We start from the raw sequence: 56,903 nt of genomic DNA, 5'->3' as shown, positions 1-56,903 counted from the left end.
GCGTATGGGGATGGCGTGTTCGAAACCGTGCTGCTGCGTGAAGGTAAGCCGGTGCTCTGGTCGTATCATCTGGCACGACTTAGGCGGGGATGCCAGCGTCTGGGCATCCCGGTTCCTTGTCAGGAGGCGCTTGACGCCACCTGGCAAGGAATCGCCGAGACACCGCTTGAAGTACTGAAGCTGATCGTTACCCGCGGGAGCGGAGGTCGAGGGTATGCGTTACCCGAATCCCCGATGCCGCGGTTACTTAGCCGCCGCACGCCCTTTGTGCCCGCCACTGCGCGCTGGCAGAAAGGGGTGACGGTACGGCTATGCCGCTTGCGCCTTGGGCATCAACCCGCCCTGGCGGGTATCAAGCATTTGAATCGGCTGGAGAACGTTCTGGCGCGCGGTGAATGGCAATCGGCAGATATCGCCGAAGGGCTGCTTGCCGATATGCATGGCGAGCTGGTCGAAGCCACCAGCATGAACGTTTTCTGGCAACGCCAGGGGCGTATATATACTCCCCGGCTGGATAAGTGTGGCGTGGCCGGTACGCTGCGCGACGCGCTGATCGAGCAGGGCATTGTGCGCGAGGCGACACTGCCTGTAGCTGCGCTACCCACGCTCGAGCGGCTCTGGGTGGCCAATTCGGTACAGGGCGTCTGGCCTGTGATCACGCTTGTGTGTCATACCGGTACCCAAAAGCAAACCTGGCCGCTTGAGCCAGTGGATGATTTTCAGGTGGCGGCCCACCGGCTACTGGGCTATGCGGCGCAGTAGGCCCTCCTTTTCTGTTGAGGTGATATGTTGAAACGGTTACTGGCCGCTGTTGGCATTTTAGTGGTACTGGGAGCGGCGGCGGCAGCAGGCGGCTATGTCTATTGGCAAAGCCGCCTTCAGGCCCCGCTGGCGCTTGATGAACCCGCGCTTTACCAGGTGCCTGCTGGTGCAGGCTTCAATCAGGTGGTCGGGCAGCTGGAAGCCGAGGGTATTATTGATGACGCCTGGGCGTTTCAGCTACTTGCCCGTGTACAGCCCGAGCGCGTACCGCGGCTGCGTGTCGGTGAATATCGGCTTACTCCGGGCATGAGCGGACTCGAAATGATCGCGCTGCTCGGCAGTAACAATGTGGTGACCTACGCGCTGACGCTGCCAGAAGGACGTACGTTCAGCCAGCTGCGCGACCTGCTCGATAACGCCCCCAAGCTTGAGCATCGCACGCTGGGGATGAGCGATGACGAGATCATGACGCTGCTGGACAGAGAGGGCGTTTTCCCCGAGGGGTGGTTCTTCCCCGACACTTACCGCTATCACCTGGGCATGAGCGATGTCGACATTCTGCGCCAGGCGTTGGCGCGCATGGAGCGCATTCTCGATGAGGTATGGGCAGAGCGCGCTGACAACCTGACGGTTGAGTCGCCCTACGAGGCGCTGATCATGGCGTCGCTGATAGAACGCGAGACCGGTGCACCGGAAGAGCGCCGCGAGATTGCCGGGGTGTTCAAGCGGCGCATGGAGCAGGGCATGCGCCTGCAGACCGACCCGACCGTCATCTATGGCATGGGCGAGCGTTACGAGGGGCGTATCACGCGCGCCGATCTGCGCGAGGCCACGCCCTACAACACCTATGTCATCAATGGTATGCCACCCACGCCCATTGCCATGCCGGGCAGAGCCTCGCTTGAAGCGGCGGTAGATCCGCTGCCGGGCGACACGCTCTACTTCGTGTCGCGAGGTGATGGGACGCACCAGTTTTCACGAACGCTGCGTGAGCATAACAACGCAGTGAACCGTTACATCCGCAATCGTTGATAGCAGGCGTCACGTTTTATGAAGTTTATCTCAACGGTGTATGCGTTGATTAAGGGATCGCAATGACTAAACGGGGACGCTTTATTACCCTGGAAGGCGGCGAGGGCGTAGGTAAGTCCACCAATATGGCGTTTGTGGTGGCCACGCTTGAAGCGCAGGGCATCGAAGTGGTCAGCACCCGAGAGCCCGGCGGTACGCCCCGTGCCGAAGCGATTCGTGCGCTGCTGCTCGACCCTGCGCCTGAAGAGGCGCTCAATACTGACGCTGAGCTGCTGCTCATGTTTGCCGCCCGTGCTCAACATCTGGCAGAAAAGATCATACCCGCACTTTCACGTGGTGCCTGGGTTGTCTGTGACCGCTTCACCGACGCCACCTTTGCCTACCAGGGCGGCGGACGAGGTGTGGCATTCGAGCGTATTGCCCAGCTTGAAGCCTTCGTGCAGCGAGGCCTCGCGCCTGACCTGACGCTGCTGCTCGACATGCCGCTGAGCGCGGCGCAGTCGCGGCTGGAGTCTCGGCTAAGTAGTCGGCAAGAGCAGCGCGACCGCTTTGAGCAGGAGCAGGGCGATTTCTTCCAGGCGGTGCGCCGTGCCTATCTCGAGCGTGCTGGCGCCGAGCCGAACCGCTTTGCACTGATCAACGCGCATCAGCCGCTTGAGGATGTGCAGGCAGATATTGAACAGGAACTTGCCAAGCGGGTGGCCGCATGGCGTTAGATGGCGTACTGCCCTGGCACGCGGATACCTGGCAGCAGCTGGTGCGCCTGGCCGATGAAGGGCGTATGCCTCATGCCATTCTGCTGAGCGGCGCCCACGGGGTGGGCAAGCAGCAGCTGGCCGAGGCGCTAATTACTCGCACTCTGTGTGCAAAGCCTGGTGCATCGGCGTGCGGGCACTGCCATAGCTGTTCGATGCTGGCCTCGGGCTATCATCCGGATCTGCTGCGCGTTTCGCCCGAGGAGGGCAAGCGCCAGATACGTATCGATCCCATTCGCGAGGTCAATCGCTTTGTATCTCAGACCGCTCAACAGGGCGGTTATCGGGTTATCGTGGTATCGCCGGCGGAAAGCATGAACGTGGCCGCCGCCAATGCGCTGCTCAAAAGTCTTGAAGAGCCGGGTGCCAACACCCTGTTTATCCTGCTTGCAGATGTGCCATCGCGCATGCTGCCGACTATCCGTTCACGCTGCCAGCAGTGGCCGCTTTCAAGCGTGGCGTTTGAGGCGTGCCGCGGCTGGCTGATCGAAAAGCTGGGCGGGCAGGACGAGGCGCATTTCTGGTGGCGAGTCTCCGGTGGTCTGCCGCTTTTGGCCGTCGAGCTGGCCTCGCCGGACGAGCGGGCGCTACGCCATCAGATCCACGACAGCTTTGAGCAGCTGGTGCGCGGTGCAGAGCCGGTGTCCGAGGCGGCACGCCTTGACCGTCAGGCGATAGACGCCATCCTGTGGTACGGTATTGCCTGGCTCGAAGACTTGATTCGCCTGGGGATTTCAGGCGATGCCAGCGCTCTGCACAACCCGGATCTTGAATCTCTCTATCGCCAGGCGGTCAAGAATGGCCGCGTTCAGGACTGGTTTCGGCTGCTCGACTATGCCCGTGAGCAGCGACGCCTTCTAGCCGTGGGTGCCAACCCCAATCCGCAGCTTGTGCTGGAAGCCTGGCTGGTGCGCTGGGCGGCGCTGCTGCGCTCTTGATGGCTCTAGCTGCGAGGTTGTCATGAGTATGCAGAAAGCCTTTGCCTTGAAAATTCCAGATATGGCCACGCTGCAGGCGGCGTACATGCCTTTTCTGGAGCACGGCGGCATTTTTGTCCCTACCGAGACGCCCTGCGCGCTGGGCAGCCAGGTGCATGTATTCCTGACGCTACCCGAGGCGCATGCACCTGTCGAGGTCGCTGGCAAGGTTGCCTGGATATCACCGGTTCAGGGCGCTTGTGATCGCATGCCGGGAATCGGTGTTCACTTTGCGCTGCACGACAACGCCCTGCGTGAGCGGATCGAAGGACTGCTGGCGGGGCAGGCCGCGGCGGCGCCTGGCTACACGCTTTGACCTATCATCCACGCGGCCTTTTCATTTGTTAGTATCGAGACATTCATGTTTGTAGATTCACACTGTCACCTGGACCGTTTGTCCGAACATACCCACCAAGGCGACGTGGCGGCGACGCTCAAGGCGGCGCGGGCGGCAGACGTCAGCCAGTTCTTGGCCATTGCCGTCACGCTCGAGGATATGCCAGGGCTTGCCGCCATTGCCCGCGAACATCAGGATGTGGCCATTTCTGCAGGTCTTCATCCGCTGCATACGCCCGCCCAGGAGCCTAGCGTCCGCGATATTCAGGACGCAGCCGAACAGTACGGCGCCGTTGCGATTGGCGAGACCGGGCTTGACTATCACTACCCTGATCGCGTGCCGGTCGAGGTGCAGCACGAGCGCTTCAAGCGCCACCTGATCGCCGCCCGAGAGCTCGAGCTTCCGGTGATCGTGCATACCCGGGAAGCCCGCGAGGATACGCTGGCGCTGCTGCGCGAGTGCAGTGACCCGAAGGTGGGTGGCGTACTGCACTGCTTTACCGAAGACCTGGACATGGCGCGGGAAGCGGTGCGCCTTGGCTTCTATATCTCGTTGTCGGGTATCATTACCTTCAACAATGCAGCGGCGCTGCGGGAGCTTGCGAAGAAGCTTCCGCTCGATCGCCTGTTGATCGAAACCGACAGCCCTTATCTTGCCCCCGTGCCGTATCGTGGCAAGCCCAATGAGCCGGCCTGGGTAGTTGAAGTCGCTGAATGCATTGCCAAGGTGCGGGGTATCAGCGTGGATGAAGTGGCCATGCAGACCACCGCCAACTTCTATCAGCTGTTCAAGGCGGCCGCTCCGGATGCGCCAGCGCATGTTCAGCAGGCGCTGGCCCAGGCCGGGCTGGTCTAATTCTCAAGTGGCGCAAGCGTCAGGCGGGTGCGATGAATATTGACCGATTACTTCAGCAGCGTCAGGGTGCAGCAAGCATTCCTCCTCTTGAAGCGTGGCAGCCTGCGCTTTCGGGGGATATGGACATTGTCATTCAGACAGACGGTCGCTGGCTGCATGAGGGGCAGCCGTTTGCCCGACCCGCCATTGCTCGCCTGCTTTCCACCCTGTTGCGTCACGACCCGGAAGGTTACTGCCTGGTTACCCCGGTCGAGCGCTGGCGGATTCAGGTGGAAGATCTGCCTTTTGTAGCGGTCGAGGCAGACTATCGTGACGATGCCTGGTGGCTGACCACCCAGTTTGACGACGTGGTGCGTCTGGATGCGGAGCATCCACTATCCATGAGTGCGACGCCCCAGCAAGAGCAGGTGCCTGCCATCGATGTACGCCATGGGCTTGCGGCCAGGCTGCATCGCAACGTGTTCTACCAGCTGGTCGAGGCGGCAAGTGTGCAGCCGCGCGCCGATGGGCAGAGTGAAATTGGTCTCTGGAGCGCGGGAAGCTGGCATGTGCTGGGCCTGATTGATAGCGATGATGACCTGTCAGGCGAGGTTTCGTGAAGCTGACCGCTGAACAGCATGCCGTCGTTCATCATCGTGAGGGCCACGCGCGGGTGGCAGCGGTAGCGGGGGCGGGCAAGACCACGACCATGGCGGCTCGGGTGCTGCATCTACTGGAAAACGGTGTATCGCCCAAGCGCATGCTGGTGCTGATGTTCAACCGCTCGGCGCGGGATGACTTTCATCACCGCCTGGCCAGTATGGCGCCGGCAGGGCAGGCGCTGCCCGGGGTGCGCACGTTCCATTCCCTTGGCCACCGGCTGACCCAGAGCCTGTGTCGTTGGGGGGCGCTTGCCCCGCGTCGGCTGCTGTCGGCAGACTGGCAGCTGGAACGCTTGCTGCGTCAGGCAAGCCTGAACGTGCTGCGTGAAAACGTCGAACGGCGCGATGCCGCTATCGAAGGCGACCGCCTGGAGGCGCTGGCGCACTTCTGCAATCTGGTAAAAGCGGAGATGGCCGCGCCGGATGCCCTCTATCAGCGGCTTGGCTACGAACCCGACACCGACTACTTTCCTGCGGCGTTCAACGAAGCCGAGCGCATGCTTCATGCTGAAGGGTTGATGACCTACGCCGATCTGCTCTATCGGCCGCTTCAAGCGCTGGAGGCAGATAGCGCGCTGCGTCAGCGGGTCGAGGGTTTTCTGGATCACGTCATCATCGATGAGTACCAGGATATCAATGCCGCCCAGCAGCGGCTGCTGGCCGTTCTGGCCGGAAGCACGGCTTCGGTCATGGCCGTTGGGGATGCCAACCAGTGTATCTATGAATGGCGTGGTGCCCGACCGGACACCATGCTCGAAGACTTCACCGCGACGTTCGGCCAGGCGACTGACTACCCGCTGTCTACCACCTTCCGCCATGGTCACGCGCTGGCGCTGGCTGCCAACCACGCAATCGTGGCGAACCAGCGCCGTCCGGATCAGCTGTGCCTGGCAGCGGCGGGCAATCCCGATACGCGCCTGGCCGTCGGGCAGGGCAGTGCCGGACTTCTGGATACGCTGGTGGACTGGCGCGCCCAGGGGCGGGCGTTCAATCAAGCGAGCCTCCTGGTGCGTAGCTGGGCGCTGTCGGTGCCTTTTCAACTGGCGCTGCTTCAGGCGGGCATACCCTTTCGCCTGCTGCGCGAAGACCGCTTCGTGTTTCGTCTGCCGCTGGTACAGGCCCTGGTCGGCTACCTGAAGTTATCCCGCCGGCCGGGGCTGCTGCACGACCCCGAACATCTTCTGCTGCTGCTTTCCCAGCCCACGCCGTTTGTCGCGCGTGAACGGCTCCAGCGCCTCGCCCATCAGCTGGCAGTGACGCAAAGCTGGCCCGAGCGGCACGACTCGGTACTGACCGAGTTAAAACCGTTGCAGCGGCGTACGCTGAAAAAGCGCTGGGCACTGCTTTGTGAGCTTCCAAGGCTGAGTGGCTGGCCGCCGGCCAAGCTGCTTGGCCATGTGGTGGAAACCATAGAGGCGGAAAAGACCTTGAAGCGTGCTGCGGCCCGGCGTGACAAGGGCGAAGAAGACGTGCGGCTTCTCGACGTGCTGATTGAGCAGGCCCAGAGCGTCCAAGACCCGGATGCGTTTATCGAGCTGCTCGAGCGCCCGGTCGAGAACCAGGCGGACGGCGTGCTGATTTCCACCGTGCACGGCGCCAAGGGACTGGAGTGGCCGCTGGTGGTGGTGGCGGGGGTCAATGAGGAAGATTTTCCGCACTACAGCCGCGACACGCCGCTGAGCGACGAGCGTCTTGAAGAGGAGCGCCGGCTTTTCTACGTGGCCATCACGCGTGCCGAGGAGCAGCTGTTAGTGCTGCACGATGGCGGGGCGCATCGGCCGAGCCGCTTCATTGCTGAAAGCGCCTGGCAGGAGAGTATGCGGGTGGCCGAGTGCCTGGCCGAGCCTGCGCCTTCGAGTGCCACGCTGCGCGTGGCTTCGCCGGCTATCGTCAAGCGTTATCTTGAGCGCCTGGGGCGGTCTGACATCACGCTAAGCGTGCCGGAAGTGCAGGAACCCAAGGCTGCTTATACTGCCCATGAACATTTCTACCCTGGTCAGCGCCTACACCATGCGGTATTTGGTGAAGGCGAGGTGGCCTCGGTGGAGGGCAATCCCGCCGACCCGGTAATCGATGTGCGCTTTGCCCAGGCTGGGCGGCGGCGATTGATTGCCCGCCGCGCGCCTATCGAGCGTCTGGACCCACCGGCGCAGCAGGCCTGACCACTGCTTGCTGCGCCAAGGGTGGGGAGCGTTACATGTTCGGGTAGTTGGGACCACCGCCGCCTTCCGGGGCTACCCAGGTAATGTTCTGAGCCGGGTCCTTGATGTCGCAGGTCTTGCAGTGCACGCAGTTCTGGAAGTTGATCTGAAAGCGTGGCTGGCCGGCATCATCTTCCACCACTTCATACACGCCGGCCGGGCAATAGCGTTGGGCCGGTTCGGCGTATTTGGGCAGGTTGTGCTCGATCGGGATTTTCGGGTCATCCAGACGCAGGTGGCACGGCTGATCCTCTTCGTGATTGGTGTTGGAGAGAAACACCGAAGAGGGCTTGTCGAAAGAGAGCTTTCCGTCAGGTTTGGGATAGTTGATCTTCTCGAACTCGTCTGCCGGTTTCAGTGCGCCATGATCGGTGGTGGTGTCGTGAACCGAAGGCAGCTTGTTGCCCAGCAGCTGGTTGACGAAGTTATAGGCACCGCCACCTACTGTCCCGTACTTGTGCATGGCAGGGCCGAAGCTTGCGCTCTCCTTGAGCTCCGCGTAGGCCCAGCTGGCTTCCCATTTCTGGGTAAAGCCTGTCAGTTCCTGAGCACCTTCATCACCTGTCTTGAGCGCTTCAAACACGCTTTCTGCCGCCACCAGGCCTGATTTCATGGCGGTGTGCAGGCCCTTGATCTTGGAGAAATTGAGCGTGCCGGCATCGCAGCCGATCAGCAGACCGCCGGCAAAGGTCATCTTGGGCAGACAGTTGAAGCCGCCCTTGGTCAGCGCGCGGGCACCATAAGCTACCCGTTTGCCGCCTTCCAGGTACTGGCTGAGTGCCGGGTGGTGCTTCATGCGCTGGAATTCGTCAAACGGCGAAAGCCAGGGGTTCTGGTAGGAGAGGTCCATGATCAGGCCAACCACCACCTGCTGGTTCTCGGCGTGATACAGAAACCATCCGCCGGGCGTGCTCTTGCCCAGCGGCCAGCCAGAACCATGCACTACCAGCCCCGGCTCGTGCTTGTCGGCCGGCACGTCCCAGAGCTCTTTCAGGCCGATACCGTAGTGCTGCGGGTCGCGTCCGGCATCGAGCGAGAAGTGCTCGATCAGCCGCTTGCCCAGATGCCCCCGGGCGCCTTCGGCAAATAGAGTGTATTTGGCGCGTAGCTCCATGCCCGGCATGTAGCCATCCTTGGGCGTGCCGTCGGCGGAAACGCCCATGTCGCCGATGACAATGCCGCGCACGGCGTCATCTTCAATAATGACTTCCTGGGCGGCAAAGCCGGGGAAGATTTCCACCCCAAGTTCCTCTGCCTGTTCGGCCAGCCAGCGGCACAGGTTGCCGGCACTGATCACGTAGCGGGTCATGTCGCCGCCGGTGTTGTGCATGCTCTTGGGTACCAGCGAGTTGGGCAGCTTTTGCGCCTTTTGAGCATCCTTGAGCAGATAGACATCGTCGCGAATGGCGGGCGTGTTCAGCGGCGCGCCGCGCTCCTGCCAATCAGGGAAAAGCTCGCTGAGCGCGCGGGGTTCAAAGACCGCGCCGGACAGAATATGCGCGCCAACTTCAGAGCCTTTTTCCACAACGCAGACGGTCAGTTCGTGTTCGGCTTCCTTGGCTTGTTGCATCAGGCGGCAGGCAGCGGCAAGCCCGGAGGGGCCAGCACCTACAATCACTACATCAAAATCCATGACATCGCGTTCAACATTTTCCACCTGGCTTCTCCTTATTCTCATAAGTGCAGTGCCTTATAAAAACACGGCCTTAATTTAAAACGGTCGTTTGCTTCTGGTTATCTCCCATGATAGGCATAATACCTGTGTAAGGTCACGCCTACGATGGTAAAAGCCGCGTTTCCCGTCATGCGCTTGAAAAGCTGGCGCTGTACGCGGCTTCGACCATTGCGCTAGCCAAGGGGTATTGTTGCGGCAAGCCTGGCTGTGGCAGATTAGTAGGGTTTTTTATCTGCGTACCTATCAAACGCTTGCATGAATATTCCGGTCGTCGCCATTGCCATGGTGAGGCTTATCTTATAAGCGGTATCCGCCCGGCGGGTATCGGTTCTGGTTAACGGCTTATGCTTCAAGCCAAGCGAGGAATCTATGAAAGTACTCGTCGCGGTTAAACGCGTCATCGACTACAACGTCAAGATCCGCGTCAAGGCGGATCACTCCGATGTCGATCTGACCAATGTCAAGATGGCCATGAATCCCTTCTGCGAAATCGCCGTGGAAGAAGCCGTACGCCTGAAGGAGAAGGGCGTGGCCACGGAAGTGGTCGCAGTGACCATTGGTCCGAAAGCATCTCAGGAGCAGCTGCGCACGGCGCTGGCACTCGGTGCTGATCGCGCTATCCAGATTGAGACCGATGAGCGCGTCGAGTCGCTGGCGGTGGCCAAGCTTCTGGCCAAGGTAGTGGAAGAAGAGCAGCCGGGGCTGGTGATTCTTGGTAAGCAGGCCATCGATACCGACAACAACCAGACCGGTCAGATGCTTGCTGCGCTGACCAATCTGCCGCAAGCCACTTTCGCTTCTGAGGTGGCCGTCCAGGGCGACAAGGTCAACGTTACCCGCGAAGTCGACGGCGGTCTGCAGACCGTGGCGCTCACGCTACCGGCCATCGTCACCACCGACCTGCGTCTCAACGAGCCGCGCTACGCCAAGCTTCCGGACATCATGAAAGCCAAGAAAAAGCCGCTGGAGGTCAAGACGCCGGCCGATTATGGCGTTGAGGTGGCTTCCAGGGTCAGCCTGCTGAAAGTGGAGTCGCCGGCGGAGCGCAAGGGGGGCATCAAGGTGGCTTCGGTAGACGAGCTGGTCGATAAACTGAAAAACGAAGCCAAGGTTCTTTAAGACAATCTTCAAGAACTTTGATAGGAGCGGATTTCATGAGCATTCTGGTACTTGCAGATTTACACGAAGGCGCGCTCGCCGGCGCTACGGCCCACGTGGTAGCGGCAGCGAAAGCCATCGGTGGTGATATTGACGTGCTAGTAGCCGGTGAGGGCGTGCAGGCGGCTGGCGAAGCGGCGGCCAAGCTTGAGGGCGTAAGCCGCGTACGCGTGGCGGACAATGCCGTATACGCCTATCAGTTGGCCGAGCCGATGGGGGCGCTGTTGGTAGAGTTGGCCGAAGGTTACACCCACGTGCTTGCAAGCGCTTCTACCACGGGCAAGAACGTACTGCCCCGCCTTGCAGCACTGAAGGACGTCAGTCAATTGTCTGAAGTGATCGGGGTGGAAAGCGCCGATACGTTCCTGCGTCCGATCTATGCGGGCAATGCTATCGCCACGGTAAAAAGTGACGATGCCCTGAAAGTGATGACAATTCGCGCAAGCGCCTTCGATGCGGTGAGCAATGAAGGCAGCGCCACCATCGAAGCCGTTGATACGGTGATCGAGAATGCCCAGTCGCAGTTCGTGAAGGAAGAGCTCGCCCAGTCCGACCGCCCGGAGCTTGGCGGCGCCAAGGTGGTGATCTCCGGCGGCCGCGGCATGGGCAATGGCGAGAACTTCAAGCTGCTCGAAGGGATTGCGGACAAGCTCGGCGCAGCGGTTGGTGCCTCACGCGCCGCAGTGGATGCAGGCTTTGTACCCAACGACATGCAGGTCGGCCAGACCGGCAAGATCGTTGCCCCGGATCTTTACATCGCAGTGGGTATTTCCGGTGCTATCCAGCACCTGGCAGGCATGAAGGACTCCAAGGTCATCGTCGCGATCAACAAGGACGACGAAGCGCCGATCTTCCAGGTCGCGGATTACGGCCTGGTAGGCGACCTGTTCGAAATTCTGCCCGAGCTCGAAAGCAAGCTGTAAGCCGGCTTGAATTTTCGCGATGGCAGTAGTGATCAAAGCCGGCTCGTTCGAGAGCCGGCTTTTTCGTGCCTTGCATTAGATAAACGCGGCGTAGTTAGCTAAAGTACTGGCACGGTATGAGAAAACGCCGCCAAGGCGGTTGAAAATGGTGTCGGCTGGCCGCACCTAATGTAGTGAACGCAACGAAAGCCACTCAAGGAGATGACAACATGGCACATACACTTCCCGAGCTGCCCTACGCATATGATGCGCTCGAGCCGAACATCGATGCGATGACCATGGAAATTCACCATTCGCGTCACCACCAGACTTACGTCAACAACCTCAATGCCGCTCTTGAAGGTACCGGTCTTGAAGAGGTAGGTATCGAAGAGCTGGTGTCCAACCTGGATCGCGTGCCGGAAGCCAAGCGCCAGGCGGTCATCAACAACGGTGGCGGCCACGCCAACCACTCCATGTTCTGGCAGATGATGTCTCCCAACGGTGGCGGCAAGCCCCAGGGCGATGTTGCTGACGCCATCGAAAGCGAGCTGGGCGGTTTCGAAGCCTTCCAGGAAGAGTTCAAGAAAGCCGCCGTTGGCCGTTTCGGCAGTGGTTGGGCGTGGCTAAGCGTCACACCCGAGAAAAAACTGGTTGTTGAAAATACCCTTAACCAGGATAGCCCGCTGATGCACGGCAACACGCCGCTGCTGGGTCTGGACGTGTGGGAACACGCCTATTACCTGAAATATCAGAACAAGCGTCCTGATTACATTTCAGCGTTCTTCAGCGTTGTAAACTGGGAAGACGTTGAGCGTCGCTATCAGGCTGCCATTGCCTGATTGCACGCCTGACAAAGCAGAACAGGGCGCTTTAGCGCCTGTATGAAAGCCGCCCCTCTTGGGGGCGGCTTTTTTCATGTCAGGGGGTAATGCTGGGCATGAGTTGTCAATAACCTGTGGATGAAAAAATACCATATATGCTTGAATTGATTTTCTCATGGGCTATATATAGTATGCGTTGTGTCTTCAGAGCGGGTAGGGCACTAGATATGCACTACCCCAAAAATGCTGCTATGAAAAGGGGAAATAGCCATGGAAATTCAAATTTATAGCAAGCCCGCTTGTGTTCAGTGCACGGCTACCTACCGCGCCCTGGACAAGCAAGGTCTAGAGTATACCGTTATCGATATTACGGCCGAATCCGGCGCCCAAGAAGAAGTAGAAGCCCTTGGCTACCGTCAGCTTCCCGTTGTGGTAGCCGGCGACGACCACTGGTCAGGTTTCCGCCCGGATCGCATTCAAGCCCTGGCGTAAAACACGTTCATGCTGGTAGACGCCGCTGCTGAATCATCACGTGCTGGCAGCATTGTCTATTTTTCCACCAAGTCAGGTAACACTCATCGTTTTGTACAAAAGCTTGGCCTGGCCGCCCAACGTCTTCCGCTTGGGCGCGAGGAACCGACGCTGCGTATCGACACCCCCTACATATTGATTACGCCTACCTACGGGGGCGGTGGGGTGAAGGGCGCAGTGCCAGGGCAGGTCATTCGCTTTCTTAACGATGAACACAATCGGCGCCTTATTCGCGGCGTCATTGCTGCCGGTAACACCAATTTTGGCGATGCGTATGGCCTAGCTGGCCGCATCATTTCAGAAAAGTGCCATGTGCCCCTGCTGTATCGATTTGAGCTATTTGGTACCGACGATGATGTGGCCAGGGTCCGCAAAGGAGTAGAAGAGTTTTGGAAACGACAAACCTAGCCTCGAAAAACGTGGCCGAAGCCAAGCGTCCTGCTTCAGGAACGACCGAAACGCGCACGCTGGACTACCATGCACTGAATGCGATGCTTAACCTGTACGGGGCCAACGGCGAATTGCAGCTGGACAAGGACCGTGAGGCGGCGCGTCAGTATTTCCTGCAGCATGTTAACCAGAACACCGTCTTCTTCCACTCGCTGGAAGAGAAGCTCGATTACCTGGTCGAGGAGAGCTACTACGAAGCCAAGGTGCTGGACCAGTACAGCTTTGCCTTTGTAAAAGCGCTGTTCGAACAGGCCTATGCCTACAAGTTTCGCTTCCCAAGCTTTTTGGGCGCCTTCAAGTACTACACCAGCTATACGCTGAAAACCTTTGACGGCAAGCGCTACCTCGAGCGCTACGAAGACCGCGTATGCATGGTCGCGCTGACACTGGCGCGTGGTGAAGAGGCGCTGGCGAAATCACTCGTCGATGAAATCATCAGCGGCCGTTTCCAGCCCGCCACGCCCACGTTCCTCAACTGCGGCAAGCAGCAGCGCGGCGAACTGGTGTCATGCTTTCTGCTGCGTATCGAAGACAACATGGAGTCGATCGGCCGCTCGATCAACTCGGCGCTGCAGCTCTCCAAGCGCGGCGGTGGCGTTGCCTTTCTGCTGACCAACATTCGTGAAGCCGGCGCGCCGATCAAGCGTATCGAGAACCAGTCGTCGGGCATCATCCCGATCATGAAACTGCTTGAAGATGCGTTCTCCTACGCCAACCAGCTGGGCGCTCGCCAGGGAGCAGGGGCGGTATACCTCAACGCGCACCACCCGGATATCCTGCGTTTTCTGGATACCAAGCGCGAAAATGCCGATGAGAAAATCCGTATCAAGACGCTGTCACTGGGCGTTACCATTCCGGATATCACCTTTGAGCTTGCCAAGCGCAACGACGACATGTACCTGTTCTCGCCCTACGATGTCGAGCGCGTGTACGGCGTGCCGTTTGGCGATATCAGCGTCACCGAGAAGTACCATGAAATGGTGGCCGATGCGCGTATCCGCAAGCACAAGATCAATGCGCGCGCCTTCTTCCAGACGCTTGCCGAGCTGCAGTTCGAGTCGGGCTACCCCTACATCATGTTTGAAGACACGGTAAACCGGGCGAACCCGATTGCCGGACGTATCAACATGAGTAACCTGTGCTCGGAGATTCTTCAGGTCAATACCCCGACCTCCTACGATGATGACCTGGGCTACAAGGACATGGGGCAGGATATCTCCTGCAACCTGGGGTCGATGAACATCGCCAAGGTGATGGATGCGGGCAATATCGGTACCAGCGTCGAGATCGCGATTCGTGGCCTGACTGCCGTATCCGAGATGAGCAACCTGAGCAGCGTGCCCTCTATTGCCGAAGGCAATGCCAAGTCGCGAGCCATCGGCCTTGGGCAGATGAACCTGCACGGCTACCTGGCGCGTGAGCACATCTACTACGGCTCGGATGAGGGGCTGGATTTCACCAACCTCTACTTCTACTGCATCGCGTTTCATGCGCTGCGCGCCTCGAACCGCCTGGCCATCGAGCATGGCGAGACCTTTGACGGCTTCAAGGACTCCACCTACGCCACGGGCGAGTTTTTCGACAAGTATCTTGAGCAAGAGTGGCTACCGCGTACCGACAAGGTGCGTGGCCTGTTCGAGCGTAGCGGCATCGAGCTGCCTACCCAGCAGGACTGGCAGGAGCTCAAGGCATCGGTCATGAGTCACGGTCTTTATAACCGTAACCTGCAGGCAGTGCCGCCCACGGGCTCGATTTCCTATATCAACAACTCAACCTCCAGCATTCACCCGGTGGCGGCGAGAATCGAGATCCGCAAAGAGGGCAAGCTGGGACGTGTTTATTACCCGGCGCCGTTCTTGAACGAGGCCAATTTCGATTACTTCCAGGATGCCTACGAAATTGGTCCCGAGAAGATTATTGATACCTACGCCGAGGCGTCCAAGCACGTAGATCAGGGGCTTTCATTGACCCTGTTCTTCCCGGACACCGCCACCACGCGTGATATCAACAAGGCCCAGATCTACGCCTGGCGTAAGGGTATCAAGACGCTTTACTACATCCGTTTGCGCCAGAGCGCGCTGGAAGGTACCGAAGTGGAAGGCTGCGTCTCCTGCACGCTGTGATAGGCATTACCGGACACTTCGTACTTAATGCGACGCTTTTGATGAGAGTTATTTGATGACCACCATGCAACGCTTATCGCGGGTCAATGCGATCAACTGGAACCGTCTTCAGGATGACAAGGATCTTGAAGTATGGAACCGCCTGACCAGCAACTTCTGGCTGCCGGAAAAGGTGCCGCTTTCCAACGATATCCAGTCGTGGAATACGCTGACCCAGCAAGAGAAGCAGCTGACTATCCGTGTCTTCACCGGCCTGACGCTGCTGGATACTATCCAGAGCAGCGTAGGCGCGCCGGTGCTGATGGAAGATGCCCGCACGCCTCATGAAGAGGCGGTATATACCAATATCGCCTTCATGGAGTCGGTACATGCGCGCTCCTACAGCTCGATCTTCTCCACGCTGTGCGCTACGCGTGATGTCGATGACGCGTTCCGCTGGAGTGAAGAGAATCCGACCCTGCAGGCAAAGTCAGAGCTCATCTTGGAGCGTTACCGCTCCGATGACCCGCTGATGCGCAAGGTGGCCAGCGTCTTCCTCGAGTCGTTTCTGTTCTACTCCGGCTTCTACCTGCCGATGTACTGGTCAAGCCACGCCAAGCTGACCAATACCGCTGACCTTATTCGCCTGATCATTCGTGATGAAGCGGTACACGGCTACTACATCGGGTACAAGTTCCAGCAGGCGCTGGCAGAAGCCACTCCCGAGCGTCAGCAGGAGGTGAAGGACTATGCCTACGAGCTGCTGCTGGAGCTTTACGACAACGAAGTGCGCTACACCGAGTCGTTGTACGACGAAGTGGGGCTTTCAGAAGACGTGAAGAAGTTCCTGCACTACAACGCCAACAAGGCGCTGATGAATCTGGGCTTCGAGCCGCTGTTCCCGAGCAGCGTCACCGACGTCGACCCGACCATCATGGCGGCTCTGTCGCCCAACGCCGATGAGAACCACGACTTCTTCTCCGGGTCAGGCTCTTCCTACGTCATCGGTAAGGCCGTCGCCACCGAAGACGACGACTGGTCGTTCTAGTGCGAAAGGCTTGAAAGGCATTGCTCCTCATTGGTAATGCAAAAAAGGCGCCTGCGGGCGCCTTTTTTGTGCCTGTCGTCCGTATAAACGGCCTTGATGTTAATGATAAATATTGTCATTTATTGTGACAGTGGTAGGCTATGCGCAGCTAAATTTAAACGCAAATCGTTCTTATACCTAATTAGTTTCCGGCGTGCCGCGATCAAGGCGCGCCGGGCAGTAACGGAGAGTCGACGTGCTGAACAGGCCTTTCTTTGTGTTGCGCGGGTGCTGCCTGGCAGGTGTGCTGGTCAGCGGTACGCTAATGGCAAGCGATGAAACAGCGGGCCAGGCGGCCCAGAGTGTAGAAGCCCAGCAAACCCAGGCGGCCCTTCAGCAGCAGATTGACGCCGCCGATGAGGAAACGCGTGACGCCCTTGAAGAGCTGCGCCGTCTGGAGCGTGAGACGCGGCAGATGGAGGCGTCCAACGCTGCCTTGAGTGCGCGCCTGATTGAAGAGGCCGAGCGCCAGCAGCAGCTGGGGACGGCGCTGGATACCCTGGAAGAGACCCGCGCCGCGTTGCCGCTGATCGAGCAGGACATGACCGCGCAGCTGACTCGCTGGATCGAGCAGGACCTGCCGTTTTTGCGCGATGAGCGTCTGGCGCGGGTTGCGCGTTCCGACGAGCAGGCGGGTGCCGACAGCGTCGAGCGCATCAATAGCCTGCTGGAAACCTGGCGTGTCGAGCTCGATTACGGCCGTGAGATCGATCACTGGCGCGGTCGCCTGGAAAAGGTAGAAGGCAGTGCCCGTGAGGTCGACTATCTACGCGTCGGGCGCATTGGCTACTACTACCTGACCCCGGATGAGCGGGAAGGGGGCGTGTGGGATGCCGAAGGTAATGAGTGGTTGCCGCTAGATGAGCGAGCGCGCCGCGAGGTACGCAACGCCCTGCGCATCGCCGATGATCAGCGCACCCCGGATCTGCTGAAACTGCCGCTTTCGATTACCGCCACCAACCAGCAGGGAGGCCAGCCATGAGCCTGAAACGTTTATCTCGCCTTGGCAGCGCTTGCCTGCTGATGGGAATGGTCGCCGTGAATCCTGCGGTTTTCGCACAGAGCGACAGCGTTTCATCGCTGCGCGAAGCGCGCCAGGCCGCCGAAGCGCGCGACCAGCAGCGCCTGGAAAGTTTTCTAAGCGACCAGCAGGCGCTGAGCGAGGCACTGGAGGAAGCCCGTGCCGAGCATCAGGCAGCTGAAGAGCAGCGCGAGGCGCTCCAGGCGCAGCAGCAGGCCCAGTCCGAGCAGGCCGGTGAACTTGCCGAGCGCCAGAGCGAACAGGGGGAAGCGCTCACTCAGCTTTTAAGTAACCTCGCCCGCCACAGCAGCGAAGTACGTAACGCGCTGGGTGAAGATAGCTGGTTGACCCTGCATGATGACGCGCTGCCGCCGCGCCTGGAAAATGCAGAAGTACTCGAGCGAAGCCAGCTCGAAGACGTGGTGGATAGCCTGGCCGGCCTGACCGCGCAAACGGCCCAGGCCGAGCGGCTGACGCTTCCCGTGGCGGATGTCAGTGGCAGCATCGAGCCGCGGGAAATCATTCGTCTGGGTGATTTCGTGGCGTTTACCGACTCGGCGCTGCTGCGCCAGGGCCAGGAGCCACTGGCGGAGATGCCGCGTACGCCGTCGGATATTCAGGATGTGCTCAAGGCGTATCATCAGGGGGAAAGCCGTGAGTTCGTCATCGACCCCACCCAGGGGCGCGTTCTGCAGGCGCTGGCGCAGCGGCCCAGTCTCTGGGAGCGCTTCGAGCAGGGCGGGTATGTGGGTTACGTGATCGTGGCGCTCGGCGTGCTGGGGCTTCTGGTCGCGCTGGTTCAGTATGGCTACCTGGCGGTAGTCAGCGCACGCGTACGCCGACAGCGCCGTTCGCCTGATCAGCTGCACGCCAATAATCCGCTGGGTCGCGTGCTGCTGCGCTTCAAGGATATGGACAAGCACCAGACGCCGGAGGCGCTCGAGGCACGCCTGGATGAAGCCGTGCTGGCAGAGCTTCCGCGTATCGAGCGCGGCCAGCCGATCGTCAAGCTGCTGGCCGCCATTGCACCGCTTTTAGGCCTGCTGGGCACGGTGACCGGCATGATCGTTACTTTCCAGGCCATTACCGTGTTTGGCACTGGCGACCCGCAGCTGATGGCGGGCGGTATCAGTCAGGCGTTGATAACCACCGTGCTGGGTCTTATCACCGCCGTGCCGTTGCTGTTTGCCCAGACGCTGCTTTCAAGCCAGAGCCGCCACTTGAGTCAGGTCATCGAGGGTGAAGCAAGTGCCACGCTTGCCGATCACCTCGAGGCCCAATCCACAGCCTACGCTACTACGGTGAACTGAGATGCCCACGCTACCTCTCTGGCTGGAGCCGGTTGAGCGGCTGGTGGAGGCCGGTGGTGCGGTGCTGGTAGTGCTGGCGTTTGTTGCGGTGCTGGTGTTTGGCATGGCCATCGAGCGCTGGTGGTACTACCGCATTACCTGGCGTCAGGCGCGCCGGCAGCTGGTTCGCCGATGGGCCGATCGCCCGGACCACCGCAGCTGGAGCGCGCGCACCCTGCGTCATGTCTGGAGCGAAGCGCTGGTAGCCAGACTGCGCCGCCCGCTGCCTTGGTTGAAGCTGCTGGTAGCGCTCTGCCCGCTGCTCGGGCTTCTGGGCACCGTGACCGGCATGATTACCGTTTTTGACAGCCTCTCGATGAGCGAGACCCACCAGGCCCGGGCCATGGCCGACGGCGTGGCGCGGGCCACGCTGCCGACCTTGACCGGCATGGCCATTGCCGTCGTGGGGCTTTTGTTTATCAGTCGTTTAGAGCACGTGATTCGTCGCGAAGACCAACGCTTGCACGATCGCCTGGCGCGTGCCTTGGAGGAGAAAGATGCGTAGACGCCGTTCGATGGACGCAAGTGCCGAAAGTAACGAGGTCAACCTGACGCCCATGCTGGACGTGGTGTTCATCATGCTGATCTTCTTTATCGTCACGACCAGCTTTATCAAGGAGAGCGGCATCGAGATCGAGCGCCCCGATTCGAGCGCGGCGAGCCCGCGCCCGGAGGCGCAGGTGCTGGTGGCGATCACGCCTGAAGGTGCGATCTGGGTAGATGGCAAGCCGGTGGACGTACACCAGGTTGGTCAGGAAGTGGCGGGTATGCTGACCGAGCAGGGATCGGCGGTGATTCAGGCTGACCGTGATTCGACCACGGGGCTGTTGATCGAAGTCATGGATCGCCTCAAGCAGGCCGGTGTGGAGCAGGTCGCCGTGGCGGCGAATCGGAGTACGCCATGATGCGTCATGCGCTGTCGCTGCTGATAGGCGCCACGCTTGCGATAGGCCTGTTCTGGCTGCTGGCGCTGCTGGTTGCCCCGCCTGAAAAGGAGCCTGACGCGCCGGAAATGACCATGACCATGAGCATGGTCGAAGCACCTGAAGTGGCGCCGGAACAGGAGGCAGCATCGCCGCCCCCCGCCGAGGCCTTGCCGCAGCAGGCACCGCCGCCCATGCCTACGCCGGAGCCGCCGCCGGTTACCGACAGCGCCATCAGTCTGCCCGAGGTCGAGCTGCCTGAAGCGCCCATCGAGCCGGTAGAAATGGATAGCGAATTGCCCGAGCTGACCGAAATCACGCCGGAGCCGACGCCAGAACCTGCACCCACGCCACCGGCGCCCACTGCGCAGCCAGCGCCTCAGCCAGCGCCAGCTGAAACGCCTGCCAGCGCCCCGGCAGAACAGTCCGCCGCGCCGGTAGCCGAAGCGCCGCCTTCCGATGAGCCGGTCAGCGTCGGGCAACTGGCGCCGACCAGCCGGGTCAATCCTACATACCCTGCACGCGCTCAGCGTCGGGGCATGGAAGGCTTCGTCGAGGTGGAGTTCATCATTCGTCGAGATGGCAGCGTTGATCGTTCCTCCATACGGGTGACCAACGCTCAGCCGCGGCGCGTGTTTGAAAGCGCCGCTGAAGAAGCCATCGCGCAGTGGCAGTTTTCCGGCAGCCAGCAGGTGCGCCGGGCCACGCAGCGCATCGAGTTCCAGTTGAGGTAGCGGTATGCAGCGTTTAGGTGGAGTTCTACTGTTCAGCCTATGGGCCTCCCTGGCTCACGCCAGCGCGCCGCTGTCCGGCGATATCATTGGTGACCTGAGAGCCATGCAAACCCAGCTGGCCGAGGGCGCCTACGACAGCGTGGCCACCCGCGGTGCCGCCCAGGCCGAACGTCTGGCCGGTGGCAATGCGTCAGACCGCTGGGCAAGCGCACTCTATCATCAGCTCGCCGCCGGGGCGTTGGCACGCATGGAGCAGCCCGTAGCAGCGGCGGACCATCTGGCCAAGGCGCGCCAGACCCGTGGCGTAGAGGCCGAGCAGACGATGCGCTGGTTGAAGGAGGAAGCATCGCTGCGCCGTGCCGCAGGCCAGAACGATCAGGCGATTGCACTGCTGAGCGAATGGCTTGCAAGCGAGCAGGACCCAGACGTCCAGTGGCAGCTGGTACGCTTGCTGGCAGATGAGGGTGAGTGGGAAGATGCCGCTGAACGACTGGAGCAGGCGATGGCTCAGGTCGAGAAGCCAAGTGAAAGCCAGCAGGCCCTGGCGCTTGTTGTTCTGCGCCGTGCAGGGCAGGGCGAGCAGGCGCTGGGGTGGCTGGTAGAGGGGCTGAACCGGGAAAGCGACGCCGAAGCCTGGCGACAGGCGGCAGGCCTTGCGCAGCAGGCGGGCCAGCCAGGCGTGGCTGCCGGTCTGTGGGATACGGCCTGGCAGCTTGGCAAGCTGGAAGCGCCAGAGGATTTCTGGCTACTGATCGAGCTGCACCGCGCAGGCGGTACGCCAGCCCGGGCTGCCGAGCGTCTGGAGCAGGCACTTGAGCGCGGTGATATCGAGCGCGACGAGCGAGCGTTGAGGCTTTTAGCGACCTCCTGGCAGCAGGCGCGGCATGTGAACCATGCGCTAAGCGCCTGGAAGACGCTGGCCGAGCATACGCAAAATGCCGCCGACTGGCGTCAGTATGGGCAGCTGGCCTACGCCTGGGGAGAGGAAACACAAGCCGAAGCGGCGCTGTTGGAGGCGGCAAGGCTGGGTGATGAACAGGCCAGCCAATGGCTGGCCCGCTTCGATTGAATGCTGGCTGTTACGCGGGTGCCTTGAGCGTCAGTTCGAAGTCGCTCCAGGTAGGGGCGTGGTCGGAAGGCCGCTCCATGGCGCGCAGATCATAATCGATGCCCGCCGCCGTCACGCACTGGGCAAGCGGTTGGGTCACCAGAATATAGTCGATGCGCAGGCCGCGTTTGGGGTCGCGGTCAAAGCCTTTCGAGCGGTAGTCGAACCAGCTGAACCACTCGCTGTTATCCGGGTGGCAAAGGCGGTAGCTGTCGCTCAGCCCCCAGGCCTTGATGCCGGCAAGCCACTCGCGCTCGATCGGCTGAAAACTTGCCTTGCCTTCGCGCAGCCAGCGTTTGCGGCTCGGCTCGCCAATGCCGATATCCTGATCTTCAGGAGAAATGTTGAAATCTCCCATGATGGCCAGGCGCTCATCGGGCCGGTGCTGCTGCTCGAGCAGGCTCTGCAGTTGACGGTAGAAGTGTGCCTTGTGCGGAAACTTGGTCGGGTGCTCGACGTTTTCGCCTTGGGGAAAGTAGCCGTTCCAGACGGTAACGGGTTCGCCGTCATCGGCCAGCAGGCGCACCCCGATCATGCGGCGTTGGGCATCTTCGGCGTCGTCCGGAAAGCCGTAGAAGACTTCCTGCGGCGCCTGGCGGCACAGTAATGCCACGCCATAGTGGCCTTTCTGGCCGTAGTAATAGACGTGATAGCCCATGGCCTCCACATCGGTTAACGGAAACTCGCTGTCCTGAACCTTGATCTCCTGCAGGCCGATGACATCCGGCTGCTGGGTATCAATCAAGGCCTGCAGTTGATGTAGCCTTGCGCGAATACCGTTGATATTGAAGGACACCAAGCGCATTACGACTGACCTTCGGGCGGTTGATCAGACTCCTTGCCCGGGTGAATGGCGATGTTCTGCCCGCTTTGCTGGCGGGCGAGCTTTTTAATCGCCTGCAACTTACGCTGCTGCTGCTTTTTTGCTACAAAGCGGCGTGACGGCGCCACCTGGTCGGGGTTATCGTGGCGCCACTTCTTGTAATCCTTGCGCCGCCCGGTGCGGATCGTCACCTTGTCGGCCAGCGAACGTGTCTTTTTCTTACGCGTCATGTCGCGCTCCTCATGTCGAATCAAGCCACATTCTAACAGGCTCTGGCATTGCTTCGACAGCAAGACGCGCTCTTGACGCCAAGCCCTGATACAATGCGCACTTCGTGATGCCTAATATTCACAGCAATGGACAGATACATAGCCTATGAGCGAGTCGGAACAGACCATAGCATCGGCCCAGAACCGCAAGCCGAAACGCCGCCGTCGGAAACCGCGTCGTCGTCAGTCGAACTGGGATCTTCGTCAGTTTCAGGTGCCTGCCGTGGCCGGCAAATGGCGCTTTCATGACTTTGATCTGCCACTACCTCTGATGCGCGCCATTCATGCCCAAGGGTTTGAATACTGCACGCCTATTCAGGCCGAAGCGCTACGCCAGACCCTGCTGGGCGGCGATATCGTCGGCAAGGCACAAACGGGTACTGGTAAAACCGCCGCCTTCTTGATCTCGGTGTTGGCCTACTTCATGGAAGAGCCGGCGCCTGACGGTCAGAAGCCTGGCGCGCCGCGTGCGCTGATTATCGCGCCCACCCGCGAACTCGCCCTGCAGATCGAAAAGGACGCCAAGGCGCTAGCGCGCTTCACGCAGTTGAACGTGGCAAGCGTGGTCGGCGGCATGGATTATCAAAAGCAGCTCGAGAGCCTGGGCAAGAAGATCGACATTCTGGTGGCAACGCCAGGGCGCCTGCTGGATTTCCACCAGAAGCGTGATATTGATCTTGCCGAAGTCGAAGTGCTGGTGCTCGATGAAGCCGACCGCATGCTGTCGATGGGCTTCATTCCCGACGTGAAGCGCATCATTCGCTACACGCCGAAGAAAGAAGAGCGCCAGACCTTTTTGTTCTCGGCTACCTTTACCGACGATATTCTGAGCCTTGCCAGCCAGTGGACGTTGAACCCGGCTCACGTCGAGATCGAAGTCACCGTCGAGAACCAGGCGGATATCGATCAGCGCGTCTATCTCGTCTCGGACGATGACAAGCAGCGCCTGCTGGTCAATCTGCTGGAGCAGGAGAGCTTCGAGCGGGTGATGGTATTTGGCAATCGCCGTGATCTGGTACGCAAGCTCGATGAAGTGCTCAAGAAAGCCGGTATCAGCGCTGCCATGCTGTCGGGTGATGTGCCGCAGAATCAGCGGATTACTACGCTTGAACGTTTCCGTGAGGGCGAGATCCAGGTGCTGGTGGCAACCGATGTCGCCGGGCGCGGCATTCACATCGAAGATGTCAGCCACGTGATCAACTACACCCTGCCGGAAGACCCTGAAGACTACGTTCACCGCATCGGACGTACCGGTCGCGCTGGCGCTAAAGGGGTATCGATCAGTTTCGTGGGTGAAGAAGACGCCTTCTCGCTGCCCGAAATCGAACGCTATATCAACGACAAGCTGCCCTGCGAGCATCCGCCGGAAGGCATGCTGTAAAGCACATGCTCGATACTGCCCTGAAAAGCGAGATACAGGACGCCTACCGTCGCGTGGTGGAAGGCCTTGAGCTTACCCCACGTTACGGTCAACGCCTGATGATTGCCGAAATCGCCCGCACTCTGGGCGATATCGAAAGCGACAGTGAAGGCAAGCGTACCAGCGACAGCCACGTATGCGTGCTGGAAGCGGGCACCGGCACGGGAAAGACCCTGGCTTATCTGATTGCCGCGCTGCCGATTGCCAAGGCGCGCGGCAAGCGGTTGGTGATCTCGACCGCCACGGTGGCGCTTCAAGAGCAGGTGCTCAATCAGGATCTTCCGGCGCTTGCCAAGCATAGCGGTATCGCCTTTCGCTACGCGCTTGCCAAGGGGCGCGGGCGCTACGTGTGCGTGTCCAAGCTGGACCAGGTGCTGGAAGGCGCCGAACCCAATCCCACGCTTTCGCTGTTCGAGCAGTCGCTGCAGACCCAAAGCAGCGACTTCAACGTGCTGGCCACGGACATGGCCGAAGCTTACGGTCAGGGTGAGTGGCAGGGCGATCGCGACAACTGGCCTGTCTCGATCGACGATGCCCATTGGCGAAGGCTGACGGTGGATCATCGCCAATGCACCGGCCGGCGCTGTGGCCACTTTGGCGCCTGCGCCTTCTTTCGTTCGCGCCGCGAGCTTGAAAACGCTGACGTGATCGTCGCCAACCATGACCTGGTGCTGGCGGATCTGGCGCTCGGCGGCGGCGCTATCCTGCCTGATCCCGCCGACTGCATCTTCGTGTTTGATGAGGGCCACCATCTGCCGGACAAGGCGCTTTCCCACTTCGCCCACCGCTTTGCCGTACATGGTTGCCTGCGTTGGCTCAAGACACTCAAGACCAGCCTGACGGACCTGCATCAGGCGCTGGCGGTACAGCCGACCATTGCGCGGCTGCTGGCAGGCCTGCCCGAGGTCATTCAGACCCTGGAACCGGCCCTGGGTGATGTGTTCAGCGTGGGCCATCAGATCGCCGGACGGCCAAACGGCCTGGGTGACGAAGAGAGCACGCTGCAGTCGCGCTTCGAAAAGGGCGAGATACCCGATGCGCTGCGCGAACAGGCCCAGCAACTGCTGGTCATGTTCGCCACGCTTTCCCGCTGCCTGGAAAGCATCAGCGATATCCTGCGCGAAAGCCTGGACCCGGATAAGCAGACCGGGCTTGACCGTGAGCAGGCTGAAACCTGGCTGCCGCTGGTAGCGCTGCTGCATGGTCGGGCGCTGGAAGCCCATGCGCTGTGGCAGGCCTTCAGCGAACAGGACGCCGCCAACGCGCCACCCAGCGCACGCTGGATAACCCTGAGCCGGGTGGGCGGCGAGCCTGAGGTCGAGTTCTCGGCAAGCCCGGTGTCGGCGGCGCATACCCTGGCCAAGCACTTGTGGGGGCGCTGTCATGGGGCTGTGGTGACGTCGGCGACGCTGACGGCACTGGGCCGCTTCGAGCGGATTCAGGAGCGGGCGGGCCTTGCCAACCGCTACCGTTACCAGGCGCTGCCCAGCCCGTTCGATTACGCCAACGCCGTGCTGCGCGTGCCCCGGGAAGCCACGGATCCAAGCGACCGCGACGCCCATGAAAGCGCGATTGCCCGGTTCGTGACTCAACTGACCGATAAAGAGGCTGCTCTGGTGCTGTTCTCCTCGCGCGCGCAGCTTCGCGCCGTGGAAAAAAGCCTGCCTGAAGCAACCAAGGCACGGGTGCTGGCCCAGGACGCGCTACCCAAGCGCGAGCTGATCGAGCGCCACCGCGCCGCGGTAGACCGCGGAGAGGGCAGTATCATCTTCGGGCTGGCAAGTTTTGCCGAAGGCATCGATCTACCCGGCGACTACCTGACGCACGTAGTGATTACCCGGCTGCCGTTCGCGGTGCCCGATGATCCGGTGGGCGCCACGCTTGCCGAATGGATCGAAAGCCAGGGCGGGAATTCCTTCATGCGCATCAGCGTGCCGGATGCCTCCATCAAGCTGGTGCAGGCCTGCGGACGGTTGATTCGAAAGGAGAGTGATCGGGGAACCATTACGCTGCTGGACAGGCGCGTGATTACCCGGCGCTACGGGCAGGCGCTGTTGGATGCGCTGCCCCCGTTTCGCCGGGAAATTCAGTAAACCACTTCCCCACGGCAGAACTGCCGTGGGGAATTGGCGTTAATGGCCGATGCGTTTGGCAAGCACGCTTGCCAGCTTGTCGTTCATGCGCGTGAAGGCTTCTACCGTGGTGTCCCAGTCGATACACGCATCGGTGATGGAAACGCCGTACTGAAGCTCGCTCAGGTCCGCCGGCACTTTCTGGCTGCCCCAGCCGATATTGGATTCCACCATCAGGCCGATGATCGACGTGTTGCCTTCCAGAATCTGGTTGGTCACGTTCTCGAGCACCAGCGGCTGAAGCGCCGGGTCCTTGTTGGAGTTGGCGTGAGAGCAGTCGATCATGATATTGGCCGAGAGCTTGGCTTTCTTGAGCTCCTTCTCGGCCAGGGTAACGCTGACGCTGTCATAGTTGGGCTTGCCATTGCCGCCGCGCAGTACCACGTGGCCGTAAGCGTTGCCGCGGGTGCGGATGATCGCTACCTGGCCTGCCGGGTTGATACCCAGGAAGTTGTGCGGGTTGGCAACGGATTGCAGCGCGTTGATGGCGACATCCAGGCTGCCATCGGTGCCGTTCTTGAAGCCGACCGGAGAGGAGAGGCCCGAGGCCATTTCGCGGTGGGTCTGGGATTCGGTAGTCCGTGCGCCGATGGCCGACCAGCTGATACAGTCCTGAATGTACTGCGGTGAGATGGGGTCCAGCGCTTCGGTAGCCAGCGGCAGGCCAATTTCAGCCAGGTCGACCAGCAGTTTGCGGGCGATGTGCAGGCCTTCATCAATCTCGAAAGAGTCGTTGAGATGCGGGTCGTTGATGAGGCCTTTCCAGCCAACGGTGGTACGCGGTTTTTCAAAGTAGACGCGCATCACGATATACAGGCTGTCGCTGACCTGATCGGCCAGAATGCGCAGGCGGCGGGCATAGTCCAGCGCGGCTTCCACGTCGTGAATGGAGCAGGGGCCCACCACCACCAGAAGACGCGGGTCCTTGCCATCCAGAATGTTTTGAATGGTCTGACGCCCTTCGATCACCGTGCGCTCAGCGGCATCGGTAAGCGGCACTGCCTGTTTCAAGGACTCGGGTGTGGTGAGAACATCCTGAGCGAGGACGTTGAGATTGTGAACCTGCTGTTCTGACATCTTGCTACCTATGTGTGCGCGATAAGCGAAAATTGGCAACTACTATGGCGCGACCCGGCACTAAAAATCAATTGTTGAGGAACTTGGCAGCGTTGAACAGTGTCAGCCTCTGGATTTTGCAAGCCGACGTTTTCGCGTGCAAGGTAAGCGCTTGATGCGCTGCGCAGAACGCGTAACACTTAGCGCCATGAATTCTTAAACGGGGCGGCCGATTTGCCGCCCTTGTCATCATCACCATTAATGAATGCCCAAGGGACGCTATGCTGCTTGCTGTGAAGGCCCGCTTAAAAGGGCTAAAAGGAATAGGGCTCGACGCCGGTCGTTTGAGCTGGAGGAGCGTGTGAATGGGCACTCGGGAAACGGACCAACAGTTAGTCGAACGTGCCCAGAAAGGCGATACGCGCGCTTTTGATCTGCTGGTAAAAAAATATCAGCACAAGATTATCGGATTGATAGGTCGTTACGTGCACGACCACTCCGAAGTGCAGGACGTGGCTCAAGAGGCGTTTATCAAGGCCTATCGCGCATTGGGTAAATTTCGTGCTGAAAGTGCTTTTTATACCTGGATGTACCGGATCGCGATCAATACGGCCAAGAACCATCTGGTTTCTCGCGGGCGTCGTCCTCCGGGTAGCGACCTGGATATTGTCGATGCGGAGATTATCGACCAGAGCGGCCGCCTGGCCGATTCCGAGTCGCCGGAAGCGGCCATCGCCCGTGACCAGCTCGAAGCTGCCGTATTTGAAGCCATTGAAAAGCTGCCCGATGACCTGCGCACGGCCATTACCCTGCGCGAGCTTGATGGGCTTGCCTATGAAGATATTGCCCAGGTGATGCAGTGCCCGGTAGGAACCGTACGCTCGCGGATTTTCCGCGCCCGTGAGGCGGTGGATGAACATATTCGCCCACTGGTGACTACCGCCAGGAACAGTCGCGATGAGTAATGGTCAATAGCCTGAACCGTTGCGATCTGTTCTACAGCAGTATCTAACAGACGGGTCACAAATCATTACCTTTTTGCATTTTTTGTGAACTGTCTGGCAAGTGGGGCGTCATACAGCCTGAACGCTTCCGGTATTCGGAAGAGAGTTGGCAGCCATGACGCAATGAACAATCTTATGGAATATAAGGCGTGCCATTAGGCGTTAGCCGCTAATGACATGGCGCCTTGTCCTTTGAGTTGTCATCAGGTCTTAGCCTGTGAAGTATTACAGTGGTGGCTGCTTATTTGCCGTACTGCGGTAGGACTTCATTTAACACAGTGTGAGGGTGTGAAGTATGAGTCAAAACACACGGGAATCGCTTTCAGCCTTGATGGATAGTGAAAGCGATGAGCTGGAATTACGCCGAGTGTTGAAGGCACTACCAAATGACGCTGATGCGGCAGATAGGTGGCGACGTTACCACTTGGCACGCAGCATGATGCAGCGTGAGCAGGGTGTCGATGTAAGCGTGGATCTCTCTGCCGGCATCATGGCACGCTTGCAGGATGAGCCTGCGCCCATGGCGTTTGAAGACGAGAAGAGCGCTTCGCCGCGCACCAACAATATCTCCTTTGCACGCGGAGCAGGCGTGGCAGCGGCGGTGTCGCTGATGGTGATCACCGGTGTGCAGTTTTTCGGTAACTCGGGCTCGACGCCTCAGCCAAGTGGCGGCGTAACGACTGCCTCGACCGGCAACGCGTCGGTAGGGCAGGTGCAGCCTGTAAGTCTTGCCGCTCAGCCTGCTTCAATGAGTTCTGCGAGTATGCCGATGTTCGAGCCTACTCCGTTCCGGCTTAATGGGCAGTCTCAAAGTGGGCTGATGAACGTCAGCGAGTCGAACTTGTCCTCGGTGGCAGTGCCGCAAAGCGCTACCATGCAGTCGAGCAATACCATCGATGTCGATCAGATAAAGCTGTTGCAGTCCTATCTCGAGCAGCACTCCCAAGGCGCTGCTTACGGAAATGGCGACAGCTGGATGCCTCTGATGCGCTCTTCCGTCACTGAGCCGCTGGGTCAGCGTTAAACGCTGACCTGTTATCTTGGCGGCCAATGTCACGTGAAGGACTGATCCGCATGATGGTGTCAAGACAACATAAGCTACTGGCGCTGAGTATTGTCATCAGCGCCATGCTTGTGCCTTTCAGTGCATACGCACAAAACGTCAATCAGGATCTGTGTCGTGTAGACACGGAAAGCTCGCCCACTACTCCCGCACAGTGGCTCGAGCGCAGCCTGCAGGCTAGCCATTGCTATATTTTTCAGGCCCGTGCCGTTGCCATCAATTCCATTGATGTGCGTACACTGGCGCTTTCCCATCGCATTCAGGATGGCGTTCGTCAACAGGTCGTACAGCAACTGGACGGCCCATCGGTCAGCGTTGAGCGCCGCTCTCGCGTGGGGCAGCTGGCGTGGGTAGCGCGCAATAACGAGGGGGAGGCATTTCCCTCTTTGGAAGGCTGGGCAGAGCATGCCTCCCAGTATTATGACGTTGCCCTTGAAGAGGGCGCCCGCGTTGCAGGCCGCGATGCAGTAAAGCTACGCTTTGCCCCCAAGGATCACGAGCGCTATACCCATGAATGGTGGCTTGATGATGCTACCGGGTTGCTGCTCAAGCACGTGCTGAGCGACGCTACCGGGCGCATTCTGGAAACCTTTCAGGTGACCCAGCTGCATGAGCCTGAACGTTATACTGGCCAGATCTCGATCAATCCCATTCAGCAAGCGCCGGAGCCTGATTGGCACCCGGCTTGGCTACCCGATGGGTTTGTTTCTCAGCCCGTGGCTTCGGTAGAGGGTGAGCCCAATCGGCGCCTGTACAGTGATGGGTTGGCAACCGTCAGCCTGTTTGCCGAGCCCCAGGGTAAGGTTGATCTATCTCTATCCCAGTCAGGAGTCAACAGCGGTGTGTACCAGCTTGGCGTTTCGTCAATCGCCGTTGAAGGGCATGTCGAGAATGACCAGAGCTGGCAGATAGTGGGGATCGGCGAATTGCCACCCTCCATGCTGCAGCGCATGGTTCACTCCGTCGAGTTTGATTGAGCGCGTAAAGCCAGATGCCTGAAAATGAGCCGAACACTCCCCTCTGACGATATTTCCCACATGCCCGGTTGCGGTGCGCTAACGCGTTCCGGCCGGGTGGTCGGCTATGCCGCGCGCGGTTTACTGGTCGATGTCTCCGTGCGTGAAGCCTGCCAGCAGTGCGCAAAAGGGCAGGGCTGCGGCATGGGGGTGCTGGCTCGCCGCTCGCATCAGCGTATTGAAGTAGCTGTGCCTTGCGCTGCTGACCAGCTCGCCAAGCGTTACCCCGTAGGCGAGCACGTGACGCTGACCTTGGAGCGCGCGGATATTACCCGGCTTGCCCTCTTGATCTATGCCTTGCCTCTGCTGCTGGCGCTACTGTTGTCAGGGGGTGTTGCTGCACTTGATATGGCCGACTGGGTGGCACCGGTCAGCTTTTTTGTTTCTCTACTGGCGGGGATGACAGGTCTGCGCTGTTTGCTTAGCGGGCGAACGGAACGCTTTCGCCCGCGGTTGGTCAGTTAATTGCCTTGCGGTTTGAAAGGCTGTATTTCCTTCGTTTGATGTCTGCGTTGTTGTTCAACTTGTGTTCTTAAACTAGGAGCTCACACATGAAGCGCTTGGTTCTCCCCTCCGCACGCTGGCTATGCCTGACGGTGCTACTTCTGGTAGGCCACACCGCCTACGCCGATCTACCCGACTTTACCGAGCTGGTTGAAGAGGCGGCCCCCGGGGTTGTCAATATTTCCACCAGCCGTACCGTTGCGCGCGGAAGCAATCCTTCCATGGGGGGCTTTGGCGGCCAGGAGATTCCGGAAATCTTCCGCCATTTCTTCGGCGACAGTTTTCCAACGCCTCCCGGGGGCGGCCAGGGCCGTAGTGAAGAGCGCCAGTCGCTGGGGTCAGGCTTTGTCATCAGCGATGATGGCTACGTCATGACCAACGCGCATGTGGTACAGGATGCCGATGAAATTCTGGTGCGCCTGAACGACCGCCGTGAGCTTCCCGCCGAGCTTATCGGCAGCGATACCCAAACCGACGTTGCGCTTTTGAAGATCGACGCCAGCGAACTGCCGGTGCTGAATCTGGGCAACTCCGATGAGCTGAAAGTAGGCGAGTGGGTTGCCGCCATCGGCTCGCCGTTCGGCTTTGATCACTCGGTGACCGCGGGCATCGTGAGTGCCATCAACCGCACGCTGCCCCGGGACGCCTATGTACCGTTCATTCAGACGGACGTGGCCATCAACCCCGGCAACTCCGGAGGCCCGCTATTTAACCTTGACGGTGAAGTGGTGGGTATCAATTCCCAGATCTTTACGCGCAGCGGCGGATTCATGGGGCTTTCATTTGCCATCCCGATCAACGTAGCCATGGACGTTGCCGACCAGCTGCGTGAAGCAGGCCACGTGGACCGCGGCTGGCTGGGCGTGATGATCCAGCCCGTCTCGCGTGATCTGGCCGAATCCTTCGGCATGGACAATGCCAGCGGCGCCCTGATTGCAGACCTCGACCCGGAAGGCCCCGCGGCCCAGGGCGGCCTGCGTGCAGGGGATGTCATCATCAATGTCAACGGTGACGAAGTGGACCGTTCAAGCACGTTACCGCGCCTGATTGGTCGCGTGGCGCCGGGTAGCGATGTGGAGCTTACCCTGATGCGTGATGGCGAGCAGGTCACTGAAACCGTCGAGCTTGGCCACTGGCCGGATGCCGAAGGTGAGCAACAGAGTGGCGCCAGCAACAGCCAGGTGCGCCTGGGTATCTCGGTGGCGGAGCTTGACGAGGCGGTGCGCGAGCGCCTGAATATCGATGGTGGCGTGGAAGTGCGTCAGGTCGAGTCGGGCAGTGTGGCCGCCGAAGCCGGCCTGCGCCCGGGGGATGTGCTGGTGAGTATTGATCATCGTGGCGTCTCCTCGGCGGATGAACTGCTGTCCATTGTGGAAGATCTGCCCAGCGATCGAGCCATTCCGCTGCGTATTTATCGCGACGGACGTTCGCTTTTCGTGGCGCTACGCCTCGAATAATTCCTCTCTCTGCCTGTCCAGTCCGGCGGTTCTCGCCGGACTGCTGTTCCTATCCCGCGCATATCGCTACAATAGCGCGTATCTCATTTATGAAAATAGCCAACGCGGCCAACGGGTCTGCTGTTATCGGGCTGTAAACTCTCGAGGCGGTCAGGTTGAAAGCCGCTTGCGTACCACTAAGGCAGAACACTCTCGATGTCCCACGACGTTTCTAGCAGCAAGCTAAAAAACATAAGAAACTTCTCGATTATTGCGCACATTGACCATGGCAAATCAACGCTTTCTGACCGTTTGATCCAGACCTGTGGCGGCTTGACCGCGCGCGAGCTCAAGGAGCAGGTGCTCGACTCCATGGACATCGAGCGCGAGCGGGGCATTACCATCAAGGCCCAGTCGGTAACGCTCGATTACACCGCGGACAATGGTGAGGTGTATCAGCTCAACTTCATCGACACACCGGGGCACGTGGATTTCTCCTACGAAGTATCGCGCTCGCTGTATGCCTGTGAAGGCGCGCTGCTGGTGGTGGATGCAGCCCAGGGCGTCGAGGCGCAGTCGGTGGCGAACTGCTATACCGCCATCGAGCAGGGGCTTGAAGTACTGCCCGTGCTCAACAAGATCGATCTACCCCAGGCCGACCCGGACAAGGTGTCACAAGAGATCGAAGAGATCATCGGCCTTGACGCCACTGATGCGTGTCAGGTGTCGGCCAAGAGCGGTATCGGTATCGATGCGCTGCTCGAGCGGCTGGTGCGAGATATTCCGCCGCCCAAGGGCGACCGCGACGCGCCGCTGCAAGCGCTGATCATCGACTCCTGGTTTGACAACTATCTCGGCGTTGTCTCGCTGGTGCGCTTGTTTGACGGTACGCTGCGCAAGGGCGACAAGATCCGCATCAAGTCGACCGGCCGCGACTGGAACACCACCGAAGTGGGTATTTTCACCCCGCTGCGTAAAGAGACCAACATCCTGCGTGCCGGTGAAGTGGGTTTCATCGTGGCAGGTATCAAGGAAATTCACGGCGCGCCGGTGGGTGACACCATCACCCATACCAAGACGCCGGACGTGCCGCGTCTGCCCGGTTTTCAGAAGGTCAAGCCCCAGGTGTACGCCGGGATGTTCCCGGTCAGCGCCGACGATTACGAAGACTTCCGGGATGCCCTTGAAAAGCTCGCGCTCAACGACGCTTCTCTTGAGTATGAACCGGAAAACTCCGACGCCCTCGGCTTTGGCTTCCGCGTGGGTTTCCTCGGTACGCTGCACATGGAGATCATCCAGGAGCGGCTCGAGCGCGAATACGATATCGATCTGATCACCACCGCGCCCACCGTGGTATACGAACTCGCCATGAAAAATGGTGACGTCAACTACGTCTCCAACCCCTCCAAGCTGCCGGATATGGCGGACGTGGACGAAATGCGCGAGCCCATCGTACGGGCGAGCATTCTGGTGCCGCAGGAGTTCGTGGGCAACGTGATCACCGAGTGTGAACAGCGCCGCGGCACCCAGAAGGACATGCAGTTCCTGGGTAACCAGATTCAGCTGGCCTATGAGCTGCCAATGTCGGAAGTGGTCATGGACTTCTTCGACCGCCTGAAATCCATCTCCCGCGGCTACGCCTCGCTCGAGTACAATTTCGAGCGTTTCGAAGCGGCCAAGCTGGTACGCCTGGACGTGCTGATCAACGGTGAAAAGGTAGACGCGCTTGCCGTGATCATTCACCGCGACCATGCACACAGCCGTGGCCGGCTTTTGGTCGAGAAGATGAAAGAGCTGATCCCGCGCCAGATGTTCGACGTTGCTATCCAGGCGGCCATTGGTGGTCAGGTCGTGGCGCGTTCCACAGTGAAGGCGCTGCGCAAGAACGTGACCGCGAAGTGTTATGGCGGTGACGTAAGCCGCAAGAAGAAACTGCTCGAGAAACAGAAGGCCGGTAAGAAACGGATGAAGCAGGTGGGGCGTGTCGAAATTCCCCAGGATGCCTTCCTTGCTGTGCTCAAGGTTAACGACTAGGGAAGACGCCCTCCATGGATTTTTCATTACTGCTGGTACTGGCCGTTGTCATTTCAGGGGTCATCTATTTAATCGATGTGGTCTTTCTGCGTCGCAAGCGGCGCGAGCGCCTGGCCAAGGCGGAAGCGGCAACGACCGACGGCGTGGATGCGCCTACCCGCGACAAGCTGCTCAAGGAACCATGGCCTGTTGACTACGCCCGCTCGTTCTTCCCGGTGCTGCTGGTGGTGCTGGTGGTGCGCAGCTTTATCGTCGAGCCGTTCCAGATTCCCTCGGGTTCGATGCGCCCGACGCTCGAAGTAGGCGACTTCATCCTGGTGAACAAGTTTGCCTATGGGCTTCGCCTGCCCGTGGTACACGACCGTATCCTCGAAGTGGATGACCCGGAACGGGGGGATGTCATGGTGTTCCGCTTTCCCGATGAGCCTTCGGTCAACTTCATCAAGCGTGTGGTAGGCCTGCCGGGTGATCGCATTCGCTATGAAGACAAGCAGCTCTTCGTCAACGGCGAGCCCGTCGCCAAGACGCTGATCGAAGAGGGCCCTGCCACTGCGCCTCAAGAGCTATTATTGCAAGAGCGCCTGGGCAGCACGAGCCACGCGATTTACAACAATCCGCGTGCGCCCGGCCCGCAGATGGGTGAGGTTGAAGTCCCGGAGGGCCACTATTTCATGATGGGTGACAACCGCGATCACTCCAATGACAGCCGCTACTGGGGCTTTGTGCCGGAAGAGAATATTGTTGGCCGTGCCTTTGCCGTATGGATGCACTGGGATGGCGGACTGCCGAGCTTTACCAGCGTGCGGCGCATCGAATGAATGGGTACAGGTTAGTTATGGTTAGTCATGTCACTTTAGTTAACGTCAATGACGTAGGAGCCCTGTGAGTAATTCCTTGAACGCTTTTTGCCGACGAATCGGTCACACCTTTGGCGATGAATCGCTCCTGGAGCTGGCCATGACGCACCGAAGTTACGGTGGTCGTAACAATGAGCGCCTGGAATTTCTGGGCGACTCGATTGTTAACTTCGTGATTGCAGAAGCTCTGTTTCAGCGTTTTCCCCAGGCCCGGGAAGGCCAGCTGTCGCGCCTTCGTGCGCGGCTGGTAAAGGGCCAGACGCTGGCCGAACTGGCCCGTGAAATGACCTTTGGCGAGTGCCTGCGCCTGGGGTCGGGTGAAATGAAAAGTGGTGGCCATCGCCGCGAATCGATTCTGGCAGATGCGGTGGAAGCGATCATCGGTGCCATCTATCTGGACGCCGGCATGGACGTGGTCCGGGAACGAGTGCTGGCCTGGTATGCCGAGCGCCTGGAAAACATTTCCCTGCAGGACACCCAGAAAGACCCCAAGACACGCTTGCAAGAATTTCTGCAGTCGCGCCAGGCGGCGCTACCGCGTTATGAAGTGGTCTCTGTAAAGGGCGAGGCGCATGCCCAGACCTTTACCGTGGAGTGCTACATTGACCTTTTAAGCGAGCATACCACCGGTAAGGGCCCTAGCCGCCGCCATGCTGAACAGCAGGCGGCCGAAGAAGCGCTTTCGTACCTCGAGAAAAAACCAGGAGACAAATCATGAGCCAATCCTGCGGATTTGTGGCCATTGTCGGACGGCCGAACGTAGGCAAATCTACCCTCATGAACCGGATTCTGGGGCAGAAGATCTCGATCACCTCACGGCGCCCGCAAACCACTCGCCATCAGGTCATGGGGATCAAGACGGTCGAGGACACGCAGTTCATCTACGTCGACACGCCGGGCATGCACATCATGTCAAAGGATCGCAACAAGGCGATCAACCGCTTCATGAATCAGGCGGCTACCCAGGCGCTGCGCGATGTCGACTGCGTGGTCTTCATCATCGACCGTACCCGCTGGACCGATGAAGACCAGGCCGTACTCAAGCGCCTGGAGCACGTGAAAGCGCCGGTGATCCTGGCCGTCAACAAGGTAGACCGCCTGCAGGAAAAGAACGACCTGCTGCCCTGGCTTGCCGAAGTCGGCGCGCGGCGGGAGTTTGCCGCCGTCGTGCCCATTTCAGCCAAGCACGGCACCCAGGTAGAGGCGCTGGAAGAGGAAGTGGCCAAGTACCTGCCGGAGAGCGTGCACTTCTTCCCGGAAGATCAGATTACCGACAAGAGCCTGCGCTTCATGGCCGCCGAACTTGTCCGCGAGAAGGTCATGCGCCAGCTAGGCGATGAGCTGCCGTACCAGATGACGGTAGAAATCGAGGAGTTCCGCGAAACCGAGCGGGTTACTCATATCAGCGCGCTGATTCTGGTCGAGCGTCAGGGCCAGAAGGTGATTCTGATCGGTGAGAATGGCGACCGCATCAAGAGCATCGGCCGTGAGGCGCGCCTGGATATGGAGCGTGCGCTGGGCACCAAGGTCATGCTCAACCTGTGGGTCAAGGTCAAGCGTGGCTGGTCCGACGACGAGCGCGCTCTGAAAAGCCTGGGTTACGATCTCGATTGAGCGCGGCGATGAACGCAGAGCCCGCGTTTTTGCTGCACCGCAAGGCCTATCGGGAAACCAGTGCGCTGGTGGACCTTTTGACCCTCAACCATGGCCGCATTCGCGCCGTTGCCCACGGCGGGCAGCGGCCGGGGTCCAAGTCGCGCCAGCGCCTGCAGCCGTTCACGCCCCTGTTTATCAGCTGGCGCGGCGAGCGTGAATTAAAGCGTCTGACGCTCATGGAGTCGCGGGGTCAGACCGCCCTGCTGGCCGGCGAGGGGCTTTTATGCGGGCTCTATGCCAACGAAATCGCCACCCGGCTGCTGCCGCTTGAGTTACCTGCCGCCGATGTATTTGCCTTCTATACGGCGCTTCTTGAAGCGCTGCCGGCGCCTTCGGCGCGTGCGCTTGCCCTGCGCCGCTATGAGTGGGCGCTGCTTGAGGCGCTGGACGCCACGCCGCGTTTCTGCACGCCGGATGATCAGCGGCTGGACCCGCAGGCCCGCTATCGGTTTGACGCGCAAAGCCGCGCCTTTCTACCCTCTCCCCAAGGGCTTGAAGGGCGTATGCTGCGCTATATCGAGCAGGGCGACTGGGAGCACGCTGGCCTGGCCAACGGTTTGAAAACCGTCATGCGCGCAGCCCTTGCGCCACACCTGGGCACTACTGCGCTGCGCTCTCGTGAGCTCATGCTGGAACTGGCCCGTCGGCGCCAGCCATAGGCCTTGGTTCTTTTTTTGATCACTGTTTACGCTTACGACTTTTTTCTGGATGGGAGACCGCTATGCATCCTCCACGCATTCTACTCGGCGTCAATATCGACCACGTGGCTACCTTGCGCCAGGCGCGCGGTACCCGCTATCCAGACCCGGTGCAGGCCGCGCTCGTTGCCGAAGAGGCGGGTGCCGACGGCATCACCGTCCATCTGCGTGAAGACCGTCGCCATATCCAGCCGCGCGACGTGCGCATCCTTTCGGACATGCTCAATACCCGCATGAACCTTGAAATGGCGGTTACCGAGGAGATGCTGGCACTGGCCGAAGAGATTCGACCGGCCCACGTCTGCCTGGTGCCCGAAAAACGCGAGGAGTTGACCACCGAGGGCGGGCTGGATGTCGTTGGCGGCTTTGACGAGATCGCCAGCGCTTGCGAGCGGCTTAAGAACGCCGGCTGCGACGTCTCGCTGTTCATCGATCCGGATGACGCCCAGATCGACGCGGCCAAGCGCGCCGGCGCCCCGACCATCGAGCTGCATACCGGGGCTTACGCCGAAGCGCGGCCGGGTAGTGATGCGGCCAACGCCGAGTATGAGCGCCTGACGACGGCGGCCACCCAGGCGGTGTCGCTGGGCCTGGTGGTCAATGCCGGCCATGGGCTGCACTACCACAACGTGGAAGCCATCGCCGCGCTACCCGGCATCAATGAGCTGAACATCGGTCATGCGATCATCGCCCGCGCGCTGTTTGTCGGCCTGAAGGAAGCGGTGAAGGAAATGAAGCGGTTGATCATTGCCGGCCAGGAGGCGGGCCTGATGGCGGCGCTGGATGCCCACGATCATGAGCACGACCATGATCATGATCACCACGAATGCTGCGGCCACTGAACGATGATTGTGGGTATCGGCTCGGATATTGCTCGGGTGGCACGCTTTACCCGAGCGATTGAGCGACACGGGCCGCGCTTTGCCAAACGCATTCTCGGAGCAAACGAGTACGCCATCTGGCAGAACAAGGGCGAACCGGTGGCCTACCTTGCCAAGCGGTTTGCCGCCAAGGAGGCGTTCGTCAAAGCGCTGGGGCTTGGCCTGCGCGGCGGCATGCAGTGGGGCGATATCCAGGTACTCAACGATGACCTGGGAAAACCCCGGCTTCAGTTAAGCCGCGCCGCCGAGCAGCTCATGCAGGCCTCTGGCGCAACGGCCAGCCACATTACGCTAAGTGATGAGGCTGAGTACGCCGTCGCCTTCGTGATTCTCGAGCGCGCAGGCTAACGCATTTCCTCCAGTGCTGCTTCTACTCGGCGGCGCTCGGCGCTCAGGCGCTCCATGGCGCTATAAAGTTCGTCGAGCAACGCATCGGCATGATTCAAACCGCTGGTGCGCAGCCGGGTTTCCAAGGCTTCTACCAGCAGGGCAAGCTCCGGCGCGCCGCAGTAACGGCTTGCACCATTCAACCCGTGCACCTCATCCAGTAGCGCGTCGAGATCCTTCAGCGCATAAGCATCGGCAACCTTGTGCCGGGTATCTTCCAGGCTGTCGATCAGGCGCAGCAACTGCTCCAGGGCAATGCGCTCCTTGCCGCCTGCCAGCCGGGTACCCAGCGCCAGGTCGATAGTGGGCAGGGTTTCAGCAGCGGGCAGGGTGGCAAGCGGAGCCGCGCTCAGAGCAGGCGTGGCTGCCGGTCGTGCGGCTGGGTTGGCCGCCACGCCCAGAAAACGCTGCAGCAGCTGCTGCAACTGGGTTTCGTCAATGGGTTTGATCAGCACATCATCCAGGCCTGCTGCCAGCCACTGCTGACGCTCGCTGCTCAGGGCATGGGCGGTGACCGCGACGATCGGGCAGCGCGACCAGCGGCTGTTGATACGCCGCAGTGCCTGACTGGTCTGCACGCCGTCCATATCCGGCATGCGGATATCCATCAGCACTATATCCGCCGTATGATCCAGCGCGTAGGCCAGCGCCTCCTGGCCGCTGCCTGCCAGGGTGATGCGCAGCTGCTCGGTTTCCAGCATGGCCTTCAAGAGCTCGCGGTTGGAGGCGTTGTCATCGACGATCAGAATGTCGATGACCGATGTTGCAGGAGTGCTTGGCAGTGCAGGCTCCGCTTTGGCCAAGGCCTTTTGCGTGGGCTGGAACAGATGGCGCAGCGCGGTGGCCAACTGAGCCCGGGTGAAAGGCTTGCACAGCATCTCGCCCCCGTGGGGCAGCGTCCAGGGCGGTAGTTCGAAACTTGCCACGTTTGCCAGTATCAGCACCGGGCAGTTGGCCTGCTCGATAAGGCGCTGCCAGTAGGCTCTCTGCTCCTCGCCAAGCTCCTGCTGTTCAAGGCCCAGTATCAGCAGCTCCTGCTGACCGCTGGCATTGAATCCGACGGGCGTCGCGCCCCAGCGCTCCAGCAGGTATTCAAGCGCGTGCCGGGTAGGCACGTGCTGCTCGTAAAGTCGCACCATCGGGCTGTCCAGGCGCAGTTCCGGTGGCCGCTCGCCGCCTTGGCTTGCCAATAGCGGTAGCGTAAACGAGAACGTCGACCCCGCACCCAGCTCGCTTTCAACCTCTATTTCACCGCCCATTCGCTCGATCAGCTGGCGGCAGATGGTCAGCCCCAGCCCACTGCCCCCGAACTGGCGCGAATGACTGGGCTCGGCCTGGGCGAAGGCGCTGAACAGTTTTTTCTGATGCTCATCGCTCAGGCCAATGCCCGTATCGCTTACGCTGGTGCGCAGCACAACGTGCTGACCCTCCTGGGTATCCAGCATTACCCGCACGATGACTTCACCTGTCTGGGTAAATTTCAGCGCATTGCCGACCAGGTTGCTGAGCACCTGATGAATACGCAGCGGGTCGCCGGTCAGCGGCGTGGGCACGTCATCATAAACCATGGCCACCAGATGCAGGCGTTTGCGCTGAGCCTCCGGGGCGTGCAGACCAATCACTTCATCCAGCAGCGAGACGATGTCGATATCCACCTCTTCAAGCGTCAGGCGATTGGCCTCGAGCTTGGAGAAATCGAGCACGTCATTGACCAGCATCAGCAGGTTGTCGCAGGCGCGGTGAACGTGCTCCAGCCACTCCTGCTGGCGGGCATCCAGAGTCGAACGGCCCAGGAGGCGGCAAAATCCGATAATGCCATTGAGCGGAGTGCGAATCTCGTGACTCATGTTGGCCAGGAACTCGGATTTGACGGCGTTGGCCCTAAGCGCGCTGCGGTGGGCGAGGTCCAGCTTGATATTCTGCTCCTCGATGGTCTCCATGGACTCCTGCAGTTCGCTGGTGGCCTGCTCGATCTGGTTCTGCATGTCGCGCTGGGCCTGCTGAAAGTGCTCCGCCAGACTGTTGACATGAATGGCCAATTGGCGAAGCTCCGCCGGCCGCGCCGGGGTCAGGTGCAGACGATAGTCGCCGCGGGAGAGCCGGTACAGCGCCTGATTGGCATCTTCAATGGGCCGTGAGATATAGCGGCTGACCGCGAAGGCGCCGAGAAACAGCAGCAGCCCGAGCAGCATGCCGCCAAGGCTTAAGCTTGCCAGCAGCTTGTAGCGCTCAAGCGCCATCTGGCGGGTATCCACCTCGGCTTCCAGCCAGCCGCTGCCGGTGGTTTCAAGCAGTGCGCCATTGAGCGGCACCAGCAGGCGCCACAGGTTTTCCTCTTCGACCACGCGGGTCGTGGCCGGAGGCGCCATGCGTGGTGACGCCGGTACGGTACGCCCCAGCGCCAGCAAACGGTTGCCTTGTTCGTCGAAGAGGCTGACCGCATTCAGCCCATGATGATCGAGCAGCTTTCGGGCCAGCCTTTCCAGACGTTCCGGGTTGGCATCGGTCATGGCGATCTGAAGGCTTGGCGCCAGCAACTGGCCAGCGTCCTCTAGGCGCTCTTTCAGAGCATCCCGCTCGGCTGCATTGCTTTGCACCATCAGCAAAATGGCCATCATGGCGTACACCAGAAGCGGGAAACCGAGTAGCGCAAATAGCAGGCGCGTGTTTAAAGACATGAAAGAAGCTCGCTGATTCAATGAGGTTGCCTGTCAAGCACGGGGCAGCACCGATATAATGCAGCATAACGGTTATGATAAGGAACGGACCATGAATTATCCCGTATTAGAGGATGTGGTAGGCAACACGCCGCTGGTGCGCCTGAAGCGTATTACCGCCGGGCGCAACAACACGCTGCTGGCAAAGCTTGAAGGCAACAATCCGGCGGGCTCGGTTAAGGACCGCCCGGCGCTCTCCATGCTGAGCGAAGCCGAAGCGCGCGGCGAAATTGCCCCCGGCGATACGCTGATCGAGGCCACTTCGGGCAATACCGGCATTGCCCTTGCCATGGCAGCCGCCATCAAGGGTTACAAGATGGTGCTGGTGATGCCGGAAAATGCCTCTGAAGAGCGCAAGCAGGCCATGGCGGCCTACGGCGCCCGGCTGATTCCTGCCAGCAAGGCCGGGGGTATGGAAGAGGCCCGCGACATTGCCGATGCCATGATCGCCCGGGGCGAAGGCAAGCCCTTGAACCAGTTTGCCAACCCGGACAACCCGCTGGCGCACTACCGCACTACCGGACCTGAGGTGTGGCGCCAGACCAACGGCGAAGTAACCCACTTTGTCAGCTCGATGGGCACTACCGGCACCATCATGGGCGTTTCCCGCTACCTCAAGGAGCAGAACGCCGCCATTCAGATCGTTGGCCTGCAGCCCGCCGATGGCGCCAGCATCCCGGGTATTCGCCGTTGGCCCCAGGAGTATCTGCCGGCCATCTTTGAAGCACCCCGCGTGGATGTCACGCTGGATATCGGCCAGCAGGAAGCCGAGGAGAACATGCGCCGCCTGGCTCGTGAAGAGGGCATCCTGGCCGGTGTATCCTCGGGCGGAAGCCTTGCGGGGGCGCTGCGTATTGCCAAGCAGGTCGAAAACGCGGTGATCGTGTTTATCGTCTGCGACCGAGGCGATCGTTATCTTTCCACTGGTCTGTTCGCCCCGGAGTTATAGATGGCCATGCTGGGTAAGCGGCGCCCTGCGCGCGCTGCATCCAACAAGTCCGGACTTGCCCGCAAGCCGGCAGCCAAGCCTGCACCAGTCACTGAAAGCGGCGACGCGCTGGTGGTCGAGCGGCTGGCCCACGATGGCCGTGGAGTCGCCCACGACGCGGCGGGCAAGACGGTGTTTATCGACCGCGCGCTTGCCGGGGAGCGCGTCGAGGCTGCCGTGCATGTCAACCGCAAGCGTTTCGATGAAGCGCATGTCAAGGCGTTGCTGAGCCGGTCGGAGCAGCGCGTGGAGCCGCCCTGTGTCTATTTTGGTCAGTGCGGTGGTTGCCAGCTGCAGCATCTGGCCATTGGCGCACAGCGCGCTCACAAGCAGGAAGTGCTGCGCGAGCTGTTTGCACGCCAGGGGATAGACCTTTCAGACATCGGCCTGCTGACCGGCAGCAGTGAGCACTATCGCCGCCGGGCGCGCCTGGGTGTCAAGGTTGATGGGCAGGGCAATGTGCTGCTCGGCTTTCGCGCCGCTCACAGCCACCGGCTCGTGGATATTGCGCAGTGCCACGTGCTGGTCGAGCCTCTGCAGGCGCTGATGCCGCCCCTGCGCAAGCTGATGGCAAGCCTTGAGGCGCCCAGACTTGTCGGCCATATTGAGCTATTGGCCACTGACGTTGAACGCGTCGTGCTGGTACGCCAGCTCAAGGAGCACGCCGGCGACGCGCAGCGTTGGCAGGCGTTTGCCGAGCAGCACTCGGTGGCGCTGGGCGCCTGGGTCGGGCGTGAAGCCGCCGAGTTTGGTTGGCAGGGCACGCCGCCTGCGCTTGAAGAGACGCTGCACATCCCAGGCCAGACGCCCTTGGTGTTGAGTTTCGCTCCCGGTGATTTCTTGCAGGTTAACGCTGAGGTCAATCAGCAGATGGTGGCGCGGGTCGTCGAGTGGCTGGCGCCCAAGGCGGGTCAGCGCATCATGGACCTCTATGCCGGCATGGGCAATTTCAGCCTGCCGCTTGCCGCCAGTGGCGCCCGGGTACACGCCGCCGAGGGAAGTGCTGCCATGGTGTCCCGCATAGCGGACAACGCTGCCCGGAACGGAGTAGAGGTCACTGCCCAGCAGGCCGACTTGAGCGCCGCTGAAACGGTCAAGGCGCTGCTGAAAGCTCAGGCCGGGCTGGACGCGCTGGTGCTCGACCCGCCCAGAAACGGGGCGGAAGCGGTGTGCCAGGCGTTGGGTCGGCATAAGGTGCCAAGGGTTGCCTACGTATCCTGCGATCCGGCAACGCTTGCCCGCGATGCGGCACACCTGGTGCACGCCGGATACCGTATCAAGCAAGTGGCGGTGGCCGATATGTTCCTGCACACTGCCCATATGGAAACGCTGATGCTGTTCGAGTACGAGGGCTAGCCTGCCCATCGCATCAAGCCACGGTGTTGGCCGTCAAGAGCCACCACCTTGAAGGGATGAGTCATAGTCATGGTGAAAGTGCGTGAAGACCAACCGCTGATGGACGGCGGCGAGATAGACATACAACAATGGTTAACGCGCCTGCAAGAAGATGTGCGTCTGCGTGACCCCGAGCGTCTTATTGAGGCCTGCGAGCTTGCCAGAAGGCTGGAGCTCGAGGCGCCCCGAACCCATCGCGTCTGGCTGTCGCCAGGTTCAAGCTTTCGTATGGGGCTTGAAATGGCGGATATTCTGGCCGATCTGAAGCTGGATCAACCCACCCTGGAAGCGGCGGTGCTTTACCGCGCCGTGCGCGAAGAGCTGCTCAGCCTTGAAGCCGTGGGCAAGCGCTTTGGTGATGAAGTCGCCAATTTGATCGATGGCGTTCTGCAGATGGCCGCGATCAGCTATCCGCTGGCGCCCAATCACGGCATGGGCCAGCACAACCAGCAGGAAAACCTGCGCAAGATGCTGGTCAACATGGTCGGCGACGTTCGCGTGGCGCTGATCAAGATCGCCGAGCGCACCTGCGCACTGCGCCAGGTGAAAGATGCACCGCTGGAAAAATGCCATCAGGTCGCCCGGGAAGTGGCCGATATCTACGCGCCACTTGCCCACCGCCTGGGAATCGGCCAGATCAAGTGGGAGCTCGAGGATCTGTCGTTTCGCTATCTCCATGAAGACGAGTACAAGGCGATCGCCAGGCTGCTGGCGGAAAAGCGTCTGGACCGCGAACGCTACATCCATGATGTGGTAGAAACGCTCAAGACGCTGATGGAAGCCCAGCACATTACCCAGCACGACGTGAGCGGTCGGGCAAAGCACATCTACTCGATCTGGCGCAAGATGAAGCGCAAGGGCATCGACTTCTCTGACGTTCACGACGTGCGTGCGGTGCGTATCCTGGTGCCGGAAGTCACCGACTGCTACACCGTTCTGGGTATCGTGCACTCCCGTTGGCACCACGTGCCCGACGAGTTTGACGACTATATCGCCAATCCCAAGAAAAACGGCTATCAGTCGCTGCACACAGCGGTAGTCGGGCCCGAGAACAAGGTGCTCGAAATCCAGATTCGCACCTTTGCCATGCATGACGATGCCGAGCTTGGCGTCTGCGCGCACTGGCGTTACAAGGGGCACGATACCAACGCCAAGAGCCGCAGCTACGAAGAGAAGATTGCCTGGCTCAGGCAAGTGCTCGAGTGGCAGGACGAAGTGGGAGGCTTTGGCGATTTGCGCGAAGGCCTTTCAAGCGATGTGGCGCCGGATCGCAACTACGTGTTTACCCCGGACGGGCACGTCATCGACCTGCCGCGGGTCGCTACGCCGATTGATTTTGCCTACCGCGTGCATACCGAAATTGGCCACCTCTGCCGGGGGGCCAAGATCGACGGGCGCATCGTACCGCTGACCTATCAGCTCAAAACCGGCCAGCAGGTAGAGATTCTCACTGCCACCAAGGGCGGCCCCAGCCGTGACTGGCTGAACCCAAGCCTTGGCTATGTGCGCACGTCGCGTGCGCGCGCCAAGATTCAGGCGTGGTTCAAGCACCAGGCGCGGGACCAGAACCTGGAAGAGGGCCGAGCGCTTTTCGAGCGCGAAATGCGCAGGCTCGATGTCGATGGCCTGGATCTGCCCAAGCTCGCCGCCGCGGTCAATTACCAGAACGCCGACGACATGTACGCGGCCATCGGTGCAGGCGATCTGCGTATCGGCCAGGTGCTTCACCAGGCGCAGCAGCTGTTCGGGGAAACCGATGATCAGGAGCAGCTGGACCGGCTGCTGGCCAAGCCCCGGCGGCTGCCCAGCAAGACGCCCAAAAGCGATATTACCGTGCTTGGCGTGGGTAACCTGAAAACCAGCATGGCCAACTGCTGCCGCCCGGTGCCCGGCGAGCCGATTGTCGGTTTCATCACCCAGGGGCGCGGCGTGACCGTGCACCGTCAGGACTGCAGCAATATTCTGCAGCTGCGCATGGAAGAGCCACAGCGGATCATCGAAGTGGAGTGGGGCGAGCGCGCGCATACGCGCTACCCGGTAACCATCGAGATTCAGGCCTGGGACCGCTCGGGACTTCTGCGCGATGTCACGGGGCTTTTAGGCAATGAAAAGGTGAACGTGCTTGCGGTGAACACCCTGACCGATACCAGTGAAAGCATTGCCCGGCTGCGCATCACCCTTGAGGTCGACGGCCTTGAATCACTGGGGCGGCTCTTCTCGCGTATTCAGCAGCTGCCCAACGTGACCGAAGTGCGCCGCCTGCGTAACACGGACCCTGAAAAAGATACCGGCCGCGGAGGCGCCTGATGCGTTATCAGTTGGACGACTTGTTGACCTTGATGCAAGTGCTGCGCGACCCCGAGCAGGGCTGCCCGTGGGATATTCAGCAGGGCTGGGACACCATCGTGCCGCACACCCTGGAAGAGGCCTACGAGGTTGCCGATGCCATCGAGCGGCGCGCCTATGACGAGCTACCCGGTGAGCTTGGCGATCTGCTTTTTCAGGTGGTGTATTACGCCCAGTTCGGCGCAGAAGAAGCGCGGTTTGATTTTCACGACATCGTGCATACGCTGACGGCCAAGATGCTGCGCCGTCATCCGCACGTATTTCCAGACGGCACGCTTGAGTCTCGCCGCCCCCCTGGGGTTAGCGCTGAAGCTCTGCAGACCCGCCAGGTGAATAGCCGCTGGGAAGCGCTCAAGGCCGATGAGCGCGCCGAACGTGCCGCCGATGCCCCCTCGGTGCTGGATGACGTGCCCGTTAATCTCCCGGCGCTCAGCCGGGCCGCCAAGCTTTCCAAACGTGCGGCGCGGGTAGGTTTTGACTGGCCCGACGCTGGAGGCGTTGTCGCCAAGATTCGTGAAGAGCTGGATGAGGTGGAGCAGGCGCTGGCCGCCGGCGATACGCGTCATGCCCAGGAAGAAGTGGGCGATCTGCTGTTTGCCGTCACCAATCTGGCCCGCACACTGGGTGCCGACCCGGAACAGTGCCTGCGCGGCACCAACGCCAAGTTCGAGCGGCGGTTTCGCTACGTGGAGCAGGCGCTGAGTGCTGCCGAGCGGACACCGGGTGATGCCACGCTCGAGGAGATGGAATTCCACTGGCAGACAGCCAAACTTCAAGAATAAGATAGTCTATACATCAACTTAATAATGAGCGACCCCGCCAGGAGGCCTTGCCAATGAGTCACGACCTACACGAATCGCTGCGCGATAATGTCCGTATTCTGGGCGATAGCCTGGGCCGCACCATTGCGGACGATCTGGGCCAGGCATTTGTCGACAAGATCGAGACGATTCGGGCGCACGCCAAGCGGGGCCGCCAGGGAGATTCACTGCAGCAGCGCGAGCTGATCGAGTACCTGCGCAAGCTACCCGAGCGCGACCTGCTGCCGGTTACCCGCGCCTTCAACCAGTTTCTCAACCTTGCCAATATTGCCGAGCAGCACTACCGGGCGCGCTTTCGCCGGGTTGAAGATTACAAGCCGGGTTCGCAGCCGGCGCTGGGAGAACTTCTTGAGCGCGCTCAGCAGGCGGGCAATTCGCCGCGCAAGCTGGTCGAAACACTTTCGAAGATGCGCGTTGAACTCGTGCTGACCGCGCACCCCACGGAAGTCATCCGCCGTACGCTGATTCAGAAATACGACGCCATCGACGAGTGCCTGACCGCCATTGAAGGCGCCGGCGACTACCCCGAGCGGGGCGCGCGCGCCCAGGGCCGGCTCGAGGAGCTGATCAGCCAGGCCTGGCATACCGACGAAATCCGCCATGAGCGGCCAACGCCGGTGGATGAAGCCAAGTGGGGCTTTGCGGTAATTGAAAACTCGCTATGGCAAGCCGTGCCCGACTTCCATCGCGACCTGGACAACCTGCTGCTGGAAACCGCCGGTGAGCGCCTGCCCCTGGACGCGGCGCCGATTCGTTACGCTTCCTGGATGGGCGGCGACCGCGATGGTAACCCCAACGTCACCGCCAAGGTGACCGAAGAGGTGCTGCTTCTGGGCCGCTGGATGGCGGCGGACCTGTACCTGCGCGATCTCGAACAGCTCAAGACCGAGCTCTCCATGTGGAAGGCCAACAGCGCACTGAAAGCTGAGGTAGGCGACGTGGCCGAACCCTACCGCGAGCTGCTCAAGCGCCTGCTGGTCAAGGTAGAGGCGACCCGCGACTGGGCCAAGGCGGCACTCGAAGGGCGCACTTTCGATGGCGGGCCGATTGTCGAAACCCGCGATCAGCTCTATGCGCCGCTGCTGGCCTGCTACCGCTCCTTGTGCGATGTGGGGCTGGATACCATCGCCAACGGCTCGCTGCTGGACACCCTGCGCCGGGTAGCGGTATTCGGCGTCACTCTGACCAAGCTTGACCTGCGTCAGGAAGCCAGCCGCCATGCTCAGGTGATCGAAGAGCTGACCGAGGCGCTGGGCATCGGCCATTATCAGGAGTGGGATGAAGCCAAGCGCCAGGCGTTTCTGCTTGAGGAGCTTGCCTCGCATCGGCCCCTGATCCCGCGCCGCTGGGAGTGCTCCGCTGAATCCCGCGAGGTGCTGGATACCTTCAAGGTGATTGCCCAGGAGCACGCGGAGGCGCTGGGCACTTATATCATCTCCATGGCCGGCGAGCCTTCGGATGTATTGACCGTGGCGCTGCTGATGAAAGAGGTGGGTGGTCAGGCCACGCTGCCCATCGCCCCGCTGTTTGAAACGCTCAACGATCTGGATCACGCCGGCAGCGTTATCGAGCAGCTTCTTTCACTGCCGGGTTACCGGGCGCTGATTCATGATCGTCAGGAAGTCATGATCGGCTACTCGGATTCCGCCAAGGATGCCGGCCAGCTGGCCGCCGCCTGGGCGCAGTACCGCGCCCAGGAAGCGCTGGTAGACGTATGCGAGCGCCATGGTGTCGATCTGACCCTGTTCCACGGCCGAGGTGGCACCGTGGGCCGTGGCGGCGGCCCGGCCCACGCCGCGATTCTTTCCCAGCCGCCGGGTTCGGTGAATGGCAGCCTGCGAGTAACCGAGCAGGGCGAAATGATTCGCTTCAAGTTCGGCCAGCCGGATATCGCGCTGCGCTCCATGGAGATCTACGCCTGCGCCGTGCTGGAGGCCACGCTTCTACCACCGCCTGCACCGCAACCCCGCTGGCGCGAGGAGATGGATAATCTCGCCAGCATTGCTCACGCGGGCTATGTTGGCGTGGTGCGCGAAAATCCTGATTTCGTACCCTATTTCCGCGCGGTCACGCCTGAAGGGGCGCTTGGGCGGCTGCCTCTGGGCTCACGGCCTGCCAAGCGGCGCCAGGATGGCGGAGTGGAAACGCTGCGCGCCATTCCCTGGATCTTCGCCTGGACGCAGATTCGCCTGATGCTGCCCGCCTGGCTCGGCAGCGGGGAAGCCTTTGTCCGGCGCCTGGAAGCGCCCGGCGGCCTGGAAGTGCTTCAGGAAATGCGCAACCGCTGGCCGTTCTTCGGCACTTACCTGGACATGCTCGAGATGCTGCTGGCCAAGGCGGATACTGCCATTGCCGCCTACTACGAGCACCGCTTGGTGGACGAGCCCTCGCTCAAGGCGCTGGGTAAGGAGCTGCGTGAGCGCTTTGCACGCCTGGAAAACGTGCTTCTGGATATTCTTCAGCAGGAGAAGCTTCTGGAGAACACGCCGCTGATTCGCCAGGCCATCGACGTGCGCAACCCCTACATCGACCCGCTGCACGGATTGCAGGCCGAGCTTCTGCAGCGTAACCGCGATGCCGACGGGGCGATCAGTGCCGATCTTTCTCGCGCACTCATGGTCACCATGGCGGGGATCGCGGCCGGGCTGCGCAACACCGGCTAAGCGAACATCGCGGGAGAAAGAGGCCGCCCGGAAAGTGGGCGGCCTCTTTTGACGCTGTCTTTACCCACTTTCAGCCTTACGGCGAGTTATGTCATTACGAAAATCGACCCGAATCAACAAGTACATCAGTGAAAGCGGCCTCTGCTCGCGCCGCGAGGCGGACCGTTTTGTCGAGCAGGGCAACGTCTGGATCAACGGACGCCGGGCGACCACCGGCGATCAGGTAGTTGCCGGTGATCGGGTAAAGGTGAACGGTCAGGAGATCGAACCTCAGGAGGAGGAGGATCTGGTCCTGATTGCGCTCAACAAGCCGGTCGGGATCGTGAGCACCACTGAGTCCAGCGAAAAGGACAACATTGTCGAGTTCGTGAAGCACGGCGCGCGTATTTTCCCTATCGGAAGACTGGACAAGGACTCCCAGGGGCTGATCTTTTTGACCAACAACGGTGATCTGGTCAACAAGATTCTGCGCGCCAACAATAATCACGAAAAAGAGTATCAGGTGACGGTGAACAAGCCGATCACCGATGAATTCGTAGACGGCATGCAAAAGGGCGTGCCGATTCTTGGTCAGGTCACCAAGAAGTGCAAGGTAGAGAAGGCCTCTACCTTTGCGTTCACGATTACCCTGGTGCAGGGCCTGAATCGCCAGATTCGCCGCATGTGCGAATACTTCGGCTATGAGGTCACTCAACTGGTGCGCACCCGCATCATGAACGTGAGTCTCAAAGGCTTGGCGCTGGGCGATTGGCGAGATCTGACGCCTAAAGAGATCGATACCATCGTGGCACTGACCGAAAGCTCCGAGGCCGCCCCGACGCCCCAGAAGTCAGCCAAACCGAAGACCAGGGCACGCGCGCAGAGTAGTCCGAACCCGCGCAAGCCAAAACCGGCGGCTGGCAAGCCTGGCGGCGCGGGCAAGCCGGCCAGTGGTAGAACGGCTAACGGCAAGGCGGCTAATGGAAAAACGTGCTCAAGCGTCAAGGGCAAGCCCGCCTCGGCGGGTAAGGCGCACCCCAAGGCCAAGGCAGGCGGTAAGCCAGCGGCCCAAGGCAAGCGTGCGGGCAAGCCCGGCGGCAAGGGCAAACCCGCTACACGTAGTGGCCACCCCAGGGCCAAACCAAAACGCTAGGCTTTCCATGGCCTTAGCAGGAAGGCGCGGGTTTTTCGAGCGTTAACTAAATTATACTTTATAATCAGAATGTTGCGATAAGGTAAAGTTGTCTGAATTAGCTTGCCCAATTTGCCTGGGGCCAACTAAGGTATTGATACTTGTCTATCAATGGAGGACCTTGAGATGGCACAACGTGAGCTTCAAGATGCCACTATCTATACCCAGGATGGGAGTACGTTAGGTACGGTTTCAGATGCAAGTGCTGAAACCAAAGTTGAGTTACTCAAGGCAGACGGCAGCCGCATCTGGCTGGAAAGGTACGATCTCAAGGAGGTCGATGGCAAGTGGCAGGTCGCCGACGGTTATACGGTTTATTCGGCGGATCGCGTCAACGGCGAGTATACAGAGAGCGATGTCGATGAGATGGTCGATGATACTTTCCCGGCCAGTGACCCGCCCTCGTTTACATTAGGCGATGAGGGCAAGGGCCGTTGAAGCCGCTAGCAGCCTGAACGTATCGTGAAACAGACTTGCTGAATGCTGGCTACCGCTCAAGGCGGTAGCCAGCATTTTTTTGGCTTGTAGAGCACAATTTCTCAGGCGGCGAGCAGGAAGTTGGCAATCAGCTCCTTGCCGCCTTCGGTGGCAAAGGATTCTGGATGAAACTGGATGCCGTGAATCGGGTAGTCACGATGCTTGACGCCCATCAGCTCGAACTCGCCGCTGCTCTCCCAGTGGCTGCGCTGCTCGAAGTCATCGGCCTTCAAGCTGCCCACGGTAGCCGTGACCTGAAGGCACTCCGGCAGCGAATGGGCGTGGGCAATCAGCGAGTGGTAGCGCATCACTTCAAGCTGGTCCGGCACGCCCTTGAAAACCGACTGCCGGGCATGGTTTACCGGGCTGATCTTGCCGTGCATGGGTAAAGGCGCCTTGACGACCTGACCGCCAAACACATGAACGATGCCCTGCATGCCCAGGCAAACGCCCAGCAGTGGCGTGGTCTTGCCAAGCTCCTTGATCACTTCGGCGCATACGCCAAAATAGCGCGGGTCATCCGGCGACCCCGGGCCAGGGGAGATGATGATACGGTCCGGCGCCATGGCCACGATATCGGCAAAGGCGATCTGGTCGTTGCGTTTGACCAGAATCTCGAAAGCCCCCAGCGCGCCTCGATTCTTCTCGGTGGTCAGAATCTCGCCGATGAACTGGTAAAGGTTGTAGGTAAACGAATCGTAGTTATCGATGATCAACACTTTCATGCCAGGCTCTCCGAATCCATGAAGGGGGCCAGCGCCTTGCGCGTGCCGGCGAACTTGCGCCGGATCTCTTCGTACTCATCCTCGGCGTTACTGTCGAACACATTGCCGCCGCAGGTCTGCACGTAGGCGCGCTTGCCGTTGACGAACACCGTGCGAATGGGGATGGCAAAGGTGCAGTCACCGTTGAACGAGAACTGACCCACAGCGCCGCCATAAGGGCCTCGGCCATCGGTTTCCAGGTCGTCGATGATCTTCATCGCCTCGATCTTGGGCGCACCGGTCAGTGTGCCGGCCGGGAAGTTGCTGGCAAGTGCGGTGAACATGTCCTCGCCCTCGGCGATGATGCCGACAATCTCGCTGGAAATATGCTGCACATGGCTGAAGCGCTTGATATCCATGAGGCTGCGTACCTTCACCGTGCCGAACTGGGCAACCCGGCCGATATCGTTACGGTGCAGGTCCACGATCATGTTGTGCTCGGCAATCTCCTTGGGGTCGTTCAAGAGCTTGCGGGCGAGCTGGGTATCTTCCGTGGCATCCCGGCCGCGGGTGGTGGTGCCTGCCAGCGGGAAGGTTTCCATCTCGCCCTGGCGCAGGCGGAACAGCAGCTCGGGGCTTGCGCCTATCAGCTTCTGCTCGCCAAACTTCATGAAGTACATCTGCGGCGAGGGATTGATGGTGCGTAGCTGATCGTAAAGGGCCACGGTGTCGCCCTCGATACGAAAGCGCTTCTTGAACCCCACCTCGCACTGGAACACCTTGCCGTCGATGATATGCTGCTTGACCCTGGCTACGGCGTCGGCATGTTCGGCCTGGCTCATGGTGTCGCCGAGTGCGGTGATTTTCAGCGCGCCGTTAGGCGCATCTTCGGCATCGATCAACGACTGCAGAAACTCGAAGCGGCTGTGATCGTAGTGGAAGTAGGTCACCTCGCCGGTCATCTTGTCGAGAATCAGGCCATCCTTGTAGAGCCCGAAGCGAAAGGTGTCGAAGTCATCGCTGGCCTTGAGTGAAAGCGTGGGCTCGAAATACTGCATGGCGTCGTAGCCAAGGTAGCCGCTCAACCCCCCGGCATATTTGCGCGAAATGATGTTCTGCGGGATCAGGCTGCGCAGCAGTTCATAGGGGTTTTCACTTGGGTAGTGCTCGGCATTGCCTTCCCGGTCTTCAATGCTCAATGTCTGCCCGTTGGCGTAAATCGTGTATTGCGGGTCGAAGCCGATAATCGAGTGGCGGGCCATGTGGCTGTCTTCGCCCAGCGACTCCAGCATGTAGCAGGTATCGAACTGCTTCTCGATTTTTCGGAACAGTGCAAAGAAGTCGCAGTCGGCGGCCAGCGTCACGTAGTGGGGTTTGCGCGGCAGCGTGAACGGGCGTGGGCCGGTACCTGATGCGGGCGTTGCGTGAGTCGTCATGATTCAGCGGTCCAGTGTCGAGTGGGAAGTGCCTAGCGCGCGGGAGCCACGGGATACGGTGGCAATGCCAACGCCCAGCATCTGGGCAATCTGGCGATGAGGTACGCCGTCACGCAGCAGATTGAAGATTTGCAGCCGTTTGCTGATCTCCTGGTACTCCGCCGGGGTCAGCAGGCGCTCAAGCGCTTCGTTCATGGCCTCGGGGCTATCCACGTTCAAGAGATAATCGATCAAGGCATCCCGGTAGCCATTCGATAATGCGAGGTCTTGTGAAGACGAGGCTGGCAAAGGCATAGGCGTACCCATCTGTGTTTGTGTGTACTAGCGTACTAGTACAATATCTAGATTGACAGGGAAGTCAAGCAAAGGGTTATTCACGCGGATTAATCGATTACTATAGCGCTACGTTGATCCAAGGAGCGCTGCATGACGGCCTATTTCATTCAAGCATTCATCTACCTTGTGGCGGCCGTCATTGCGGTGCCGCTGGCCAAGCGCTTCGGGCTGGGGTCGGTGCTGGGGTATCTGGTGGCAGGCGTTGCCATCGGTCCGGTATTTGGTTTGGTAGGGCAGGAGACCAACACCATTCAGCACTTTGCCGAGTTCGGCGTGGTCATGATGCTGTTTCTGGTGGGTATGGAGCTTGACCCCAAGAGCCTCTGGGCAATGCGGGTACGCCTGATAGGGCTGGGCGGCCTGCAGGTGGTGATTACCGCCGCGGCGGGCTTCGCCATTGCGCTCTGGCTCGGTCTGGTGTGGCAGACCGCGCTGGCGGTCGGGCTGATCTTTGCGCTCTCGTCAACGGCCATCGTGCTGCAAACCCTTAACGAGAAGGGGCTTGCCAAGACCGAAGGCGGGCGCAGCGCGTTTTCTGTACTGCTGTTTCAGGACATAGCCGTCATTCCAATGCTGGCGCTGATTCCGCTGCTGGCGCTGCCTGAGCTGATGGGTGCAGCAGGCGGGGGGGATGACCACAGCGGCTTCAACCTGGTCGCACACCTGCCCGGGTGGGCGCATGCGCTGGTGGTCATCGCTGCCATCGCCGCCGTGATCGCCGGTGGCTACTATCTTGGCCCGCCGCTTTTTCGCTACGTGGCAGGCGCCGGGCTTCGTGAAGTGTTTACCGCTACCGCGCTGATGGTGGTGATCGGCATTGCCGCGCTGATGAGTCTGGTCAATCTGTCGCCCGCCCTCGGGGCGTTTCTGGCCGGGGTGGTGCTTGCCAACAGTGAGTTCAAGCACGAGCTGGAAGCCAATATCGAACCCTTCAAGGGGCTACTGCTCGGGCTTTTCTTCATTACCGTGGGCGCGGGTATCAACTTTGACGTATTCGCCGCCGAGTGGGCTACCGTGATTGGCCTGGCCCTGGGCGTTATCGTCATCAAGGCTGTGGTGCTGCTGGCCTTGGCCTTGCTGTTCAAAATCAAGGGAAGCAACTTCTGGCTGTTTGCACTGAGCCTTGCCCAGGCGGGCGAGTTCGGCTTTGTACTGCTCACCTACAGCGTACAGAACAGCGTCATTCCGGCGGATACCGCACAGATACTCTCGCTCGTCGTGGCGCTTTCCATGTTCCTGACGCCGCTTCTGTTCATCGCCTACGACCGCCTGGTGCTGCCGCGCTATCAAAGCGGCAAGGATGAGCGCGACGCTGACGCCATCGAAGAGCAGGCGCCGGTCATCGTGGCCGGGGTAGGGCGCTTTGGCCAGATTATCTGCCGCCTGCTGCGGGCCAACAACATGCCCATGGTCGTGCTCGATCTCGAGCTCGAGCAGATCGAAAACTCCCGCCGAATCCATATCAAGAGCTACTTTGGCGATGCCAGCCGCGCGGATCTGCTGGAGCGGGCGGGAATCGAAAATGCGCGCCTGCTGGTGGTCGCCATCGACGACCGCGAGCGCGCCGTGCAGATGGTCCGTCACGTCAAGCACTACTTTCCCAACGTGTGGGTGCTGGCGCGCGCCTTCGACCGCGGCCACGGCTACCAGCTGCGCGAAGCCGGCGCCGACGATGTGGTCAGTGAAACCTATCACTCGGCGCTGGAACTTGGCGGCCACGCATTGACCGCCATGGGCGTACACCCCATGCGCGCCAAGCAGATGACCTGGTCATTCATGCAGAACGAACAGGCCCATGAGGACGAACTGTTTGATGCCTGGAAGGAGATAGAAGGCGGCATCAGCTTCAGCCCGCGCTACGGAGAGCTGTTCATGAAGCTCGAGGAGTCGTTGAATATTGCCATGCGCCAGGAGTGGCACGAACCCAAGCGTGAAGATGTGCCAGTGTGGACGGCGCCGGCAGAAGACCCGCGCTGAGTTTAATTGACCAGTGGCGCCCCAGCGCTAGTGTTTGCTGCTGGGCGGGCGGACCATGGCGCCATAGGCGAAGTGGTAGACCGCACCGTTGCCTAGGGTGAGTTCATTCAGGCGGCCGACCTCGTCATAAGCGGTGGTCTGATGGCTGCCGCCGGCCTCCATACGTTTCACCGGGCGGCCGTGAGTATCAAAGAAGGGCTGCTGGCGGAAGCCTTGCGGGCCTTCCAGCTCGACTAGTCGCCCTTGGGTATCTAAATGGTGCTGCCAATGGGAGCCGCCCGTCAATTGCGTGGCGAATCGCCGCCCATCTCGTTGCGCTGGAGAACAGTTGATCTGAGCGGTAACTTGGCCCAGGGCGTTTCACTCGCTCTGGGAGAAGCACCGCATCGGTGACCGTGGTAGGGCGGTCGGGCAGGGCCTCCTGCTCATAGGCGAAGCGGGTAGTGCCTTCAACAGCGGCGGCGAGAGGATTGCCGTGCTCGTTGCACTCAATACATTAGTTTTGATTCTATGGCTTTTTGGTATAAAGAGTGGATTTGATAACCACACACCAATATGTTTGATCCCTCGAAATAATGCCTCGGATCATCATAAAATATTCCAGAACCGAATACTTGGTAGTAGGTTAAAATGTGGATTTTACTTTCTTTTAATTCCAAGGAAAAAGCAGGCAAGCCCCAAAATAATACAAAGAAAGCGCTAAAGAAATATTCTACTGCAGCACCTTTAGCTCCCTAAATATTTGAAGTAGGGCTAGTTCCTGTCAAAGCACTGACAATAAAGTCTAACATAGCCTCCTGCACAGCTGGGCTAGCCATCCCTACAGACGAGTCGCTCCTAATGATACAGTTGCAACGCTAAATAAAGCTTTTAAGCTGATTTGATTAGAGCCAGCAGCATCGAAGTACACAGTACATCCGTGACGAAGGCGCTGAGCGCCTGACCGTTTTCGATCCCATCAAGGCGCAGCATGGGCACAAAACTGCCCGGTTCGTAGACGACCGTGGTGCGCTGACTATCGCTTTCCTCCCGCACGATGCGATCGCCGTACAAACCGTAGTGGGTAGTGGCGGTGCGCGTGAGGCTTACCAGGCGGTTGGCACCATCGTAGCCCATGGTCAGGCGCTCGCCGTTGGGCTGTTGCCGTTCGATCATATTGCCTGCGCCATCGTAGCGGTAGCGGGTGCCGTTGAGCTGGCCGAGGCGGTTGTC

General features: G+C 60.3%; 53 protein-coding genes (1 of these 53 running past the window's edge). 43 read left to right on the top strand and 10 right to left on the bottom strand.

The window, feature by feature from the left end; genetic code table 11:
* From pabC to B0H98_RS00230, 8 genes are all read left to right on the top strand, one after another.
* Positions 1 to 762: the 3' portion of an aminodeoxychorismate lyase gene (gene pabC, locus B0H98_RS00265; RefSeq protein WP_106373073.1), read on the top strand. Its footprint begins 39 nt before the window's first position; the window shows 762 of its 801 coding nt (coding positions 40-801); its start codon lies off the left edge, out of view; it ends in the stop codon at positions 760 to 762.
* 24 nt (positions 763 to 786) lie between these two features.
* Positions 787 to 1,794, top strand: a complete 1,008-nt coding sequence (mltG, locus tag B0H98_RS00260; protein ID WP_106373072.1) for an endolytic transglycosylase MltG — start codon at positions 787 to 789, stop codon at positions 1,792 to 1,794.
* Between the two features lie 62 nt (positions 1,795 to 1,856).
* Positions 1,857 to 2,510, top strand: a complete 654-nt coding sequence (tmk, locus tag B0H98_RS00255) for a dTMP kinase (RefSeq protein ID WP_106373071.1) — start codon at positions 1,857 to 1,859, stop codon at positions 2,508 to 2,510.
* Positions 2,501 to 3,487: a DNA polymerase III subunit delta' gene (locus tag B0H98_RS00250; RefSeq protein WP_106373070.1), complete on the top strand. Its 987-nt coding sequence runs from the start codon at positions 2,501 to 2,503 to the stop codon at positions 3,485 to 3,487. The genes tmk and B0H98_RS00250 overlap by 10 nt, the downstream gene beginning before the upstream one ends.
* A gap of 22 nt (positions 3,488 to 3,509) precedes the next feature.
* Positions 3,510 to 3,842 carry a PilZ domain-containing protein gene (locus B0H98_RS00245; protein WP_106373069.1) on the top strand — a complete coding sequence of 111 codons (333 nt, stop codon included), beginning with the start codon at positions 3,510 to 3,512 and terminating at the stop codon, positions 3,840 to 3,842.
* A 45-nt stretch (positions 3,843 to 3,887) separates the two neighbouring features.
* A complete protein-coding gene (locus B0H98_RS00240; RefSeq protein ID WP_106373068.1) occupies positions 3,888 to 4,718 on the top strand; it encodes a TatD family hydrolase in 831 nt (276 codons plus the stop codon).
* 32 nt (positions 4,719 to 4,750) lie between these two features.
* Positions 4,751 to 5,317: a DUF1285 domain-containing protein gene (locus B0H98_RS00235; protein WP_106373067.1), complete on the top strand. Its 567-nt coding sequence runs from the start codon at positions 4,751 to 4,753 to the stop codon at positions 5,315 to 5,317.
* Positions 5,314 to 7,521 (top strand): ATP-dependent helicase, encoded by a 2,208-nt coding sequence (locus B0H98_RS00230; protein WP_106373066.1) that lies wholly within the window; start codon positions 5,314 to 5,316, stop codon positions 7,519 to 7,521. Before B0H98_RS00235 ends, B0H98_RS00230 begins: the two co-directional genes overlap by 4 nt.
* Positions 7,522 to 7,552: 31 nt before the next feature.
* Here B0H98_RS00230 and B0H98_RS00225 read toward each other — a convergent pair whose 3' ends face one another.
* Complete coding sequence (locus B0H98_RS00225) at positions 7,553 to 9,217, bottom strand: electron transfer flavoprotein-ubiquinone oxidoreductase (protein ID WP_106373065.1); 1,665 nt, start codon at positions 9,215 to 9,217, stop codon at positions 7,553 to 7,555.
* 387 nt (positions 9,218 to 9,604) lie between these two features.
* Between B0H98_RS00225 and B0H98_RS00220 the strand changes: the two genes are divergently transcribed.
* The 13 genes from B0H98_RS00220 to B0H98_RS00160 all read left to right on the top strand — a co-directional run bounded on the left by B0H98_RS00220 (position 9,605) and on the right by B0H98_RS00160 (position 21,385).
* Positions 9,605 to 10,354, top strand: a complete 750-nt coding sequence (locus tag B0H98_RS00220; RefSeq protein ID WP_106373064.1) for an electron transfer flavoprotein subunit beta/FixA family protein — start codon at positions 9,605 to 9,607, stop codon at positions 10,352 to 10,354.
* 35 nt (positions 10,355 to 10,389) lie between these two features.
* Entirely contained in the window at positions 10,390 to 11,316 is a 927-nt protein-coding gene (locus B0H98_RS00215; protein ID WP_106373063.1) for an electron transfer flavoprotein subunit alpha/FixB family protein, read from the top strand.
* Between the two features lie 209 nt (positions 11,317 to 11,525).
* Positions 11,526 to 12,137: a superoxide dismutase gene (locus tag B0H98_RS00210; protein ID WP_106373062.1), complete on the top strand. Its 612-nt coding sequence runs from the start codon at positions 11,526 to 11,528 to the stop codon at positions 12,135 to 12,137.
* A 252-nt stretch (positions 12,138 to 12,389) separates the two neighbouring features.
* Complete coding sequence (gene nrdH / locus B0H98_RS00205; protein ID WP_106373061.1) at positions 12,390 to 12,611, top strand: glutaredoxin-like protein NrdH; 222 nt, start codon at positions 12,390 to 12,392, stop codon at positions 12,609 to 12,611.
* A 9-nt stretch (positions 12,612 to 12,620) separates the two neighbouring features.
* Positions 12,621 to 13,058 carry a class Ib ribonucleoside-diphosphate reductase assembly flavoprotein NrdI gene (nrdI, locus tag B0H98_RS00200; protein ID WP_106373060.1) on the top strand — a complete coding sequence of 146 codons (438 nt, stop codon included), beginning with the start codon at positions 12,621 to 12,623 and terminating at the stop codon, positions 13,056 to 13,058.
* Complete coding sequence (gene nrdE / locus B0H98_RS00195) at positions 13,040 to 15,223, top strand: class 1b ribonucleoside-diphosphate reductase subunit alpha (protein ID WP_106373059.1); 2,184 nt, start codon at positions 13,040 to 13,042, stop codon at positions 15,221 to 15,223. The genes nrdI and nrdE overlap by 19 nt, the downstream gene beginning before the upstream one ends.
* A gap of 55 nt (positions 15,224 to 15,278) precedes the next feature.
* The gene (nrdF, locus tag B0H98_RS00190) at positions 15,279 to 16,250 is read left to right on the top strand and encodes a class 1b ribonucleoside-diphosphate reductase subunit beta (RefSeq protein ID WP_106373058.1); all 972 of its coding nucleotides are present in this window, start codon (positions 15,279 to 15,281) and stop codon (positions 16,248 to 16,250) included.
* A gap of 235 nt (positions 16,251 to 16,485) precedes the next feature.
* Positions 16,486 to 17,271 (top strand): DUF3450 domain-containing protein, encoded by a 786-nt coding sequence (locus B0H98_RS00185; RefSeq protein ID WP_106373057.1) that lies wholly within the window; start codon positions 16,486 to 16,488, stop codon positions 17,269 to 17,271.
* Complete coding sequence (locus B0H98_RS00180; RefSeq protein WP_106373056.1) at positions 17,268 to 18,620, top strand: MotA/TolQ/ExbB proton channel family protein; 1,353 nt, start codon at positions 17,268 to 17,270, stop codon at positions 18,618 to 18,620. The genes B0H98_RS00185 and B0H98_RS00180 overlap by 4 nt, the downstream gene beginning before the upstream one ends.
* Position 18,621: 1 nt before the next feature.
* Positions 18,622 to 19,164, top strand: a complete 543-nt coding sequence (locus B0H98_RS00175) for a MotA/TolQ/ExbB proton channel family protein (RefSeq protein ID WP_106373055.1) — start codon at positions 18,622 to 18,624, stop codon at positions 19,162 to 19,164.
* Positions 19,157 to 19,564, top strand: a complete 408-nt coding sequence (locus B0H98_RS00170) for an ExbD/TolR family protein (RefSeq protein WP_106373054.1) — start codon at positions 19,157 to 19,159, stop codon at positions 19,562 to 19,564. The genes B0H98_RS00175 and B0H98_RS00170 overlap by 8 nt, the downstream gene beginning before the upstream one ends.
* Positions 19,561 to 20,316 (top strand): energy transducer TonB, encoded by a 756-nt coding sequence (locus B0H98_RS00165; protein ID WP_106373053.1) that lies wholly within the window; start codon positions 19,561 to 19,563, stop codon positions 20,314 to 20,316. The genes B0H98_RS00170 and B0H98_RS00165 overlap by 4 nt, the downstream gene beginning before the upstream one ends.
* 4 nt (positions 20,317 to 20,320) lie before the next feature.
* Positions 20,321 to 21,385, top strand: a complete 1,065-nt coding sequence (locus B0H98_RS00160; RefSeq protein WP_106373052.1) for a tetratricopeptide repeat protein — start codon at positions 20,321 to 20,323, stop codon at positions 21,383 to 21,385.
* A gap of 10 nt (positions 21,386 to 21,395) precedes the next feature.
* On the opposite strand, the gene xthA is transcribed toward B0H98_RS00160, so the two are convergent.
* Positions 21,396 to 22,229, bottom strand: coding sequence for an exodeoxyribonuclease III (gene xthA / locus B0H98_RS00155; protein ID WP_106373051.1), 834 nt, complete (start codon positions 22,227 to 22,229; stop codon positions 21,396 to 21,398).
* Complete coding sequence (locus B0H98_RS00150; RefSeq protein WP_106373050.1) at positions 22,229 to 22,477, bottom strand: hypothetical protein; 249 nt, start codon at positions 22,475 to 22,477, stop codon at positions 22,229 to 22,231. The genes xthA and B0H98_RS00150 overlap by 1 nt, the downstream gene beginning before the upstream one ends.
* A gap of 145 nt (positions 22,478 to 22,622) precedes the next feature.
* On the opposite strand from B0H98_RS00150, the gene rhlB reads away from it, so the two are divergent.
* Entirely contained in the window at positions 22,623 to 23,897 is a 1,275-nt protein-coding gene (gene rhlB / locus B0H98_RS00145; RefSeq protein ID WP_106373049.1) for an ATP-dependent RNA helicase RhlB, read from the top strand.
* A gap of 5 nt (positions 23,898 to 23,902) precedes the next feature.
* Positions 23,903 to 26,029 (top strand): ATP-dependent DNA helicase DinG, encoded by a 2,127-nt coding sequence (gene dinG, locus B0H98_RS00140; protein ID WP_106373048.1) that lies wholly within the window; start codon positions 23,903 to 23,905, stop codon positions 26,027 to 26,029.
* A 39-nt stretch (positions 26,030 to 26,068) separates the two neighbouring features.
* Here dinG and B0H98_RS00135 read toward each other — a convergent pair whose 3' ends face one another.
* The gene (locus B0H98_RS00135) at positions 26,069 to 27,145 is read right to left on the bottom strand and encodes a 3-deoxy-7-phosphoheptulonate synthase (RefSeq protein ID WP_106373047.1); all 1,077 of its coding nucleotides are present in this window, start codon (positions 27,143 to 27,145) and stop codon (positions 26,069 to 26,071) included.
* A 344-nt stretch (positions 27,146 to 27,489) separates the two neighbouring features.
* Here B0H98_RS00135 and rpoE point away from each other — a divergent pair, with 344 nt between their 5' ends.
* From rpoE to acpS, 12 genes are all read left to right on the top strand, one after another.
* Positions 27,490 to 28,089, top strand: coding sequence for an RNA polymerase sigma factor RpoE (gene rpoE / locus B0H98_RS00130; RefSeq protein ID WP_106373046.1), 600 nt, complete (start codon positions 27,490 to 27,492; stop codon positions 28,087 to 28,089).
* A gap of 334 nt (positions 28,090 to 28,423) precedes the next feature.
* Positions 28,424 to 29,152, top strand: a complete 729-nt coding sequence (locus B0H98_RS00125) for a sigma-E factor negative regulatory protein (RefSeq protein WP_106373045.1) — start codon at positions 28,424 to 28,426, stop codon at positions 29,150 to 29,152.
* 50 nt (positions 29,153 to 29,202) lie between these two features.
* Positions 29,203 to 30,168, top strand: coding sequence for a MucB/RseB C-terminal domain-containing protein (locus B0H98_RS00120; RefSeq protein WP_106373044.1), 966 nt, complete (start codon positions 29,203 to 29,205; stop codon positions 30,166 to 30,168).
* A 24-nt stretch (positions 30,169 to 30,192) separates the two neighbouring features.
* Positions 30,193 to 30,672 (top strand): SoxR reducing system RseC family protein, encoded by a 480-nt coding sequence (locus tag B0H98_RS00115; protein ID WP_244182935.1) that lies wholly within the window; start codon positions 30,193 to 30,195, stop codon positions 30,670 to 30,672.
* 86 nt (positions 30,673 to 30,758) lie between these two features.
* A complete protein-coding gene (locus B0H98_RS00110; protein ID WP_106373042.1) occupies positions 30,759 to 32,168 on the top strand; it encodes a DegQ family serine endoprotease in 1,410 nt (469 codons plus the stop codon).
* 195 nt (positions 32,169 to 32,363) lie between these two features.
* Entirely contained in the window at positions 32,364 to 34,181 is a 1,818-nt protein-coding gene (lepA, locus tag B0H98_RS00105; protein ID WP_106373041.1) for a translation elongation factor 4, read from the top strand.
* 14 nt (positions 34,182 to 34,195) lie between these two features.
* Positions 34,196 to 34,999, top strand: a complete 804-nt coding sequence (gene lepB / locus B0H98_RS00100) for a signal peptidase I (RefSeq protein WP_106373040.1) — start codon at positions 34,196 to 34,198, stop codon at positions 34,997 to 34,999.
* Between the two features lie 64 nt (positions 35,000 to 35,063).
* Positions 35,064 to 35,756: a ribonuclease III gene (rnc, locus tag B0H98_RS00095; RefSeq protein WP_106373039.1), complete on the top strand. Its 693-nt coding sequence runs from the start codon at positions 35,064 to 35,066 to the stop codon at positions 35,754 to 35,756.
* Positions 35,753 to 36,652 (top strand): GTPase Era, encoded by a 900-nt coding sequence (gene era / locus B0H98_RS00090; RefSeq protein ID WP_106373038.1) that lies wholly within the window; start codon positions 35,753 to 35,755, stop codon positions 36,650 to 36,652. Before rnc ends, era begins: the two co-directional genes overlap by 4 nt.
* Before the next feature lie 8 nt (positions 36,653 to 36,660).
* On the top strand, positions 36,661 to 37,353 hold the full coding sequence (recO, locus tag B0H98_RS00085) for a DNA repair protein RecO (RefSeq protein ID WP_106373037.1): 693 nt from the start codon (positions 36,661 to 36,663) through the stop codon (positions 37,351 to 37,353).
* Positions 37,354 to 37,415: 62 nt separating this feature from the next.
* On the top strand, positions 37,416 to 38,234 hold the full coding sequence (gene pdxJ / locus B0H98_RS00080; protein WP_106373036.1) for a pyridoxine 5'-phosphate synthase: 819 nt from the start codon (positions 37,416 to 37,418) through the stop codon (positions 38,232 to 38,234).
* A gap of 3 nt (positions 38,235 to 38,237) precedes the next feature.
* Positions 38,238 to 38,621: a holo-ACP synthase gene (acpS, locus tag B0H98_RS00075; RefSeq protein ID WP_106373035.1), complete on the top strand. Its 384-nt coding sequence runs from the start codon at positions 38,238 to 38,240 to the stop codon at positions 38,619 to 38,621.
* On the opposite strand, the gene B0H98_RS00070 is transcribed toward acpS, so the two are convergent.
* Positions 38,618 to 41,338, bottom strand: a complete 2,721-nt coding sequence (locus B0H98_RS00070) for an ATP-binding protein (RefSeq protein WP_106373034.1) — start codon at positions 41,336 to 41,338, stop codon at positions 38,618 to 38,620. The genes acpS and B0H98_RS00070 overlap by 4 nt on opposite strands.
* A gap of 91 nt (positions 41,339 to 41,429) precedes the next feature.
* On the opposite strand from B0H98_RS00070, the gene cysM reads away from it, so the two are divergent.
* From cysM to B0H98_RS00035, 7 genes are all read left to right on the top strand, one after another.
* Positions 41,430 to 42,326 carry a cysteine synthase CysM gene (gene cysM, locus B0H98_RS00065; protein ID WP_106373033.1) on the top strand — a complete coding sequence of 299 codons (897 nt, stop codon included), beginning with the start codon at positions 41,430 to 41,432 and terminating at the stop codon, positions 42,324 to 42,326.
* Entirely contained in the window at positions 42,327 to 43,721 is a 1,395-nt protein-coding gene (locus B0H98_RS00060; RefSeq protein ID WP_106373032.1) for a class I SAM-dependent RNA methyltransferase family protein, read from the top strand.
* A gap of 69 nt (positions 43,722 to 43,790) precedes the next feature.
* On the top strand, positions 43,791 to 46,067 hold the full coding sequence (relA, locus tag B0H98_RS00055) for a GTP diphosphokinase (protein ID WP_106373031.1): 2,277 nt from the start codon (positions 43,791 to 43,793) through the stop codon (positions 46,065 to 46,067).
* On the top strand, positions 46,067 to 46,888 hold the full coding sequence (mazG, locus tag B0H98_RS00050; RefSeq protein WP_106373030.1) for a nucleoside triphosphate pyrophosphohydrolase: 822 nt from the start codon (positions 46,067 to 46,069) through the stop codon (positions 46,886 to 46,888). The genes relA and mazG overlap by 1 nt, the downstream gene beginning before the upstream one ends.
* A 53-nt stretch (positions 46,889 to 46,941) precedes the next feature.
* Positions 46,942 to 49,590, top strand: a complete 2,649-nt coding sequence (gene ppc, locus B0H98_RS00045; RefSeq protein WP_106373029.1) for a phosphoenolpyruvate carboxylase — start codon at positions 46,942 to 46,944, stop codon at positions 49,588 to 49,590.
* 88 nt (positions 49,591 to 49,678) lie between these two features.
* Positions 49,679 to 50,722 (top strand): 23S rRNA pseudouridine(2604) synthase RluF, encoded by a 1,044-nt coding sequence (gene rluF / locus B0H98_RS00040; RefSeq protein WP_106373028.1) that lies wholly within the window; start codon positions 49,679 to 49,681, stop codon positions 50,720 to 50,722.
* 165 nt (positions 50,723 to 50,887) lie between these two features.
* Entirely contained in the window at positions 50,888 to 51,199 is a 312-nt protein-coding gene (locus B0H98_RS00035) for a hypothetical protein (protein ID WP_106373027.1), read from the top strand.
* Positions 51,200 to 51,300: 101 nt separating this feature from the next.
* Here the strand turns inward: B0H98_RS00035 and B0H98_RS00030 are convergent, their stop codons facing one another.
* From B0H98_RS00030 to B0H98_RS00020, 3 genes are read right to left on the bottom strand one after another with little or no spacing between them, the layout of a single operon-like run.
* Positions 51,301 to 51,963 carry an anthranilate synthase component II gene (locus B0H98_RS00030; protein WP_106373026.1) on the bottom strand — a complete coding sequence of 221 codons (663 nt, stop codon included), beginning with the start codon at positions 51,961 to 51,963 and terminating at the stop codon, positions 51,301 to 51,303.
* Entirely contained in the window at positions 51,960 to 53,378 is a 1,419-nt protein-coding gene (locus B0H98_RS00025) for an anthranilate synthase component I family protein (protein WP_106373025.1), read from the bottom strand. The genes B0H98_RS00030 and B0H98_RS00025 overlap by 4 nt, the downstream gene beginning before the upstream one ends.
* A gap of 3 nt (positions 53,379 to 53,381) precedes the next feature.
* A complete protein-coding gene (locus B0H98_RS00020; protein ID WP_106373024.1) occupies positions 53,382 to 53,672 on the bottom strand; it encodes a Trp family transcriptional regulator in 291 nt (96 codons plus the stop codon).
* Between the two features lie 132 nt (positions 53,673 to 53,804).
* On the opposite strand from B0H98_RS00020, the gene B0H98_RS00015 reads away from it, so the two are divergent.
* Complete coding sequence (locus B0H98_RS00015) at positions 53,805 to 55,691, top strand: monovalent cation:proton antiporter-2 (CPA2) family protein (protein WP_106373023.1); 1,887 nt, start codon at positions 53,805 to 53,807, stop codon at positions 55,689 to 55,691.
* Between the two features lie 27 nt (positions 55,692 to 55,718).
* On the opposite strand, the gene B0H98_RS00010 is transcribed toward B0H98_RS00015, so the two are convergent.
* Positions 55,719 to 55,976: an RHS repeat domain-containing protein gene (locus B0H98_RS00010; RefSeq protein WP_106373022.1), complete on the bottom strand. Its 258-nt coding sequence runs from the start codon at positions 55,974 to 55,976 to the stop codon at positions 55,719 to 55,721.
* A 585-nt stretch (positions 55,977 to 56,561) separates the two neighbouring features.
* Positions 56,562 to 56,903 (bottom strand): RHS repeat domain-containing protein (locus tag B0H98_RS00005; protein WP_146130220.1); only part of this gene is annotated, 342 nt, incomplete at its 5' end.

It is taken from the genome of Vreelandella songnenensis (assembly GCF_003002925.1).
Lineage (GTDB): Bacteria > Pseudomonadota > Gammaproteobacteria > Pseudomonadales > Halomonadaceae > Vreelandella > Vreelandella songnenensis.
This window is presented reverse-complemented; position numbering and strand designations above follow the sequence as displayed.

What these genes read in the sequence shown, in the direction of transcription:
- mltG (WP_106373072.1), top strand. Translation starts at nt 787, where the DNA reads ATGTTGAAACGGTTACTGGCCGCTGTTGGCATTTTAGTGGTACTGGGA.
- tmk (WP_106373071.1), top strand. Translation starts at nt 1,857, where the DNA reads ATGACTAAACGGGGACGCTTTATTACCCTGGAAGGCGGCGAGGGCGTA.
- B0H98_RS00250 (WP_106373070.1), top strand. Translation starts at nt 2,501, where the DNA reads ATGGCGTTAGATGGCGTACTGCCCTGGCACGCGGATACCTGGCAGCAG.
- B0H98_RS00245 (WP_106373069.1), top strand. Translation starts at nt 3,510, where the DNA reads ATGAGTATGCAGAAAGCCTTTGCCTTGAAAATTCCAGATATGGCCACG.
- B0H98_RS00240 (WP_106373068.1), top strand. Translation starts at nt 3,888, where the DNA reads ATGTTTGTAGATTCACACTGTCACCTGGACCGTTTGTCCGAACATACC.
- B0H98_RS00235 (WP_106373067.1), top strand. Translation starts at nt 4,751, where the DNA reads ATGAATATTGACCGATTACTTCAGCAGCGTCAGGGTGCAGCAAGCATT.
- B0H98_RS00220 (WP_106373064.1), top strand. Translation starts at nt 9,605, where the DNA reads ATGAAAGTACTCGTCGCGGTTAAACGCGTCATCGACTACAACGTCAAG.
- B0H98_RS00215 (WP_106373063.1), top strand. Translation starts at nt 10,390, where the DNA reads ATGAGCATTCTGGTACTTGCAGATTTACACGAAGGCGCGCTCGCCGGC.
- B0H98_RS00210 (WP_106373062.1), top strand. Translation starts at nt 11,526, where the DNA reads ATGGCACATACACTTCCCGAGCTGCCCTACGCATATGATGCGCTCGAG.
- nrdH (WP_106373061.1), top strand. Translation starts at nt 12,390, where the DNA reads ATGGAAATTCAAATTTATAGCAAGCCCGCTTGTGTTCAGTGCACGGCT.
- nrdI (WP_106373060.1), top strand. Translation starts at nt 12,621, where the DNA reads ATGCTGGTAGACGCCGCTGCTGAATCATCACGTGCTGGCAGCATTGTC.
- nrdF (WP_106373058.1), top strand. Translation starts at nt 15,279, where the DNA reads ATGACCACCATGCAACGCTTATCGCGGGTCAATGCGATCAACTGGAAC.
- B0H98_RS00180 (WP_106373056.1), top strand. Translation starts at nt 17,268, where the DNA reads ATGAGCCTGAAACGTTTATCTCGCCTTGGCAGCGCTTGCCTGCTGATG.
- B0H98_RS00175 (WP_106373055.1), top strand. Translation starts at nt 18,622, where the DNA reads ATGCCCACGCTACCTCTCTGGCTGGAGCCGGTTGAGCGGCTGGTGGAG.
- B0H98_RS00170 (WP_106373054.1), top strand. Translation starts at nt 19,157, where the DNA reads ATGCGTAGACGCCGTTCGATGGACGCAAGTGCCGAAAGTAACGAGGTC.
- B0H98_RS00165 (WP_106373053.1), top strand. Translation starts at nt 19,561, where the DNA reads ATGATGCGTCATGCGCTGTCGCTGCTGATAGGCGCCACGCTTGCGATA.
- B0H98_RS00160 (WP_106373052.1), top strand. Translation starts at nt 20,321, where the DNA reads ATGCAGCGTTTAGGTGGAGTTCTACTGTTCAGCCTATGGGCCTCCCTG.
- xthA (WP_106373051.1), bottom strand. Translation starts at nt 22,229, where the DNA reads ATGCGCTTGGTGTCCTTCAATATCAACGGTATTCGCGCAAGGCTACAT.
- B0H98_RS00150 (WP_106373050.1), bottom strand. Translation starts at nt 22,477, where the DNA reads ATGACGCGTAAGAAAAAGACACGTTCGCTGGCCGACAAGGTGACGATC.
- rhlB (WP_106373049.1), top strand. Translation starts at nt 22,623, where the DNA reads ATGAGCGAGTCGGAACAGACCATAGCATCGGCCCAGAACCGCAAGCCG.
- dinG (WP_106373048.1), top strand. Translation starts at nt 23,903, where the DNA reads ATGCTCGATACTGCCCTGAAAAGCGAGATACAGGACGCCTACCGTCGC.
- B0H98_RS00135 (WP_106373047.1), bottom strand. Translation starts at nt 27,145, where the DNA reads ATGTCAGAACAGCAGGTTCACAATCTCAACGTCCTCGCTCAGGATGTT.
- rpoE (WP_106373046.1), top strand. Translation starts at nt 27,490, where the DNA reads ATGGGCACTCGGGAAACGGACCAACAGTTAGTCGAACGTGCCCAGAAA.
- B0H98_RS00125 (WP_106373045.1), top strand. Translation starts at nt 28,424, where the DNA reads ATGAGTCAAAACACACGGGAATCGCTTTCAGCCTTGATGGATAGTGAA.
- B0H98_RS00120 (WP_106373044.1), top strand. Translation starts at nt 29,203, where the DNA reads ATGATGGTGTCAAGACAACATAAGCTACTGGCGCTGAGTATTGTCATC.
- B0H98_RS00115 (WP_244182935.1), top strand. Translation starts at nt 30,193, where the DNA reads ATGAGCCGAACACTCCCCTCTGACGATATTTCCCACATGCCCGGTTGC.
- B0H98_RS00110 (WP_106373042.1), top strand. Translation starts at nt 30,759, where the DNA reads ATGAAGCGCTTGGTTCTCCCCTCCGCACGCTGGCTATGCCTGACGGTG.
- lepA (WP_106373041.1), top strand. Translation starts at nt 32,364, where the DNA reads ATGTCCCACGACGTTTCTAGCAGCAAGCTAAAAAACATAAGAAACTTC.
- lepB (WP_106373040.1), top strand. Translation starts at nt 34,196, where the DNA reads ATGGATTTTTCATTACTGCTGGTACTGGCCGTTGTCATTTCAGGGGTC.
- era (WP_106373038.1), top strand. Translation starts at nt 35,753, where the DNA reads ATGAGCCAATCCTGCGGATTTGTGGCCATTGTCGGACGGCCGAACGTA.
- recO (WP_106373037.1), top strand. Translation starts at nt 36,661, where the DNA reads ATGAACGCAGAGCCCGCGTTTTTGCTGCACCGCAAGGCCTATCGGGAA.
- pdxJ (WP_106373036.1), top strand. Translation starts at nt 37,416, where the DNA reads ATGCATCCTCCACGCATTCTACTCGGCGTCAATATCGACCACGTGGCT.
- acpS (WP_106373035.1), top strand. Translation starts at nt 38,238, where the DNA reads ATGATTGTGGGTATCGGCTCGGATATTGCTCGGGTGGCACGCTTTACC.
- B0H98_RS00070 (WP_106373034.1), bottom strand. Translation starts at nt 41,338, where the DNA reads ATGTCTTTAAACACGCGCCTGCTATTTGCGCTACTCGGTTTCCCGCTT.
- cysM (WP_106373033.1), top strand. Translation starts at nt 41,430, where the DNA reads ATGAATTATCCCGTATTAGAGGATGTGGTAGGCAACACGCCGCTGGTG.
- B0H98_RS00060 (WP_106373032.1), top strand. Translation starts at nt 42,327, where the DNA reads ATGGCCATGCTGGGTAAGCGGCGCCCTGCGCGCGCTGCATCCAACAAG.
- relA (WP_106373031.1), top strand. Translation starts at nt 43,791, where the DNA reads ATGGTGAAAGTGCGTGAAGACCAACCGCTGATGGACGGCGGCGAGATA.
- mazG (WP_106373030.1), top strand. Translation starts at nt 46,067, where the DNA reads ATGCGTTATCAGTTGGACGACTTGTTGACCTTGATGCAAGTGCTGCGC.
- ppc (WP_106373029.1), top strand. Translation starts at nt 46,942, where the DNA reads ATGAGTCACGACCTACACGAATCGCTGCGCGATAATGTCCGTATTCTG.
- rluF (WP_106373028.1), top strand. Translation starts at nt 49,679, where the DNA reads ATGTCATTACGAAAATCGACCCGAATCAACAAGTACATCAGTGAAAGC.
- B0H98_RS00035 (WP_106373027.1), top strand. Translation starts at nt 50,888, where the DNA reads ATGGCACAACGTGAGCTTCAAGATGCCACTATCTATACCCAGGATGGG.
- B0H98_RS00030 (WP_106373026.1), bottom strand. Translation starts at nt 51,963, where the DNA reads ATGAAAGTGTTGATCATCGATAACTACGATTCGTTTACCTACAACCTT.
- B0H98_RS00025 (WP_106373025.1), bottom strand. Translation starts at nt 53,378, where the DNA reads ATGACGACTCACGCAACGCCCGCATCAGGTACCGGCCCACGCCCGTTC.
- B0H98_RS00020 (WP_106373024.1), bottom strand. Translation starts at nt 53,672, where the DNA reads ATGCCTTTGCCAGCCTCGTCTTCACAAGACCTCGCATTATCGAATGGC.
- B0H98_RS00015 (WP_106373023.1), top strand. Translation starts at nt 53,805, where the DNA reads ATGACGGCCTATTTCATTCAAGCATTCATCTACCTTGTGGCGGCCGTC.